Here is a 52821-nt window from a genome sequence, read left to right as displayed (position 1 = left end):
GATGGTGGACGCATCCAGCAATGGGCTATGGTCATGAATCAACTATTAGTTCATGACCACCTAAAGGAACGTGTGAAGAAATATCTAGAATAACTTACACACTTTTCTTGACAAGCCCTCTCTACATGATTTTATTTTATTATTTCCTTTATTTGCTTGCTTCGCAGCTTCTTGAGAGCATCTCTTCGCCATGCTTTCACTGCTGCTATCGATGTAGACTCTTCTTTTGCAATTTCATTCGCTGCTTTTCCATAAAGACAATAACCCTTTAGCCATTTTAGTTGATTATTTGTTAACAATGGTGAAAGATTTTCGATAATGGAACGAGAGTACAGAACAGAAAAATCTTCAAGATAAGCTTCTTCGTAATCCACTATTTCCTTTACTAGATCGTGATTGTTCTTCTGTAATCCTTGTTTTGTCAGCTCTGTTTTCATTCGTCCGGCAATATACGAATACGCAAAGGAGGAAAACTTCCCTTTATTTTTATCAAATCGAAGTGCTGCCTCCCATAATGCTATACATCCGATCTGATAAAACTCTTGTTTGTTTTGATAAATATTTAGTCTTTTCATAACATGAAAAATCATTGGTTTAAACTTTTTTTCCAATTGTTCAAAATCTTTATCGAGCATGAATGGATTCCTAACAAAGAATGCATTCTTTTTTATTCCGCGGTACTTTGAGCATACCAATCTATGTTTTTCCAAGAAATGCAAGGAAACGGAAGGATATTAGTATTATCGACCTACATATGCTTGATAATTTACGGTGTTCTGAGCGAGATTTTCTATGCTTTCAGTGTGAAATCTCCTATATTTAGTCATTTTTGTCCGTTAGCTTCCTCATAAAATCATGGTAATCTTGCCAATAATTGTGGGATGTTTTACATGAATGAACCTGTTAGGCTTGTACTTGTAGCAAAAATAACAGACACAGTTGCTTACTCATTTCAAAACATTACGAACCTTAGGAGGTTACGAATCTATGAAAAAAACAATTTTAAAACTTGTTGCTGTTTCAACATTAGCTTTATCGCTAGTTGCGATTACAGCTCCACAATCAAAAGCTAGTGCTGCAACAACACATCAAGTAACAGCGGGAGATACGCTATGGTTAATTGGGAAGAAGCATGGAGTGCCAGTTAAAACGTTGATGTCAGTAAATAAGAAATCCTCACATTTATTATTAGTTGGAGAAAAATTAACGATTCCAGAAAGCTTATCTTCAGCAGATCGAGATTTATTAGCACGCCTTGTTCATGCAGAAGCTAAAGGTGAGCCATATGCAGGAAAGGTTGCAGTAGCAACTGTTGTGTTAAATCGAGTAGATAGTTCATTATTCCCGAATAATGTGAAGAATGTAATTTATCAAAATGTCCAAGGGGCTTATGCATTTACCCCAGTACAAAATGGGACGATTAATCAACCTGCAGATGCTGAAGCTAAGGAAGCTGTAAAAGAAGCATTAGCATATCGTGGTATGGGTCATAAATCTTTATATTTCTACAACCCTAAAACAGCGAAAAGTGATTGGATAAAAACACGCAAAGTAACTCTAACAATCGGTAATCATCGCTTTGCGAAATAAACTATTTAAAAAAGAGTTTGGGCTAAAATGTCCAAACTTTTTTTACAAGGTAAGAAAGTATAACATTTTGAACTTAGTTTTAGTGTCTAGCTCCAGCGCCTAGCCCCTCGAGGTCATAAGTCAATTTGGAATTGAAGGCAAAGAACGCCTTCTACTCCAAATCGCCTTATGCTTGTCGGGGCTGATCAAGGCGCTTGCGCTTTTCTTATAAAGGATAAAGCTTTGATTTATCGAATTTAAAAGATATGAATTATATTTTAGGAGTTGATACTTTGAGTGAGCAACACGTACGAAATGAAAAAGGGAAATTTGGAAAAACGATTCAAGTTCGACTTGTTTCTGATTTAAAAATATCTAAAAATTATTATCGTGATGTATTAGGGTGTAGGGTTGATGATTGGGGACATGTGGAAAGGGATGGGATGATTCTTATTCTACAGGAAGCAAAAACTTCTCAAGATGTTAAACCGAATGCACCGTCAAAAAAGCGAAATGATTATCCAACTGAATGGGAAGGGCCAGACTTTGGTTGGGATACATTTATCCATGTTAGCTGGAATGACTTAGATTTATTAGTAGAAGAGGTTCACTCTAAGGGTGGAAAGGTTGCAGTAGATCCTTATGTAGGTTCACATGGTGGTAAGGAATTTAAAAATGCTGCTTTCGAAGATCCGGATGGCTACATGATTGTATTGGGTGCGATGCGAGATATTAGCTTTTACGAATAGTTATAAGCTGGATAGATATTTTGGATAGAATATTCCTCCTTCATACTAGAATTTTAATACTATTTAGATGTCTTGTCTCATAAAGATTAAATAAGGACTAGTTTATTATGAGGGGACATTTCATCATGAATTCATTTGTACGAGGGACATTGCTTCTTGTTATTGCTGCTTTTTTCGGTGAATGCCTAGAGTTTTTTGTTAATATGATTTTAGCAAGAGAACTAGGTGAGGTAGGTATGGGGTTATATATGTCGATCCTTCCGATCATATTTTTAATTGTTACGATTGCAAGCTTGGAACTACCGATTTCCATCTCGAAATTTATTGCTGAGAAAAAAAGAGAGACCCATTTTCATATGTTGAAGCATACGTTATTTATTACAATTTGCTTTACAGCTGTTTTTATTGCTGTCACAATGATATTCCTTCCATATATTCCAGTGTTTAATGGATATCATCCGTACGTAAAATGGTTAGTGATTATCCTTATCCCAATCGTTTCTTTCTCGTCAATTGCAAGAGGATATTTTATGGGAATTCAACATATGGGGAAAATTGCCTTAACAAACTTTGTCAAAAAGGTTGCCCAATTATTCCTGTTGTTATGGGTTTATCAATCATTTCAATTTGATTTGCAAATGGCACTTTTTATTGCATTAGCAACGCTTGTCGCTAGTGAACTCTTAGTTTGTACATATTTAGTAGCTGTTTATTTTATTCATTTTCATATGCTTGGTAAGGGACCGAAGCAGTTTCTTGATGGGAAAGTAGTGAGAAAGGCGTTACTTTCAGTGTCACTTCCAACTACAGGATTACGACTTTTTCACTCTTTAACACATGCTATCCAGCCTTTCCTAGTAAAGGCGGCATTAATAGGTGCAGGCTTTTCGAGTGTAATGGCAACAGAGCATTACGGAATGTTAGCAGGGGTAGCAATGTCAATAGGTTTTTTTCCAGCATTTATTGGACATTCATTGATGACCATGCTTATTCCAAACGTATCAGAAGCTTTTGCTGAGAGAGACCAATATCGCTTAGTACGACTTCTCAAACAAGCGTTAATGATCACGTTTTTATACGGGACAATTAGTATTGTTGCCATGTATCTATTTGCAGAGCCGTTAACACATTTATTCTTCCACTCAACATCAGCAGCCAACTACTTGAAGCTGTTATGGCCATACTTTTTATTCCATTTTTTCATAATTCCAATGCAAGCATATTTAATAGGGTTAGGCTTAGTAAAGGATGCCTTATTTCATAATATTTGGTCACATCTCATCTCGTTTGCAATGATGTACTTATTAGGTTCAATTGATTTTTTAAATATGGAGGGCATTATTATTGGGATGAATATGGGAGCTGTCCTTTTAATGCTTATGCATTATGTAACCATTTGTAAACGATTAGGAATCAGTGTTTATTTTATGGTAACAAGATTATCTTATTAATAGTATAATGAGGCAAGGGTTAGACCCCTCAAACAGAACTTATAGGATTTCCTATATTCTTGTTTGAAAGGGTCAGACCCTTTTTTTATTGTTTCTGAATGTTTCAATCTATTATACAAAAGATAAGGATATTAAAAAATGTGGAGGGGTACATAAACGTGAGGAAAGAGCATTGCAACAAATTATTAATCGTTGGTTTATTAATCATTACTTGTTGCCTAACAACTGAAGCTTATGCAAATAATTCGGTTGGAGAAAAAGCATCCGAATTTACAATAATGACGGTAGGAGGGGAACAGATTAAGCTATCCAATTATAAAGGAAAGGTAATGGTGCTTAACTTTTGGACAACATGGTGTACATATTGCCAAGAGGAGATGCAGGAGCTAATTGATTTTACTAACGAGGTGAAGTCGTTAGATATAAATGTGATCGCGATTAATGTCACAAATACTGAAAGAAGTAAAAAAGCTGTTGAACAGTTTGTCAATAGCATTGAAATACCATTTGAAATTGGATTAGATGAAGATGGTGAAATAACAAAGGATTATCGCGTCATAGGGATTCCGACAACGTTTATTATAGATAAGGGTGGGAGAGTGAAGAAGATATTATATGGACCGATAACAAAGGAATTATTAATGAAGGAAATCAAGTGAATTTTTCATATTTATTGATAGGTTATAAGGTAGTTTATTTTTTTGAACTCTGACATGTGCGTTGCGAAAGGGATTATCCTGAAGAACTTTCTAATTGAGAATAAAAATCTTTATTATTTATAATTATTATTATTTAGTAATTATAATAATTATCTCTTGAAAGTATTCTTATATTTGTTATAATGGGTAATATACTAAGGAAATAACGAATTTATAAGGATTTATTCAGAAGAGAAGCAATGATGATGATGAATCTTATTCTCAATTAGAAGGAGTGAGGAATTTGCAATTAAATAGTGCAGAGCAATTAGCGAATCCAATTCATGAACATAAAAGTCGATTAAATAATAAGTGGGTAGAACATATAGAGCTTATTAATGCGATAATCGCTGGAATTCTTATTGCCATTGGATGGGTTTTAGATGCAAATGGAAATAATGGTTTAGCAATTCCGTTTTTTATCCTTGCATTTATTATTGGAGGCTATGCAAAGGCAAAAGAGGGCATTGAAGAAACTATTGCCGAGAAGACTTTAAATGTCGAATTACTAATGGTTTTCGCTGCAATTGGATCAGCGATTATTGGCTATTGGACAGAAGGAGCCGTTCTCATTTTTATATTTGCTTTAAGTGGTGCACTTGAAACATATACGATGAATAAAAGCCAAAGGGAAATTTCATCGTTAATGAGTATGCAGCCTGAAGAAGCGTTACTAATAGAAAACGGTCATGAACGTCGGGTGCATGTTTCCGCATTACATGTAGGAGATATGATTTTAGTAAAGCCTGGAGAGCGGATTCCAACAGATGGTATTATTATGTCTGGAAAAACGAATATTGATCAATCAGCAATTACTGGTGAATCAATGCCGGTTGAAAAAGCAATTCATGATGAAGTCTATGCTGGGACAGTAAATGGCAATGGTTCAATAACAGTAACTGTATCGAAAAAAAGTACGGAAACAATGTTCCAAAAAATTATTGACCTTGTACAATCAGCACAATCTGAAAAATCACCATCACAGCAATTTATAGAAAAATTTGAAGGTACTTATGTAAAAGCAGTTTTAGCACTTGTCGCGATTATGATGGTACTGCCTCATTTTGTTCTTGGCTGGAGTTGGCATGAAACGATTTATCGGGCTCTTGTATTAATGGTTGTTGCTTCACCTTGTGCTCTTGTTGCATCAATTATGCCTGCTACATTATCTGCGATATCAAATGGAGCTAAAAATGGTTTATTATTCAAAGGTGGTGTACATTTAGAGCAATTAAGCAAAACAAAGGTTGTCGTATTTGATAAAACTGGTACGCTTACAAAGGGCGAGCCAACTGTGACAGATATTATTATTTCAAAAGCTGTAGATAAGCAGGAATTTAATGAGGCTGTTTTAACTATTGAGAATCAATCAAACCATCCGTTAGCAAAAGCAATTGTTGCAAAGCTGCAAGATAATACAAATGGGCAAAAAGTGAATCTTGCTTCTGTTGATGAAAAATCGGGATATGGTGTAAGTGCTGAATTAAACGGTAAGCAATGGAAAATCGGAAAGGCTGATTTTGTCGGTCGGGAAGATGCAATCCATTATCATGATGGAATAAGTGAAAAGCTATCAAGTGAAGGAAAAACAATTGTATATGTTGTGTGTGATGATGAGATTGTCGGTTTGTTAGCCTTAAAAGATGTTGTACGAGAGGAAGCAAAACGAGCGATCCAAACATTGAAAGAAAACGGAATAAAAACAGTCATGCTTACAGGTGATAGTCGGGATACTGCTGAGGCGATTGCGAAGGAACTACAGTTAGATGAGTTTAAAGGTGAATGTCTTCCTTCTGATAAGGTAACAGAATTGAGGATTTTACAGGAAAAGTATGGAACAGTCACAATGATTGGTGATGGAATTAATGATGCCCCAGCGCTAGCAACATCAGATGTTGGTATTGCAATGGGTGAGGGAACCGATGTTGCACTTGAAACTGCTGATATTGTCTTAATGAAAAATGAACTTTCAAAGTTAACTAAAGCAGTAAGCTTATCGAAAAAAATGAATCGAATTGTTAAACAAAATATTGTCTTTTCTATGGCAGTAATTGCTCTTTTAATTTGTTCTAACTTTATTCAAGTATTAGATCTCCCATTAGGAGTAATTGGCCATGAAGGTAGTACAATTCTTGTTATATTAAATGGATTACGGTTATTAAGAGGGGAATAAATGGGACCGGTTAGTTTTATAAATAGCGTTTTTGCAATAAAAAAGAGGATGACGTAGGTTTGTCGTCCTCTTTATTTTTACATTTAATGAGATTCAGTTGTTGAAGTAACAGCATCATCTTCGTCTGGTCTTTTGCTAACAATAATGTATGATGCGACTAAGCAACAAAAACCAATCGTCCAACCAAATACTGTACTATAATAATAGAAATCAATCAGTAGCATGCCGATTATTGGAGCGAGCAAAGCAATAATACATAAAATCGGAACGACATGACGTTTAATTCTTCGAAGCACGTAAAACACTCCTTCAATGAAGAAAGATAAAAACATAATCAGGAATGAATTATGTAAAGTTAGTTTGATAGTAAATAGTATACAAGAAAAAAGTTATTTCGAGTACCTTTGTAATGTTAAATAGTTGTTACAATTGACATGAATTTGTCGAATTTGTGAAAAAAACATAAAAGTGATAAATTCGACTTTTATTTATCAGAATGAGCTGTTTATTTCTGTAGCTAGAAATAGAATATGTTATCATTATAGTAAGATAATTTGGAGGTTGTTAATAATGAAAGAACGTCAACAGAAACTAATTAATTGGATGATTAATAATGATATTGACATTTGCTTTATTCAATCAAAGGATAATATTTTTTACTTATCTAACATGTATTCAGAACCACATGAAAGGCTAAACGGGTTATTCTTTTTTAAATCAAGTGAGCCATTTCTAATTTGTCCACAAATGGAAGTGGATCAAGTAAAAGAAGCTGGATGGGAAAGTGATATCGTTGGATATAGGGATCACGAAAATCCTTGGAATTTAATTAAGGCTGAATTTGAACGCAGAAATTTGACATCAATAAATAAGCTTGCAATAGAGAAAGAAGTTACGAACTACTATCGCGTGGAACAGTTACAAAATATTATAAAGGATCAAGTCGAAATTATTGCTGTTGATTCGACAATGAATGAGCATCGAGTTATAAAGGACGAAAGAGAAATTAACATTTTAAAACAAGCTGCAGAGTTGGCTGACTATGGTGTGGAAGTAGGTGTATCTGCTCTTAAAGAAGGAATAACTGAATTAGAGGTACTTGCAAAGATCGAATATGAATTGAAGAAGAAGGGGATTAGAGAAATGTCCTTTTCAACAATGGTTTTATTCGGGAAAAACTCAGGACTGGCACACGGAAATCCTGGGTTAAATAAGTTGCAAAAAGGCGATATTGTTCTATTTGATCTTGGTGTAGTTCTAGATGGTTATTGCTCAGATATTACTCGTACAGTTATGTATCAATCATATAATGAGCAACAAAAGGATATATATGATACGGTTTTAAAAGCTCAATTATCTGCTTTAAATGAAAGTAAGATTGGAACTCGAATTGGTGACTTAGACAAACTTGCAAGAGGTATCATTGCTGAGGCTGGATATGGAGACTATTTTCCTCATCGACTAGGACATGGTCTAGGGATAAGTGTTCATGAATATCCTTCAATGAATATGACGAATAACGGTCTAATTAAAGAAGGAATGGTATATACAATTGAACCAGGAATCTATATTCCTGAAATTGGAGGAGTCAGAATTGAGGATGATGTCTTAATTACAAAGGATGGACATCAGACATTAACAAACTATCCGAAAGAGTTCACAGTTATAAAATAATTGGGAAATAGATATGAAGGAAACGGTTTGGGAAAAGGTATGAAAAAAGCGTTAGTATGTGTTATCCTTTTGTTTTTCTTAGCAGGATGCACATTTGGTCAACCGACAAATGGATTTATTGACGCAGAGGTTATAAAGGTAATCGACGGCGATACGATTAAGGTTCGCGTGAATGGGAAAGAAGAAACGGTTCGTTTGCTATTGATTGATACTCCTGAAACTGTTCATCCGACAAAACCTGTTCAACCTTTTGGTGTGGAGGCAAGTAATTTTACGAAAGAAAAATTAACCGGCAAAGATGTACAATTAGAAATGGATGTTGGTGAACGAGATAAGTACGGTAGAGTGTTAGCGTATGTTTATATTGATAATACAATGGTAAACGAACAATTATTAGAAAAGGGATTAGCAAGAGTAGCATATGTATATGAGCCAAATACAAAATATGTAGATGAATTTTATGAGATCCAAAAAAATGCTATGGAACAGGAAATAGGAATTTGGAGCATTGAGAATTATGCAACAGAAGATGGTTTTGTGGAAGAAGCTGTTGGAGCAGAAAAAAAAGCAGAGGTTGAAAAAACCAATCAAGCATGCAAAATAAAAGGAAATATTAATTCCGCTGGAGAAAAAATATACCATACTGAAAGCTCTCCATCTTATAAAATTACTAAGCCAGAGGAAATGTTTTGTTCTGAGAAAGAGGCAATTGCAGCAGGTTACCGTCCTGTAAAAGATAAATGATAAAATAAGGTTAACCATGAAATATGAGTATGGTTAGCCTTTTTTATTTATATTTAGATTTTGACTTTACATGAATAAGAGAAATGTGGTTAAATTATATTCACATACAAATCGTAAAGGTTTCGATTTATGTTTTTGTGAAAATTGGATATAAATCTAAGATAATGATGTTAAGATATGCCAAAAGGTGAATTTATTAATTATGAATAGCTTTACGATAAGTTGAAAATCGTAATAATTTTGATTTAGGGGTGTTTTAGAATTGAGAGTGAAAATAACTTTGCAATGTACAGAAACCGGTGACAAAAATTATATAACAACGAAGAATAAACGGACACATCCAGAAAGATTAGAATTGAAAAAGTATTCTCCGAGGTTAAAAAGAATGACAATCCATCGCGAAACAAAATAAGTATATTTTAGGCTAAACCGATTAACGATTTGTATGTAGGAATATATCTAGTACATTTAATACATATGCTAAGTGGTTTTCCTAGCTTACTAAGGGATAATGACGATTGGTTATATCTTTGTAGCTTAAATAAAGATAAAGCTTTAATACAAAACGTTATATTAAGGTTTTAAGTAGGTGTTATATGGAATCATCGCAACGAGTAAATAGGCAATTAAATAAAGATGAACGAATTAGTAATAAGCACTATCTTATTCTCGCTATACCACTAATTATCGCTGGTATCTCAACTCCGATATTAGGTGCTGTTGATACGGCAGTTGTTGGGAGATTACCGAACCCTACAGCTATTGGTGGAGTAGCAATTGGAGTGTTAATTTTTAATACGATATATTGGCTTTTTGGATTTCTTCGCGTTAGTACAACAGGATTTACTTCACAAGCACTTGGTGCCCACGATGAAAACGAGACAATGCTGTCACTTTTTCGACCAATGATGATTGCTTTTATTCTTGGTATTATTTTTATCCTTGCACAAAATATTATCTTTGATTTAGCAATTTTATTACTTGAACCAACTAATAATGTGACTAGACTAGCAGAATCATATTTTTCTATTCGAATCTGGGGATCTCCCTTTACGTTGTTAAATTATGTAATTGTTGGTTGGCTTATGGGTTTGGGGAAAGTTCAATTATCATTAATTATCCAAGTTGTTATGAATGTTATGAATATCATTCTTGATCTGTTATTTGTTTCTTATTATGGATTAGGTGTTAGTGGTGTAGCATATGCAACATTGATTTCTGAAGTTTTTGCCTTTTTACTAGGTGGATGGTTTATTTTCCAAGGTAATAAAACAATCTTCAAAAAAATTAAACCTACATCCGTTATTAGTACATCACAATTTAAGGCAATGTTTATCGTCAATCGAGATCTGTTTTTGCGGACAGCTTGTTTACTTATGATGACCTGCACATTTACTGCTGTTGGATCTCGGCTAGGAGAGGTAGCTCTAGCATGTAATGCAATCCTATTGCAATTGCATTATATTTTGGCATATTTTTTTGGTGGTTTTTCTAATGCTTCAAGCATATTTATTGGTAAAGCAATCGGTGCTAATAATAAATCTCAATTTAAACAAGCGATAAGATTATCAGCAAAATGGGGATTTTTAACTGCAATTTGTCTATCCATGCTAGTCTATCTATTTGGTGACTTCATCGTTTCGATATTTACATCTATAAACGAAGTGAAAGAAATGGCTCTTCAATATTTAGGCTGGATTGTTATTTTTCCACTTGTAGGATTCTGGGGATTACATTTAGAAGGAATATTTTCGGGTGCAACAGAGGCGAAAGATATTCGGAACACAATTGGAATTGCATTGCTCATTTTTCTAATCATCATTTGGGTAGCACTGCCAGTTTATTATAATAACGGTTTATGGCTTGCATTCATCATGTTTTGTTTTGCAAGGTCTTTCTTTTTATCATTATGCTTACCATCTCTTGAGAGAAGAGTGTTTAACTAGTCAAATTCAAGGGATCATTGCGAAGAGGCTGCCTCAAAACCAATGGTTCAGACCCCTCAAACACAGAATATAGACTAATGATGAGGAAAGTTTACTATATATCAGTGTTTGTTGGAGGGGTCAGACTCTTTTGAGTCACTCTCACTTCCTAGTTGAACAATTACAAGAATGACATTTATTGTACATCCTAATAATTGTATATTTCAACTATGTAATCAATATCTTTGATAGCTATCATATATTTGACGCATATGATATAAGCCCTACCTCTCTTATATCGTTACGGCTCCGAGGCCGCTCCACAGACAATTTAGCGTCACGTTAGGATATTCATCTTTTCATAGCGCGCTACTTATGTATTACCCCGTTTGAAATTGGTAAAACATTAAAACAAAATTTGAAACTAAATATAAGATAATTAACTTTTTGCGAAGAAATAAACATATATTGTAGTATTTGAAATTTAGAGCCAACGGAATTTTTAGAAGAAATTATTTTATGATACCCTCTTATTTGTAGACCTCGAAGCAGACAAAATTTGCGACAAAGAAAAAACTCTTATTTGCTTGCGTGAAAAGCAATATGCAACTAGATGCTCATTGTCAATGCTTTTTACAAGAATTTTTCTTTGTGAAAACTGTCCTTGTCGTGATAAATATATAATTTCAATAGGCTTTTGCTCGATGTAACTATATTTTATACATTGCTCCATGATGAACACCTCGTTATTGTTCTGTTGGTAATATTATATACGAACATACATTCGTATTCAAGAAAAAAGAACGTACGATCGGTAAAAAGATTGCCATATTTTTCTTTTTTTATTCATAGAATGATGGGAGGGATTAATTTTTTTTAGGAAAGGGGAAAGACGATGACAGCTACTGATAGCATGAAACTGATTCAAGAAATCGTAGATGATATTATTCGCTTGTCGGTAATGGACAAAGGGGATAGACAAATGAATGAGCATGAAAAAGCAATTGAATTACTTGCAAGAGCTTTGTATGATTTTACCGTCTTTCATCAACCACCTTATCCACCTAACGAAGAAGCATTAAAGGGAACAATTGCTAAAGTGAAAATTGCTTATAATACAATTGAACGAACAAAGAAAACAAATATTAGGATGACAAGGTTAAATGTAAACACTTCAAAATAAAAAGACGGTAGAAAAACCGTCTTTTTTATTCATTTAACTTTAATTTTTTCTTAAGGACAGGTAACTTATACTCGATGTCAAAAAATAATGGGACATTTTCATCATTGTATAAAATAATACGGTCTTGCTTCATCGTAGGTCCACTTACAATTAAGACCTCACTAATAATATCGTTAAACCACTTGTTTTCAACTTTAACTGATTTTGTTAATGGAATTTTAATTAAGTATCCTTCTTGTGGGATAGGTGATGCTTGAACTGTCACTCTTTTAATCGACTTTATTGCTTTTATCACCTCATCGTCCATCTCCACTGATGTTTCAGCTTCTTTTATAACCGAATTAGATTTTATATCTAATACTTTAATCATTGAAGCTGCTTCTGTTCGTTCGTAAGGGATGAAAATAGAAAAGAAAATAATGTAAATAGCCAATAACTTTAAAGTAAGCTTCATCATATATCACCTCATTTTTAATATCTCATTAATTTAATTAATTACATATGAAATATTTAGAAACTAAAAATTTTTCTACATTAAACGACAAATTTATTGACGTTGATTGTTAACTCTTGTACGATATGAAGGATTGGATTGCAAAGGAGTTGTGGATTCATGACGGGGTCCTTTATCATAAAAAAATCATTAAATAACAATGTTTTAATTGTTGAACATCAGTCATATGGCGAAGTTGTTTTAATAGGAAAAGGAATTGGATTTGGCAAGAAACCAGGAGATGTAATTGAAGAAGATAATATTGAAAAAATGTTTGTATTAACAAACAAAAAAGAACAAGAGCAATATAAAATGCTATTGACTGATATTGATGATGAAATGCTCGAGATTATTCAAGATGAGATACGTTATATTGCGGAAAGAGTGAACCATCCACTTAATGAGCATATTCATATTGCATTAACTGACCATATCACCTTTGCGTTAAAGCGTTTGCAACAAGGGATGGATATAAAGAATCCTTTCTTGCTTGAAACGAAATCTCTCTATCCTTTTGAGTATGAACTTGCTACTGATGTTATAAAACGATTAAATAAGAGGTTGAATGTACAGTTACCAAATGGAGAAATTGGTTTTATTGCCTTGCATATCCATAGCTCTATCACAAATAAGCCGTTATCAGAGGTAAATCAATACTCACAGCTAATAAGCCATTTAACAGATGTTATTGAGGAGTCCCTTAAAATAACTGTTGATAGAGAAAGTGTGAATTATTTAAGACTAGTCCGACATTTACGCTATACAATTGAGCGGGTAAACTCCGGTGAATCTTTAGCTGAACCAGAAAAATTATCTTTTTTGTTGAAAAAGGAATATCCTTTATGCTACAATACTTCATGGAAAATGATTAAAGTCATGCAACAAGTATTAAAGAAACCTGTTTATGAAGCAGAAACCGTATATTTAACAATGCACTTATACCGTTTAACAAATAAATAAATGTAACCGATCTTATTCACGTGTTACTGATTCGATCAGGCATGAGTGAACAAGCGTGTTTTATTTGCTATTTTGGGGAAGTATACCTATTAGTAAATTAAGCACCTGTTCACCATGCCTTTTTTGTTTGTTTTGACTTGTTTGCAGGTTAACTGTAAACGGTTAATTCTGTTTGTTTCTTGTTTATCTTGTTGCTTAATTAAAAGGTAGGAGGTTTATTTTATTATGTTTAAAAATGCTTTTGGCGTCCTTCAAAAGATTGGACGTGCACTCATGTTACCAGTTGCGTTATTACCAGCTGCTGGTCTATTGCTAGCATTAGGAAATGCTTTGCAAAACGAAACACTAACTAATCTTGCTCCATTTCTAACAAGTGATTGGGTAGTTCTTATAGCAAGTGTAATGGAAAATGCGGGAAATATCGTTTTCTCTAATTTACCGGTATTATTTGCTGTAGGGGTTGCAATTGGCTTAGCAAATGGTGATGGTGTAGCAGGGATTGCTGCATTAATCGGATATTTAATTATGAATATTACGATGAGCAGTATTTTAAAAGGCTTAGGCGTTATGCCGACAGATTCTGCTGCTTTAGCTGAATTTTTAGCAAACCATAGTGCAGCTTATGGAAATGTATTAGGTATACCGACATTGCAAACTGGTGTATTTGGCGGGATTATTGTAGGGGTATTGGCATCTTATATGTATAATAAATTCTTTACAATTGAACTTCCGCAATACTTAGGTTTCTTTGCAGGTAAACGATTTGTACCTATTGCGACTGCAGCTTCAGCTGTTGTTCTTGGTATCATTATGTATTTTGTTTGGCCACCAATTCAGTCAGGCTTAAATGCATTCTCAACAAACTTATTAGATGCAAATAGAACGTTGGCTGCATTTATCTTTGGTGTCATTGAACGTTCATTAATTCCATTTGGTTTACACCATATTTTCTATTCTCCATTCTGGTTTGAGTTTGGTTCATATGTTAACGCTGCAGGTGATACTGTACGTGGTGACCAAACGATTTTCTTTAACCAGATTAAAGATGGTGTACAAGATTTAACAGCAGGTACATTCATGACTGGTAAATTCCCATTCATGATGTTTGGTCTTCCAGCAGCAGCTTTAGCGATTTATCATGAAGCAAAACCTGAGAATAAAAAGATTGTGGCCGGCCTAATGGGTTCTGCAGCGTTAACATCTTTCCTAACAGGTATTACTGAACCACTTGAATTCTCATTCTTGTTCGTAGCACCTGTACTATTTGGAATCCACGCTATTTTTGCCGGATTATCATTTATGACGATGCATATTTTAGACGTTAAAATCGGGATGACATTCTCCGGTGGATTAATTGACTTTATTCTCTTTGGTATGTTAAATCCACAAACACATTGGTGGTTAGTAATTCCAGTTGGTTTAGTTCTTGCAGTTATTTACTATTTCGGTTTCCGCTTTGCGATTCGCAAATGGAACTTAATGACTCCAGGTCGTGAAGATGCATCAGTTGAAACTTCTGATGATTCTTCTGCAGCAACAACTGATGCTGGCGAATTACCAGTGCAAATTTTAGCTTCTTTAGGTGGACAAGAAAATATCAAACATTTAGACGCATGTATTACTCGTTTACGTGTTACTGTTAATGATGCGAAAAATGTCGATAAAGATCGTTTGAAAAAATTAGGTGCTTCAGGTGTTCTTGAAGTTGGAAATAATATTCAAGCAATTTTCGGACCAAAATCTGATAATTTAAAAACACAAATTCAAGATGTAATGGCAGGAAAGAAACCTCGCGTGACAAAAACAGCTTCTCAACAGCAAGAAGTTCGTGAACAAGTAGAAGATGTAGTAGCAGATGGCCTGCAAAACGAAATTGTAAATGAAACAATTGTTGCACCTCTAACAGGTGAAATAAAAGAAATTTCAGAAGTACCTGACCAAGTCTTCTCTGGAAAAATGATGGGTGATGGATTTGCAATTTTACCAACAGAAGGTACAGTTGTCTCACCAGTAAATGGTAAAATTCTGAATGTATTCCCAACAAAGCACGCGATTGGAATCCAATCAGATGGTGGAAAGGAAATTTTAATCCACTTTGGTATTGATACAGTTAATCTTAAAGGTGAAGGCTTTACAACCTTTGTAAAAGAAGGGGATATTGTCGAACAAGGTCAAAAACTACTTGAAGTCGATATCGAAAAAGTGAAGGAACTTGCACCATCTATTATGACACCGATTGTGTTTACAAATCTTAAAGAAGGTCAATCAATTAAGCTTCAATCAACTGGTAAAGTAAATGCAAAAGATGAAAATATTATTTCTATAGAGGGTTAATCTAAGCTATTTTGTGCCTTACTAAACGAATAGTAAGGCGCAAAATATGATTAAATTTCTATTTCTAATACGACATACTTGTCTTTTGAGTTCATTCACTGTTAAAATAGAAACTTGTAGAATATTGAAAGATTTTAAAGGAGATTGATGAAAAATGGCAGAAAAAACATTTACAGTAACAGCAGAAACAGGAATTCACGCACGTCCTGCAACAGTATTAGTGCAAGCGGCTAGCAAATTTGATGCAGATGTAAACTTAGAATATAACGGTAAGACTGTTAACTTAAAATCAATTATGGGTGTTATGTCTTTAGGAATTCCTCAAGGTGCCCAAATTAAAATTATTTCAGCTGGTTCAGATGCAGATGAAGCAATTGCTGGAATTACAGAAACATTGAAAAACGAGGGGCTTGGCGAATAATGAGTAATAACCTAAAAGGGATCGGAGCTTCAGCAGGTATTGCGATTGCAAAAGCATACCGTTTAGAAGAGCCAGAGCTTACGATCGAAAAAAGGGAGATTGCTGATAAGGAAGCTGAAAAGCAACGTTTTGAACAAGCGATCAGCCAATCTAAAGAAGAACTTGAAAAGATTAAAGAACATGCAAACCGTGAACTAGGTGCTGATAAAGCAGAAATTTTTGCAGCACATTTATTAGTATTAAGTGATCCTGAATTACTTAATCCTGTATTAGATAAAATTAACACAGAATCTGTAAATGCAGAATTCGCAATGAGAGAAACAGCTGATATGTTTGTTTCAATGTTTGAATCTATGGATAATGAATACATGAAAGAACGTGCAGCAGATATTCGTGACGTAACAAAACGTGTAATTGCTCACTTACTTGGTGTTCAAATTCCAAATCCGAGCCTTATTTCTGAAGAGGTTGTTATTATTGCTGAGGATTTAACACCTTCTGATACTGCTCAATTAAATCGTCAATTTGTTAAAGGTTTTACAACTGATATTGGTGGTCGTACATCACATTCAGCGATTATGGCTCGTTCAATGGAAATACCAGCAGTTGTAGGGACTAAACAAGCGACTTCAAGTATTGAAAATGACGTAATGGTTATTGTTGATGGTTTAGATGGTGATGTTATCATTAACCCTTCAGCAGAAGTCATTGCTCAATATGAAGAAAAACGCGCTAAATATGAAGCACAGAAGGCTGAATGGGCTAAATTAGTCAATGAGCCAACTGTTTCAAAAGATGGTCAACATGTTGAACTTGCTGCAAACATCGGAACACCTGATGATGTAAAAGGTGTTATCGAAAATGGCGGTGAAGCAGTCGGATTATACCGTACAGAATTTTTATACATGGGAAGAGACCAGCTTCCAACTGAGGACGAGCAATTTGAAGCATATAAAGCTGTTCTTGAAAGAATGGAAGGAAAGCCAGTCGTTGTCCGTACTTTAGACATCGGTGGAGATAAAGAATTACCATACTTACACCTACCAAAAGAAATGAACCCTTTCTTAGGATTTAGAGCAATTCGCTTATGTTTGGAAGAGCAGGATATTTTCCGCACTCAATTACGTGCTTTACTTCGTGCTAGCACATACGGAAACCTACGTATCATGTTCCCAATGATTGCAACTGTTTCTGAATTTAGAGAAGCTAAGGCGATTCTTTTAGAAGAAAAAGAAAAGCTAGTAGCTAACGGTGTTCAAGTATCTGACAATATTGAAATTGGAATGATGGTTGAAATTCCATCAACAGCAGTTATGGCAGACCAATTTGCTAAAGAAGTTGACTTCTTCAGTATTGGTACAAATGACCTTATCCAATACACAATGGCAGCAGATCGTATGAACGAACGTGTATCATACTTATATCAACCATACAACCCTGCAATCTTACGTCTTGTTTCAATGGTTATTGATGCAGCACATAAAGAAGGCAAATGGGCTGGTATGTGTGGAGAAATGGCTGGCGACCCGATCGCTATTCCATTATTATTAGGACTTGGTCTTGATGAATTCTCTATGAGTGCAACATCAATTCTTCCAGCACGTACTCAAATTAAAGGACTTTCAAAAGCAGAAGCACAATCTGTAAAAGAAAAAGTTCTTGGCATGAGCACAACTGAAGAAGTCGTTGCATTTGTTAAAGAGACATTTAATGTATAATTTGAAAAAGACAGGCATATAGCCTGTCTTTTTCTCTATTACTGTGAATAATCTTCATTCGTAAAAATAAATACTTTCAAAAAAATTAAAATACTTCAATTACTTAAATATACTTCCAAATCAGTATTTCGAATAGATTCTTTAAGTTTGGAAATCTCTAGAATATATTTCCTATCTTTATATGTTCCTTTAGTTTCGACATTTAATGATTGTAATAATCTGCTTGTAGTGGATACTGAATTGATATGTAAAAACCACGACAATCTTTATTCGTTATAACAGGGTTTATTAGTAGGGCATAATCAATAAGGGAAAGTAGATGTGCATTTTTTGAAACAGAATTACACTTTTGTGCATTTCCAGTAGCTATGAACCATTTTCATAGGAAGTTTTTGACAGAATGGACAATATACACCTGTTAAAATATCTGATTTGCTAACATTATATGTGTTTAATACATTAGGAAGATGAACGGTAGAATGTTTACGGATTATTCGAAGTAATTTATTAAATTCAGTTTTTGTTAGAGTTTCTCTTTGATACTTTCTCTCTAAAGATTCAAGTTTTGATGATAATGCTCCTGAATGTATGACAACTTGGGATACATCTTTATGATCTGGAGCTGTTTTAATGATTGTTGAAGGATAACTTATAATCACTAATGGAATAACTGGAACATTAGGTAAAGTGTGTTTTCGGAGAAAATATTGTAGTTGTGATTTTTTGCGGTTTACTTGAAGGATAGGGTCAGGAAATCCTGTTTCCTTACTCGAGTCATCAATTCGGAGCAGTTGATTAAACTTTCTATTGAAATAAAGTGTCCCTTTTATATGTTTCACTTCCATAATTATGCAATACTTTTGACTAACGATGAGGTAATCGATTTGAAAATAACAATTATTGATTCCCTGTAGTCTGATATCGTGTAATATTTGATTTGTTTTGTTATCTATTAAAGTGAGATAATATTCAATCGATTGTTCTCCTCGAAAGCCTGCGTAGTTAATCGAGAGTTTTTCTACAATTTTGGTCCTTTCTATATGACTCTCATCGCCTTCTTTTCAATGCCTTCAAAAATAAGATTTATCAGGTAAATCTCTATCGCTTTTTATTGTTCATAACCACCCTCTGTTTATATCTTCCAATTAATTATCGAATTGTAATAGGAACGACAGTTAACAACTCTTAAACGGATTCCGCCACTCCATTAGCATGCCATAGTTACAAGATTCTTTATCTTCAAGGTAATTTTTAACTGGACAAACAGGTGTACGTCCGCAACGCAATAAGAAGGACATGACCGGGTCCTTTAATGTTCCGTTCAGAACATTGATTACATATTCATCAATTGATTTTTCGTGACTAACCTTAGAATAGCCAGGAAGTCTTCCTCCACCTAACAATCTGTCGAGGTCTAATGAAATGACCGTTTCATACATGGATTGCATTAGCCATTTCCCTACTCCTAATTTACGATAGGCGGAGCAACACATATATCAACAACATATAACGTATTTCCATTTGGGTTATGGTTATGAATGTATCCATTATTAGTTATCTCCTCCCATGTATGATGGGGATGAAGTGGATCAAATTGTACGATTAATCCAGTTATCGAGCCAATAATCGTTCCATCAATCTCAGCACAAAGAGCACCTTCTGGAAAAATTGTTACATGGTTATGCAACTGCGCTTTATTCCACCATAATTCAGGCGGAAATGGCGGTGGAAAGCTTTCCCTTTGTATAGCAATCAATTGCTCAAAATCATCTTCTGTATACTGACGAAAGAATGTTTTGACTGGTTTATTATCATAAAACAAATACATCTCTTTCCTAAACATCACCAATCACCTCTAGATAATGATTCTATAACACTACTTTTTTTCCTCTATAAATATAAAATTGAATCTGTTTTATATTAATATGATAAGTCATAATAATAAGGTAAAGAAGCAGATTAACTGTAATACTATTGATCTAAATTGATGAGGTGAAAATATGTACAGTAATTTTCAAGGGAAAACTGCACTTGTTATTGCATCAAGCCAAGGATTAGGAAAAGCAATTGCAGAGCAACTTGCATCACTAGGTGCAAATGTCATGATATCAAGTCGAGATGAGGAGAAATTAAGTAGGGTAAAAACAGATTTAACTGAGGTAAGCAAAGGAAAAGTTGAATATAAGGCATGTAATGTAACGAAGAAGGAGGAAATTCAGCAATTAGTAAAAGCAACGGTTGAAAAATTTGGAACAATTGATTTACTAGTAAATAATGCTGGTGGTCCGCCTGCTGGAACATTTGAAGAGATGTCAGATGATGATTGGCAATATGCGTTTGAGTTAAATCTTCTAAGCTACATACGTTTCATTCGGGAAACATTACCTTATATGAAAAAGAATGGTGGGAAAATTGTTAATATTGCTTCTTCCTCAGTAAAGGAGCCAATTCCTGGACTAATTTTATCAAATACGTTTAGAACTGGAATGATTGGGTTAACGAAGACACTTGCAAGCGAGCTAGCACAATATGAGATTTTGATTAACACAGTTGCACCAGGTAGAATTGCTACTGATAGAGTTGCATCACTTGATGAGATTGCTGCTAATAAGCAAGGGAAAACTAAAGAAGAAATAGAGGACATGATGAAAAAAACAATTCCATTAGGAAGATATGGGAAGCCTGAGGAATTTGCTACGTATGTTTGTTTCCTCTTATCTGATATGAATACCTATATGACCGGACAAACCTTTTTAGTTGATGGCGGAATGGTAAAGTCTATATAAAGGGGATGAAGACCTTCAAAAGATTTTATCTTATGGAGGTCTTTTCTTTGACATTTTCAATGATAAAGCCACTTTCAGGAAACGTTGGCATGCGATCCATTGGAATATGTAAGTTTTGTGTAGGTACTTGGTAGGTTATATGATGAACGAGAAATTGAACGCTGGCCTTTATGACCTCAATTGTGATCCCTTCACCAGGACAGCGATGCCCTGTTTCAGGAGCCCCACCACCTTGAGGAATAAAGTCAAATAAGTTGCCTTTCCATTGCTTAAATCGTTCTGGGTGAAAGTCATTTGGCTTATCCCATAAAGTAGGGTCATGATTGATTCCATAAACATCAAGGAGAACTAAAGTTCCTTCTTCAAAGTTGCAATTATTCCATATGAAATTGTCCTTAACTCTTGCTCCCAATATTGGGGCAAACGGATAAAAGCGTCGTACCTCTTGAACAAACATGTCTAAATATGCACCATCACTTTCAAAAAGCTTTTCTTTGCAAATTGGATAATTATGCAATGCTAATGCTGCAAATGTGATAAAGGTTGAAATTGCAACAATAGGTCTTAAAACATTAATCAGCTCGATTGCTGCTATTAATGAACTCAATGGTTGACCGATTTCATCCTTATAAAAAGCCATTTCATACATAGCAGTCCCTTTTTGTACCTCTATCTTATTTGCACGGACATCCTCGATCATCGATTGAATCCAATGTTCAGCACGTGTTCGGGCTCTTCTTCCTTTCCAATGACGTGGTCCAACAGCCCCAAACGCATCAATCATTGCATTGAAATCCTCAGCACGTTCTTTAACCTCAGTCTCTTTTAACGGGACACCTGCCCATTTACAAGCTGTTCGACATAAGACAAGCTTTGCTTCGTTAAAAAGAATGACTTGTTTAGATTCTTCCCAATTCTTTCGTGCCATTTCCCAGTGGGTCTTTGTTAGTGCTGCAAGCTCTGCTTGATGCTTAGGAGTCATAAGGGACATAAATAATTTTTTTCGGTGTGTATGTGCTAAACCATCCATTGATTGGATTGCATTTTCACCGAAAAGTGTTTTTTGGATCCGCTTTGGAGTTGCTCCTTTTCGCTTGAAGCGATTGGTATCATAAAAGATTTCAGCAGCTTCTTTTCCTGTCATACAAATAACTTTTTCCCCTAGTAGTCGTGCTGCAAAGATAGATGAATGGTATTTATTGACACGATTTTGCATAAAGTGATAGCCTTCACGCATGAGAGCAATGCTGTTATCTAAGCTTCTATCATGTGGTATTGCATGATTTTCTGTTCCCATTTTTTTCTCCTTTTTGCAAGCGTTGTAGAATCCATCCTATTTTAACCAAAAAGAGAAAATTTATATTGTTAAAATGATTGTGAAAAAAATGGTAAAATACTACTTTATTCTTTTATAATGTAACTATTACTTCTTATAAGGGGGAACAAAAATGAAGCAAACCGTTGGATTTATTGGACTAGGTGTTATGGGACAAAGCATGGCGAAAAATATTCTTCGCGCTGGTTATCCTTTACAAGTCTATACACGTACAAAGAAAAAGGCTGAACAGCTTATCGAGCAAGGTGCAGTATGGAAAAATACTGTTCAGGAATTAGCGGGCGATTGTGACGTCATTATTACGATCATTGGTTATCCACAAGACGTGGAGGAAGTTTATTTAGGCCAAGACGGCATTATTCAATCAGCTCGTCCAGGTACATATATTATTGATATGACAACTTCAAAGCCTGCTTTAGCAAAGAAAATATATCAAGAAGCAAAGGGGAAAAAAATATTTGCTCTTGATGCTCCTGTTTCAGGAGGTGATATCGGTGCAAGGGAAGCACGACTTGCTATAATGGTCGGCGGTGATAAGGATGCATATGAGTATTGTTTACCGATTTTTGAGACAATGGGGCAAAATATTGTTTATCAAGGGGAATCAGGCTCAGGTCAGCATACGAAGATGTGTAATCAAATCGCAATAGCAGCAGGGATGATTGGAGTTTGTGAGGCGATTGCTTATGCTGAAAGTTCAGGATTGGATCCAGCTAATGTCCTAAAGAGTATTTCGACAGGAGCGGCTGGAAGCTGGTCACTAAGTAATCTCGCCCCAAGGATGCTATCTGATGATTTTGAACCTGGATTCTTTGTAAAGCATTTTATTAAAGATATGGGAATTGCCCTTGAAGAATCGGGAAATATGGATTTGCAAACTCCTGGATTAAAGCTTGCACATGAACTATATGAAAAGCTAGCACAATCTGGAGAAGAAAACAGTGGGACACAGGCGTTGATAAAGTTATGGAAATCGTAATTCGGAAGCTCCTTGAAACAGAGGAAGCACCATATCATCTCCTTCTTGAAGCAGACCCTTCAAAAATGAAAATAGCTGAATATCTTAAGACTGGTATCGTTTTTGTGGCGGAATATCAGCATGAATTGGTTGGAGTTATTGTCGTTGTTCCAAGAGGAGAAGAAGATGAAATTGTTAATATAGCTGTGGAAGCTAAGTATAGGGGAAGAGGAATAGCAAAAAAGCTCCTGCATTTTGTCACAAAGCAAAGTGAGGCAAGCGGTAAGCATCATGTAGTGATTGGAACAGGCAATTCAAGTATAAATCAGCTAGCTCTTTATCAAAAATGCGGTTTTCGGATCGAGACTATTATAAAAAATTATTTCATAGATAACTATGAAGAAGCGATTTTTGAAAATGGTATTCAATGTATGGATATGATCGTCCTAAAAAAACATATAAAATTTTGAAAAAAAGTAAAAGTTATGAAACAATTTCCAAATTAAACCGTTTATAATAGAGAGGGAAGAAGACAATGTGATAAGTCATATTGTCTTTTCTCTATGAAATAGGGAAATAATTCCTTATATTATCTATTATTAATTGGGGGAACTAGAGTGAAAGAGCAAGCTACACCTTCGACGAATTCTCGTAAGATTAAAAGGTCAAGGTATATTCGTATTAATTTTTTCTTTTTTCTTGTATTTCTTTTATTTGTCGCATTAATTGTTCGATTAGGAATCGTCCAAATTGTGCAAGGAGAAGAATTTGCAAAAGAGGTGGCAAAAACAGATTCAGATATTGCTAGCTTACCTGCACCACGGGGAAAGATGTATGACAGATACAACCGTGTTGTAGTAGATAATGTTAGCGTCCCAGCGATTACATATACTGTTAATAAAGCGACGAAAACTAGTGATAAGATTAAAACGGCAAAGAAGCTAGCTCAATATATCCAGTATGATGAAGCGTTTTTAAAAAAGGAAGTACAGGATCGAGATATTAAGGACTATTGGTTAGCTGCCCATCCTAAAGAAGCGGAAAAATTACTGACAAAGAAAGAGCTTAAGCTAGAGGGAAAGGAAACGTATAAATTACAAGTTGAGCGAGTCCCTAGTACTAAAGTTGAAGCGATTAAAAATAATTTAGAGCAATTAGAACTAGCTTATTTGTACAAACGATTTTCTTCGGGATATCAGTATGAGCCACAAGTAGTAAAATCAAAAAATATTAACGGTGATGAGATTGCTTCAAATTTAACAGATGAAGAGATTTCTGCTGTATCTGAACGGTTAGAGGAGTTACCAGGAGTTGACGTCATTACCGATTGGGGGCGTTCATATCCATATGAATCCTTAAAATCAATATTTGGCGGATTAACCTCTCCTGAACAAGGGATATTAGAATCACGTGAAGAGTATTATTTAGCAAGAGGATATTCAAGAAACGATCGCGTTGGGAAAAGTTATCTTGAATATCAGTATGAAGAATATTTGAACCCGCAAAAGGCAAAGGTTGAATATGTGGCAGATAAGAGTGGAAATATTGTGTCAGAGCAAATTATAGATGAGGGTCAGCGAGGATATGACTTAAAGCTTTCCTTTGACATGGAGCTGCAGATGAAGGTAGAGGAAATAGTAGAAAAAGAACTGAGAGCGGCAAGTAGAAAATCTTTTAACCATTTAATGGACCGTGCCTTCGTCGTCATGATGGACCCACATAATGGTGATGTTCTTGCAATGGTTGGAAAACAATTAAACCCTGACGATAGAAATGGAGAAATGCTTGATTTTGCCTATGGAAATTTTGCTACCCAATATGAAGCAGGATCAACTGTAAAAGGTGCTACTGTTTTAGCAGGTTATCAGCATGGATTGCCTCACAACCGGGGTTACGAAGACCGACCGCTCTTAATTAAAGGAACTCCAGTTAAAGGATCCTATGGTAGTCTTGGCTATATGACGGACTTAACAGCGTTACAAAAGTCATCAAACGTATATATGTTCCGTGTCGCTATGTTCATTGCGGGTATCAACTATGTTCCCAATGCTCCATTAAATGTAACGTCAGAGGATTTTCAAACACTTAGAAATTATTTTGCTCAGTTTGGTTTAGGAGTACCGACAGGAATTGATTTACCACAGGAATCAGCGGGCTTACAAGTAGAACCTGATCAAGCTGGTAAATTATTAGATATCTCAATTGGACAGTTTGATACGTATACACCACTACAATTAGCTCAATATGTTTCTGTTATTGCGAATGGTGGATATCGTGTTCAGCCACGGATTGTGACGAGTATCCATGAACCTTTAGAAGATAATGAGCTAGGGCCAATTGCAATAAAAAATGAGCCGAAAGTGTTAAATAAAGTAGAAAATACAAAAGCTGATATCGAACGGGTTCAGAAAGGATTTAGGCTAGTGGTAACGTCAGGAACTGCTTCAAAGGATATTCATTATGATGTTGCTGGAAAAACGGGAACATCACAAACAGCCTATTATGGACCGAAGAGGGAATCTTGGGGGCGTGAGCTGAACAATTTAAACTTCGTAGGATACTATCCTTCTAAAGACCCTCAAGTTGCGTTTAGCGTAGTTGTTCCATGGGCAGGTAATGATGATGACCCAGTAAATAAACGAATCGCTAATCAAATTGTTAAGGCTTATATGGATCTTCAGAAAAAATATGTTACAACAACCGAAATAAATGAAAAAGATAATCAAAACGAGAAAGAGGAGGGATAACCTTCCTCTTTTTCATTTATGGATAAAATAAACGAAAAGCTGTATAAGCAATACATATAAGAGATCCTGTATATTTCACATATTTTTCATAAACTAAACACTATTCGTTCATAAATCTTAATGGTAAAATAAATGTTGTTCTAAAATAATAAAAACGTGAAGGTTTAATACTTAATATAGACCAAGTAAAGGAGGAACCAAATTGACAGAGAAAGGTGCAAGTGCATCGGAGCATCGTAAATTAAAAAAATCAAGGTATATCCGCATCAATGTTTTCTTCTTTCTTGTCTTTGTATTGTTCGTTGCCCTTATCGTCCGATTAGGTGTCGTCCAAATTGTACAAGGTGAAGAATTTTCAAAAGAGGTTTCACGGACAGAATCTGATTACGCGAGCTTACCAGCTCCACGTGGGAAAATGTATGATCGTTATGGTAGGGTTGTTGTTGATAATGTTAGTGTCCCTGCAATTACGTATACAGTTGAAAAATCAACAAAGACGGAAGATAAAATTGAGGTAGCAAAAAAGCTTGCGAAATATTTAACATATGATGTGGAATTTTTAAAGCATGAATTAAAGGATCGAGATTTTCGTGACTATTGGTTAGCAGCAAATCCTAAGAAAGCTAAAAAATTACTAAAAGAGGATGAGCTTGAGTTAAAGCCATCTGAAACGTATAAATTACAAGTGGAACGTGTTCCGGATGCTGAAGTTAAAGCATTAGAATCAGATGCTGAGCAAATGGAGCTTGCTTATTTGTACAAACGGTTTTCCTCAGGTTATCAATATGAACCACAAGTTGTAAAATCAATGAATGTCAATAATGAAGAATTATCTTCAAACCTGACTCAGGAAGAGGTTGCGATAGTATCCGAACATTTAGAGGAGCTTCCAGGCGTAGATGTTATAACTGATTGGGGAAGATCATACCCTTATGACCCACTGCAAACGATTTTTGGAGGACTAACTTCACCTGAGCAAGGAATTTTAGAATCACGTGAGCAATATTATACTGCTAGAGGCTATTCTCGTAACGAGAGGGTCGGAAAAAGTTATTTAGAATATGAGTATGAGGACTATTTAAACCCTCGGAAAGCAAAGATTGAATATACATCAGACAATAGTGGCAATATCGTATCAAAAGAAGTGATAGATGAAGGGCAACGAGGCTACGATCTAAAGCTTTCCTTTGATATGGAACTTCAAATGAAGGTTGAACAGATTATTGAAGAAGAGCTAGGTGCTGCAAGCAAAAAGTCTGGTAACTTTTTAATGGATCGTGCTTTTGCTGTTGTCATGGATCCTTACCAAGGTGACGTACTTGCAATGGCAGGGAAGCAAATTGATTTGAATAACCGCAGTGGGAAAATGCTCGACTTTGCCTATGGAACATTTGCAACTCAATATGAGGCAGGTTCCACTGTAAAAGGTGCAACAGTTCTTTCCGGATATCAAGATGGGATGCCACATGGGCAATATTATAACGATACTTCATTATATTTCAAGGGTCCTACTGTAAAGAGTTCATATACTAATTTAGGACGAGTAGATGATTTAAAAGCATTGGAAAAATCTTCGAACGTTTATATGTTCCATGTTGCGATGCGTATAGCCGATATTAACTACGTGCCATATGGTCCATTTTATGCATCTGATGAGGATTTCCAAAAGCTAAGAAATTATTTTGCCCAATTTGGTTTAGGTGTTCCGACGGGTATTGATTTGCCACAGGAATCAGCCGGTTTAATAAGTGATCCGGATCAGCCTGGTAAAATATTAGATATTGCAATCGGGCAGTTTGATACGTATACACCATTACAGCTAGCACAATATGTTTCAGTCATTGCCAACGGTGGATCTCGTGTGCAACCGCGGATTGTAACGAGCATCCATACACCTATTGAAGAAGCAACATTAGGTCCAGTAGCGATTGAAAAAGCACCTAAGGTACTTAATAGAGTTAATAACACAAAAGAGGATATCGAACGTGTTCAAGATGGCTTTAAGAGAGTTGTAAGAACAGGTACTGCTAGAGGACATTTTGATTATGATGTAGCTGGAAAAACAGGTACATCCCAAACCCATTACTATGGTCCTAACCGCAACTATTGGGGACATGAAACAAATAACCTAAACTTTGTTGGGTATTATCCAGCTGATGATCCAGAAATTGCCTTTAGTGTTGTAGTCCCATGGGTTGGTTCAGATGCTGATCCAATAAACAAAAGAATCGCAAATCGAATTGTCGGTGCATATGTTGATTTACAAAAGAAATATGTAACAACAACCGAAATAAATGCGGATGTTAATACTACAGAAAAAGAAGAGGAGTAATTCTCTTCTTTTTCTTTTGCTCATTTTAAAAATAAACCATTCCTACTATTTTTTAACATAGTCATAAAGGATGAAAAGCAGTAGTCATTTCCTTTCATATTTTTTGAATTGCTTACACAAAATAGATGTGAGAAAGGAAGTGATGTCAAATGGCAAAGCGAACCAAGAAAAATGACCCACAGCAGAAAAACAAAAAGGGTTTTGATTCAAGCGTTATTGATTCAGAATTTAGTCATGAAGTAGGAAGTGCTGATACAAATAAAATCCACAAAGATAAAGCAAAAAAAGAAAGAGCAAATAATAATCGGAACAATTAAGGGGCGAAATGCCTCTTTTCTTATGTAATTTAAAGTGATAATTTCAAATGGAAAGTTATCCCAAAATAAAATGGATGTGAAAATCGTAAAAGTATACTTTAAAATATATGTTTTAACTACCCAGTTAGTCATTGACAAAAATTTGTAACCTCGTACACTTAATAATACATACTTGATTAATACATATAAAATAGAGTGTTATAGATTCATAGTTATTCAAATTTGGCATATCTTATAATTTATCATTCAAAATGAAAAATTTTACTAATTATATTTAAATTGAATTGTAAACCAATAAAGGATTTTTTCCATTAAAAGAGAATTATAGATAGTGGAAACCTCTAACCGATAAGTTTTTTTCTGAATGATTAATTTTTTACATAAAGAGTAATTTCATTAGTGAAGGATTTTATAGATGCTTGCCTTATTATTTTCTAATAAATGTCATGGACAGTAATAATAAAAGGAGGGGAACTATGAATCGTCATGCCATTAACATTGACACAGTGATACAGGATATCGAAGTATATGCTGTAGTTTCATCTAACGGACGTTTCCAATATATTTCCTCTAATTCAGTTGAACTTGTTGGTTATTCGAATAATCACATTATTGGTAAATATATTAAAGATTTTATTCATAGTGAAGATGTCTTTTTACTTGAAAGTTACTTTTTTAATGAACATCATTTATATCCTTGTACTTTCCGTTTTTTAACAGACGATGGTCATTACATTTGGCTTGAGGCTTCATTAGATTTTATTCGCAGTACAGTTACTAAACATAATCAAGAAATTGTTCTAAGGATGAAGGCACTTGATACGAAATATCCTGTTAATCAGCTAGGGTTAGAAAATAAGCTAAGTGCTATAGATGGAAATAGTGAAAAAAATGCCCATGATCATTTATTAGAAGATTTACCGAGTCCTTTGTTTATCGCATCATACGGAAAAATCCTCTATGTGAATAAAGCATTTGAGGAATTACTTGGTACAAGCTCAAAAGAACAATTAATTGGTAAATATACGATTGATTTTATAGATAAGAGTTTTCATGATATTGTTTGGTATCGAATTCAAAAATTACATAATGGAGAAAAGATTGGAATCATTGAACAAACATGGAGAAAGCTTGATGGAAATGAAATAAATGTTGAGGTTTCTGCTAATTTAACAACTTATAATGGTGAAAAGGTTGAATTAATTGTCCTAACTGATATTTCCTCAAGAAGAAAATTTCAAAAAATTCTCCAAAAGAGTAGGGAACGTTATCAAAGGTTAATTGATAATTCAATTGATACAATTGCAGTAATCCATAAAGATAAGTGGGTGTTTGTAAACGATTCTGGTGTAAAGCTTTTTGAAGCTGAAGATTATTCAGAAATGCTAGGGAGAAATATTTTTGAACATTTACATCCAAATGATCACAAGCATATGAAAGATTCACTTAATAGTATATTAAAGGGTGAAGCAGAGGTACAAATCACCAATCAATCTTGGATCATTTCGGACGAAAAAACGATTTATACGGAAATGGTGGGCATTCCTACTACCTATTTAGGTGATGGTGCTGTACAAGTGATATTACGAGATATTTCAGATCGTAAAAAGACAGAAGAATTAATGCTACGCTCTGAAAAGCTTTCCATCGCTGGTCAACTTGCAGCTGGAATCGCTCATGAAATTAGAAATCCTTTAACAGCAATTAAAGGTTTTTTACAAATAATGCAGCCTGAATACAAAAAACATCAGCAATATTTTAATATTGTATTTTCTGAACTAGATCGGATTGAAGTTATTCTAAGTGAGCTTCTTATTTTAGCTAAGCCACAAGAGAAAAAGTTTAAGAAAGCCAACATGGTAACATTGCTACAGGATGTAGCGATGCTATTAGAAACTCAGGCAAACTTAAATAGCGTTTCGATTGAGCAAATTCATGAGGAAAAAGATTTATCTCTATTTTGTGACCAAAATCAGTTAAAGCAAGTTTTTATCAATCTCTTTAAAAATGCAATTGATGCAATGCCTAAAGGTGGAAATGTTAAAGTTCATACAAAAAAACAGAACGGGAAAATTCATATTATGGTAAAGGATGAGGGAGAAGGAATTCCTTCAGAATTAATGGAAAGAATTGGTGAACCTTTTCTAACTACAAAGGAAAAAGGCAATGGTTTAGGGTTAATGATTACGTATAAAATCATTGAAGACCATAATGGTACGATTGTGGTTGATAGTAAACTAAATGAAGGTACTACATTTATTGTTGAGTTACCATTAGAATGAAAACAGCGGCTAAATAGCCGCTGTTTGTTATTTATGAAATTTGCTGTATATATTTTTCGATTCGATCCATAGCTTCGACTAATTGTTCCATTGATACAGCATAGGAAAGTCGGACGTAACCCTCGCCATATTCTGAAAAGGCACTTCCTGGTACAAGGGCTACTCCTGCGTTTTTGACAAGTGAAAGTGCAAAGTCAAATGAGGTTTGCTTAAATTTTTTAATTGAAGGAAACAAATAAAAAGCTCCATAAGGTTTAACCACATCAAATCCCATATTAATAAGTCGTTGATAAACATAATTCAACCGTTCTTCATAAGACTTCTTCATTACGTCTGCGTCGTCTTTTCCAACAGTCAATGCTTCAATCGCTGCCTTTTGCGCTACAGAGGTTGCACATGATACATTGTATTGATGGACTTTTAAAAGGTGCTTTGATACAACCTCTGGTGCGAATAATAAACCAACACGCCATCCAGTCATACTATGAGATTTTGAAAGTCCATTAATAACGATTGTTTGTTCACGAAGAAAGTTCGCGATGGAAGTGTGTTTTTTTCCGTAAACAAGTTCACTATAGATTTCATCTGATAAGATAAAAAGATTACGTCCTCTTACTAAATCAGCTATCTCTTTTAGCTCATGAGCATCAAGTGTGACACCAGTTGGATTTGATGGGTAAGGGAGAACGATACATCTAGTCTTATCTGTAAGATAAGGTTTTAGTAGTTCTGCTGTTAATTTAAATTGATTTTTTGTTGTATCTACATAAATTGGAATACCACCAGCTAATTTAATAAGTGGTTCATAACCTGGATAAACAGGACTAGGTAAGATAACCTCTGAACCTTCCTCTAGCAGTGTCCGGAACGTACAATCGATCGCTTGGCTAGCACCAACTGTTACAATCACCTCATGATCTGGACTATATGTAAGGCCGTATTTATCATTCATAAATTGGCAGGCTGCTTCACGTAACTCATAGATACCTGCATTATGTGTGTATGTTGTGTAATTTTCCTCAATCGCTCTTATCCCAGCTTCCTTTACATGCTGTGGTGTTGCGAAATCAGGTTGTCCGATCGTTAGTGAAATAACATCCTTATAATCGGCAACCATATTAAAAAATTTTCTAATTCCTGAAATTTCTATTTGCTTTACCTTTGAATTGACTAAATGTTCCATTACTGTCCTCCTTATATTTTTTCAAGTGATTCGAATGGATGACAAAAGAGTATAAAAGTAATTTTAAGGCTCTTCCAACCTATTGTCATCCTTTTCTTTTAAAACGCCATTGAAAATTAGTTTAGTACGACTGATTAAAGGGTATAGTGAAAATGGAAAGTTTGATACGAGAGAAGTGGAGACAGTGATAAGAACGCTAGCAATTACAATAAAAAACGAAGTTGAATATGACCTACCTTTAAAGGAATTAAAAAAGAAAGAAATTAAATGGTTTTGGGTTGACTTTGAAGAGCCTACAGAAGATGAAGTCATGCAGCTTTCTCGATTTTTTCGCTTTCATCCTCTTGCGATTGAGGATTGTATCGAATATGTTCAAAGGCCTAAAATGGACTTTTATGATCAATATATTTTTATTGTACTCCATACGATTAATCATACAACATTAGAAGCTGATGAAGTGGATATGTTTGTTTCTGAAGAGTATATTGTTACATTTCATAAAAAAATCGTTAGAGATATTAAAAATTTGTGGTATCGCGTAAATAAGGAACCTATTTTGAAGGAAAACCCATTTCAAATTATGTATAACATTGTCGACCATCTAGTCGATGACTATTTTCCACCTGTCTACAAATTAGAGGATCAAATCAATCAAGTTGAGGATAATACAAGTGATAAATCGATAAGCGAATTAATGGAGCATGTTTTTGATATTCGTTCAGAATTAAACAAGCTTAGAAGAACAATTATTCCGATGAGAGATTTATTATATCGAATTATCTCTTCTGCAAGGTTTAATTCATTAAAAGAAAGACATATTTATTTTCATGATATTTATGACCATTTATTAAAGCTTGTCGAAATGATAGATGCAAATCGTGAATTATCCTCTGATATTAGAGACAGTTATTTATCGATTAATTCTGATCGAATGAATCGAGTTATGATGACATTAACTGTCATGTCTTCAATTTTTTTACCGTTAACATTTATTGCAGGTGTTTATGGGATGAATTTTAAATATATGCCAGAGCTGTCTGGTAGATATAGTTATTTTATTGTAATTGGAATAATGCTTGCGATAGGTATAGGTATGGTCTGTTTTTTTTATAAAATGGGTTGGTTTCGCTTTCATAAAGGAACAAAGTTATAACGACCGACAAAAAATAAATTTAATGATCGAATTTATATATTAAAATGAATTTTGCCATACTAAAAAGAGGTGAGAATGGTGAAAGAAAAAGAGCTTCTTACTGAGGAAGAGCTGAAAATTGTTGATAAACTTGAATCTGAAATGTTTTATGCACCAACGCGAATGCATATGAATTTTTATAAAAATGAAATTCAAAAAATTATTTCACAGGCAAAACGAAGAAAGCAAATTCTTGCAAAATGTTCAAATGAAGCGTTGGTATAAATTTTATAAATAACAAACTGTTGTTTACAAATTCCCCTTTAAATCCTAAAATATGGTTATAACGGTTTTTCGAAAGGGAGAATGGCAAATGTCTTTGATCCAACAAATTGCATATCATAAATGGGCAACATTAAAAGTAGTACAGCATTTAGAGCAATTGCCGTCATCATTGTATCACCAAGCAATTATAAGTGTATTTCCTTCAATTAATCATACGTGTGAACACATGATTAAGGCGGATGAAGTTTGGCTATCAAGATTGCAAGATAAGGAAGCAAGGACTTTTTCAAATTCTACACCAAAAATACTGAGAGAAAATTATGAAGTTGTTTTAAATGATTTAGTAACTTTTATAGAGAATGAAAAAACGGAAAATCGAGTGATCACATATAAAAGTTTCGATGGAAAAACCTTCTCGAATACAGTTGAGGAAATTATTCAGCATATTGTGAATCATGGAACATACCATCGGGGGAATATTTCTGCTATGTTAAGACAATTAAACAATCGTTCGGTACCGACTGATTATTTGTATTTTTTACGAAGATGAATAGAGGAGAAAGGTTAAATCGATCTCCTCTTACATTACCAAATGTCTTTTACTAACCTTCCACTGACTTAACTACATCGAAATGAACGGATTCGATTTAAATCAATACCAAAATATTCCCAACGGAATTGATTTCTTCTCCAGCGATACCCTGCAACTGAATTTCTTCCTACAAACGTTGGGAAAAACCAAAATCCTCGACCATTAATTAGACGAATGAAAGTAAAGCGATATAGACACCTGCGAATACCACCTGGGTCTACAGCAAAGGCTCCAAAATCTGTTTCTTGAGGGATGAAGCTAGGTGGCGGGCCTGACGGTGGTCCAACTTGACCAGCACCGCCGCCAATTCCACCTTGCCCAAATCCCGGAGGTGCAAATGGTGGAAAGCTTACTTGTTCGCCAAATTGTGGGAAGCCTGGAATTTGAATCTGAATTGGAAACTGACGATAATACGGATACATAGGTTTTATTACTCCTCTCCTGTTGCTTCACATTACGATATGCATGTGACTAGCTATAGGTGAATACCCTAAAGAGAGAAGTGTTAGTGTTAATACTTTAGTTTTTTTATTTTTCTTGTTTCAATGTTAACCATATACCATGCTTCAGTTTGTTCCTGTGCTTTATCAATCGAATATACATGAATAATATAATGTTCATTTTCTAGGTGATCATATTGAACGATTGTATTTTCGTCATCTTGTAGGCCGAGCTTTTTTCTAACTAATTGCTCAGCTTCTGTTGGATGCAATGGATCTTCTTCCTCTTCAAGATTCACTTCATTTCTAGACTCAATCAATACATCGTCATTTAACCTCCGATTATCATTCCCTGTTTGGAGTAATCCATTTTCGGTGTCGTTTCCATTTTTACCAGCTTCATTTTGATTAAACTGTTGGCAGGCTGAGAGAAGAAAAAGCAACAATAACACATTTATATATTTCATCATACACCCCACAATTATTTGTTGAACTCTTTCATTAGTTTGGAAGCAGTGTTCGGTTTTTATTCTTCATTTCTTTTAACGTAAGGCTTATGCTCAGAGAGTTTGAAAAAGGAAATTAAGTAAAAATAAAAAAGATATTAGATAAAGTGGAGGTTTTACCTCATTATGTCTTTTTAATATCAATTTTATTAGCGGATATACAATAAAACCAAAGGCCATCCCATCGATGATGCTATACGTAAAAGGTATGAATGAAATAATTAAGAAGGATGGAAAGCTTTCACTAAAATCATCTAAATCAATATGTTTAATGTTTTGCAGCATTAGACCACCAATGATAATTAAAATAGGTGCTATGGCACTATTAGGAATAAGCCTCATAAAGGGCAGGAATAACAAAGAACTGATAAATAAACAACCTGTTGTAACAGCAGTTAATCCTGTTCGTCCACCAGCAGCAATCCCTGCAGCTGTTTCAACTGTGCTTACAGTTGGACTTGATCCAAATACAGCAGAAGTTATTGTAGATAAAGCATTTGCCTGAAATGACCGGTTAAACGCATTAGGGCGATTAATCATATGAACTTGTCCAAAAACGAGTCCAATGTTTTCAAACACAATAACCATTGTTAAAGAAAAAGTAGCAATCCAAAAGGATAAATCTAAAAACTTGTGAAATGACATTGCATTAAACACCGGTTGATAGCTTTGAAGCACGTTTTGTTGTAAGAGATTGGAATCAACTGAAGTTTGCTTGAAAAGAAAAGAAAGTAATGTTCCGAAAATGATACTTATTAAAAAATGTCCTCGTATTTGTTTTGCGAAAAAAATAATTGTTAAGATCAATGTAATCAAGGTCAAATAAACTTGCGGATCGGTTATTCTTCCTAATGCTACAAATGTATCTTCATTTAAAACGACCAACCCACCTTTCTGCAGACCGATGAATGTTAAAAATAAACCAATTCCTACAGTTATCGCTTCTTTTAAAGAAAGCGGAATAGAGGAAGAAAGAATTGAAGCAAGCTTGCTAAAAGAAACAATCACAAATAAAACGCCAGAAACAAAGACAACGGCTAAGCCTTCCTGCCATGTTAATCCCAAATTCATGACAATGGTATATGTAAATAAGGCATTTACTCCCATTCCTGGAACAACAATAATCGGTGTATTACTGTAGAATCCCATAATGAAACAGCCTGCTACCGAAGTAAATACTGTGGCAACAATCCCGGCTGTATAAGGAATACCAGCATCAGATAGTATCGTAGCATTGACAATGACGATATAGACAATTGTGAAAAATGATATTGTACCTGCTAGAAGTTCTTTCTTAATTGTGGAATGATTTTCCTTTAGTCGAAATAATTTTTCCAACGGTTTACCTTCCTTATGTAGTTTCATAATCAAAGTTTTTCTTGAAACCTATTTGTTATATCTATTGCTTATCATGACTCAAAGAACTATTACCATACATATGAATTTTACTAAGGAAGAGTTTAGTGATGCATAAAATTGAAAACATAATCGTGTGATATATGGTTGAGACAACCTATTCGTACATATATATGAGAAGAGCAATGGATAGAAAGGGTGTGATAACTCTGGCACGAAAAATATGGGGTGTTGACTCAGCGAATCCAGTTAATGAAGAATTATATGATTGTGTTAGGAATAAATTCGGACTCCCTAAATATTGGGGGAGACATTTGACAAAACATCATGATGGATCAAGCGGTTTAACGAAAGAGGAGCTTAGCTTTATACGTGGAAAAGGAATAAAGGTATTACCCATTTTTACGGTCATTTCAGACACATTAGGCTATGAAGCGGGACGTGTTTCAGCACGAAATGCAGTATTTCATGCGAGGAGATTAGGAATTCCCAAAAATACTGCTATTTTTGCTAATATCGAGCCTTTATTTCAAGTTGATGCTCAATGGATTATTGGGTGGGTAGAAACATTACTTCCTTCAGGATATCGATCGGGTTTTTATCAATATCCAATAAAAGGAGAATTTTCTCAGGCATATTGTCAAGCAGTAAAGGAAAATAATGATGTCGCTGCAAATGCAATATTATGGAGTGCAGAGCCTGATTCAGGAACTACTTCGGAAAGAAAGGCTCCAAGATATAATCCAATAACTCCAAACTGCAAAGCAAATGTTTGGGTTTGGCAATATGGTAGAAACGCCAAAAACTGCGGAATTAATACAAACTTAGCTGATGATAGAGTACTTTCTCCTTTAAATTAACTTTAGATTAGTGGAATTATATTTTTGCTGCAAAAGTATAAACAAATGAGAGCAGGGCCATTTCGTTTATTGATCATGTAAGTGATTCAATATAATGCAATGCTCTTGCTCCAAATTATTTAGTATAGCTTGATTCCAATTATAAATTAAGCTTATATAATGATAGTATAAATGAGCGATTAAACTTGGGCTCGTATTGGACAAGCAAATATTGATTTGTAATTTACTTAAGGAATAATAATTTATGCCGATATTAATAGTATTAAAGCTCATCATGGAAGGAAGAAAACAATGGAACAACATAAAGGAATTCTACTTGAAAGCGGGACAAATGAGTTAGAAATTGTTGAGTTTACTGTAGGACAAAATAAGTTTGGAATAAATGTAATTAAAGTAAAGGAAATTATTCAACCGATAAATGTTACTAAAATTCCTCATTCTCATCCTAATGTAGAAGGGATTATTGAAATCCGTGGCGAAATTTTACCAGTCGTAGATGTCGCAAAGGCACTTGGATTTGAGCCAAGTAATGACCCTTTAAGTGAAAAATTCATTGTAACTGAATTTAATCAAACAAAGGTCGTTTTTCATGTTCATGCTGTTTCACAAATTCATCGAATTTCGTGGGATAAGATTGAAAAACCATCAGGTATGTATCAAGGGCTTGAAGGTCAAATAACTGGTGTCGTAAAAATAAATGATGAAATGGTCTTATTATTGGACTTTGAAAAAATTGTAGTTGATATAAATCCTGATTCTGGGATAAATATTGATCAAGTGAAAAAATTAGGAACACGTGAACGCTCAACGAAAAAGCTTGTCGTTGCCGAAGATTCACCATTATTACGAAAATTGCTACAAGAAACATTAAATGAAGCAGGTTTTCAACGGATTGAATTTTTTGAAAATGGAAAAGATGCATTAACCTATTTGCAGTCAATTGTTGAACAAGGTAAGGCAATTGAAGATGATATCCAACTAGTTATAACAGACGTAGAAATGCCACAAATGGATGGACATCATTTAACAAAACGAATTAAAGATGATCATTCACTGAACATTTTACCTGTTATCATCTTTTCTTCATTAATTACAAATGACTTACGTCATAAAGGACAAATGGTCGGGGCTAGTGCACAAATTAGCAAGCCAGAAATTAGTGAGCTTGTTCAAAAGATAGATGAGTTTATTTTATAAACAATAAACAATAGTCGAATTGTACGGAAGGACTAATTTTTACCTAACATAGTAATCTTAATGTAAGAGGATGTTAGTAAGATTGGTCCTTTTTGTTTCATTCGTTTATTTAAGGTGAGGTGAAATGATGTTATTGCTCGAAGCAAAACGATTTGCAAAAAATGCTCACAAAGGGCAATTGCGTAAGCTGAGCGGTCAAGACTATTTTTCTCATTTGGATAATGTAGCGCTCATTTTGGAACATGCGAATTTCTCAGATGAAGTTATTGCTGCAGGCTATTTACATGATGTAATAGAAGATACAAAGGTTTCAGAGGAACAATTATTTGCTATGTTTGGTGAGGAGGTGACTAGACTCGTTTTAACAAATACTGAGAATAAAATATTGGATTGGGAAAGTCGAAAAGGTGAAACAATAGAAAAGGCAAAATATGCCTCATTGGAAAGTAAAGCGATTATAGCTGCCGATAAGCTTGATAACAGTTCTGACTTACTAAGAGCATTTAAACATCATGGTGATGTAATATGGAGCTATTTTAATCGGGGATACGATAAGCAAGCATGGTACTATCATAATCTCGTTCAATCTCTATTTTTTGGGCTACACAAAAATGAAATCCCTAATTTTTTCTATGATTTGAAAAATAATATTGGATTATTATTTGAGGGTTACCCAAAAAATGATAATGATTAATATTATGATTTCTGGAATATATAAAAACCCCTATCGATATGATAAGGGCTTTTATTGTTTAGTTGAAAAAATGTAATCCTTCCTTTGTGAAAATAAATGGGGAATGTTAAAAGTAATAAAAGCTCATTATGAAAAACAAATACGCTCAAGAAGCTATTCTAACGAAGTCTTGTTTTATCGGTAGCTTTCACCTAATCGTTTGAATACAGGCTTTTCATATGTACGTGTTTTTTTCTGAAAGGATTTCGGAGGTTGTTTATCTTCCATTATTCCTACATAATTTTGCAAAAGTGTTTTTGCCTTTGATAATGACATATGTGCTTTGGGATTACGATAGGTTTGATTTAGGAAACCTAAATGTGGAAGTTGATCGAAGTCATCTTTTGTTGGAGGCATATGAAAGTAGTACTCTCCAGCTGAAACAAGTACATCTGACTGTTGTTTACTAAATTTTGGATTGTTGGAGAAATGAAGTCCTTCCTTTTTTGCTTTTCCTTCATTAACAAGCTTTATTAACGCCTTCTTTTTTAATCCGTAAAGAAATTTTGGATTTGGTGCGGTTTTTGCATGACGGTTTACGACATAAATGGCGCGAGCGAGGTTTTCTGTTGTATGTTGGTTTGTGCGATCGTATCGATTCTGATCGTCCATTGTTTCTCTCCTTTACATTAACACATTTATATTGGAATTCTTTATATAAATTATACTTGCTAGCTAGTAAAAAGCAACAAATAATTTAGAAAACAAATAGTTCAATAAAGCTACATGCTCTTACAATAAATGAATGATGAATAAAAGGAAAAAAGAAGACGTTACGTCTTCTTCTTTAAATTATATGAATATTAGGGTTTGTTTGTTGCTTTCGTTTAATTTTCTTTTCTTTTAAATCAAATGCTCTACTTAATTTTGGCAGTGTTAAAGCATAGAATAAAGCAACGATAAGAATAATCACTGCCATACCATAATATAAGTAATCAATTGATGCAATGACTTTTGGAAACAGAATAGCAATTAATCCTAAAGTTAACGATTGTGCGAACATCATTAAAGGATCTATCCATCCACTTACTCTCCCCATTAGCTTTGGATGGACAATTTTTGGCATCCATCCACCAATTGCGATATTAATTGGTCCTAGACAGGTACCGATAATGAAAACAATTGCTAAAAATAAAGTTACGCTATTTGTAAAGCCAAGGAAGAAGATCAGTAGGCTTGCAATAAAGATAGGAAAAACCATTAATTGATATGGCTTGAATTTTGCTGCAATAACTGTACCTATTCCACTCCCTGTTAATAAGCCTAAGCCTAATGAGAGGGCAAAAAGCGAGGCATACCATTCATAGTTGTCTAAAGTTAGCTCATATTTCATTGTAAACATTGGCAATACAGCAAATGCTCCATTGACAATTCCGAAAATGAAAAAACCAAATACTAAAGATGCTAACAGACGGTTTTTAATAATATAAACAATACCATCTTTAAAATCAGTTACTGACGATTTAAAACTGATATCCTTCCACTTGACCTGTCCATTCGGAAGTCGTGCAGAAATTGGGATTTTACATGATTTAATTAACAACGCCGAAATAATAAAGCTTATAAAATCAACAATCACTGCGCCATGAATTCCTACAGTTTTATAGATAAAAGCCCCGATCCCAACACCAAACACCATAAATATGCTAAACAGCATTTGATTTAAGCCAGCTGCCTGTGCGTACTGTTCTTTATTCAATATCCCTTGGACAAGGCTATTTTCAGCGGGAAAGAAAAATTTTGTTACCGCACTGCGTAAAAAGAGAATAAGAAAAATGATTGGAATAGAATTTAAGAATAAAGCTCCAAATAAAACAATTGTTAACCCTGCTCGAATCCAATCGCAATTTTCTGCAACCTTTTTTCTGTCAAATTTATCTGCAACAACACCTACAAGAAAAAAGACCAAAATTGTAGGTAAAGAATACATAAGCTCAGCAATCGTAGCGTATGATGGTTGATTACTAAAATGGTCTAATAGATAGAAGGCAAATGTCATATTGCCAATTGTTGTTCCCATTTGTGAAAATAAAGCTGCGTAAAACAACTTTACAAAATTTTTATTATGAAAAATTTTCATTTGTTCGCTCCTTAAGTGTCGATATCCACTATTACATTTGTCATTATAAGGGATTTATTGTTTGTTGAATACGCAACTTACAAAATCTTAATAAAATCTTAAGGTCTTATTAAAACTTTTGTCCCGTTTGGAACTAGTGATGAAAGCTCTAATACATCTTTATTGAACATTCGTATACATCCATGAGAGACGGCTTTACCAATAGAGGAAGGGTCATTTGTTCCATGGATACCGTAGTGTAGTTTTGATAAACTTAACCACATTGCACCAAATGGGCCACCAGGATTAGGCTGTCGATTAACAATGACAAAATCTCCTATCGGTGTAGCAGTAACCATTCTTCCAACTGCAATAGGGTATTCTTTAACAACTTGTCCGTTTAAGTATAAAGTTAAACGTTTATTTGAAACGGAAATATGAATACTATATGGAATTGTTTCAGGATCAGGTAAGTTGGGAATGACGATTTTTTGTCCGATGTAAACGAGGTTTGGATTGGAAATTTGATTCGCAATTAATAATTGATTTAGCGGTATCCGATAATTAGCAGCAATGATAGATAACGTTTCACCTTGGCGAACAGTATGAATCATAGCAATCCTCCTTAAAAGGTTTTTATAAACAATGTCTTTAAATGAACAATATAGATTTTCTCTTGAAGTTATGAATGAAGGTTTGTTGTGGAAATGACACTCATTTTCAGACGAATATTCGGGAGTTTTATTGAAATATTAGGCTCTTTATAACGAAGATGCTCACTGCACACTCCATAGAAAGCTTAGCATCTGTATGAAAATTAACCACACTCTACGAGGTAGTTAGCAATAAAGTTTTACGAATATAGCCAAATATAAAAATCCCAGTATACGATATGTTGGATTGTGGTATAATGTACCTTATTTTAGAGGATTAGTTCGGTACTGCTCGTTTTATTTTGATTAAGTTACTTGGCATTTACAGTGAACTATTTTTAATTAGAAAAAAAGAGCAGCTCATCAAAAAAGAATAGGGTGTGAGAACAATCGTGGTTCAAGGAAAATACGCAATTGTTGATATTGGCTCAAACACAATGCGACTTGTCATTTACATGAGAGAAAAAAGTGGTCGATTAAAGGAAATTGAAAATGTGAAAGCAGTCGTGAGACTTCGCAACTATTTGACAGAAGAGCAGGTTTTAGAAGATGATGGCGTAAATTTGCTTATTAATACACTCCATACATTTCAGGAGGTAACAAGACATTATAAGTTAGATGATGTGAAATGTGTTGCAACCGCAACAATTCGTCAAGCAATTAATAAAGAAGAGATATTAGAGAGAGTTAGTAAGGAAACAGATTTTGCAATGCGTATCTTATCAGAATATGAAGAGGCGTACTATGGCTATTTAGCAGTTGTCAATTCCACCTCAATTGAAAACGGCATCACCATTGATATTGGTGGAGGAAGCACAGAATTGACGTATTTTGCAAATCGAAAGCTAATCAACTTTCATAGTTTTCCCTTTGGAGCACTTTCATTAAAAAAGCAATTTGTAAAAGGAGAAACACCAACTCTAGAAGAGTTAATGAACTTACGCAATTTTTTATCAACTCAATTTTCCACATTAGACTGGCTAAAAAATAAGAAATTGCCGATTATTGGAATTGGCGGTAGTGCACGTAATATGGTACAAATCCATCATGAATATGTTAATTATCCACTTGCGGGTTTGCATCAATATATGATGAATGTTGATGAAGTGCATTTAATTAATACATATTTACAATCTTTATCTTTTGAAGACTTGCAGCGTGTTGAAGGGTTATCAAAGGATCGTGCAGACCTTATTATTCCTGCAGTTGAAGTATTTGAATCATTAATGGAATTTGTAGGTGCAGACAAATTTGTTTTAAGTCGAAAGGGATTAAGAGATGGAGTGTTTTATGAAAAGCTAACGAAGGAATTTGGAGTTACCTTGTTTCCAAATGTTATTGAGGAAAGCTTTTATGAGTTAGCGACTGACTTTCAAATTAATGTTAACCATGTTTTCAATGTTACAAAGACAGCACTTACAATCGTTGAATTACTAAATAAATCTGGATTAGTCTCAATAGATAAAAACGATGTGAATTTATTAAAACGTGGTGCACATGTATATAATATCGGAAAATACATTGATGCAGAGTCTAGCAGTCAACATACGTTTTACTTATTGGCAAATCGGACAATTGACGGTTTAATGCATCGGGAACGTTTAATTATTGCTTTAATTGCATCCTATACAAACAAATCTTCTTTTAAACAAAATATTCGCCTATTTAATCAATGGTTTACAAAGGAGGAGCTAACAAAATATCGTCTATTAGGTGCCATAATAAAGTTTGCTTATAGTTTAAATGCAACGAATCGTAATATTATTAAAAATATGGAGTTGCAAGTAAATGACGATACCCTTAGTTTTTTCATTGTTTGCAGAACAGATTTTAAGCCTGAACAATATCAAGTAGAAAAACAGAAAAAACATTTGGAAAAAATAGTGAAGAAATCAATTCAAGTCCATTTTTCTTATCAACAATTTTCTTAAGCTAAATTCATAATGGTAGTACTTTTAGGTGATTTTTATGCCCCGGCATTTACAAAATAATAACAAAACATTTACAATTAATTTACAATCTAAATATTTGTAAATGCTATTATTAAACTAAGAATGCAGGAAATTGTCGATTAAAGGGTGGCTAGAAGGATGAATATAGCAAATATAAATAAAAACAGCGTAGAACTAAATAGTCCAATGTATTACAACAATAGAGAGCTTAGTTGGCTCGCTTTTAACGAGCGAGTTCTTGAGGAAGCGCTAGATGAGCGTAATCCGTTGCTAGAAAGGTTCAAATTTCTATCCATTTTTAGTTCGAATTTGGACGAGTTTTTTATGGTTCGTGTTGCGGGGTTAAAAGATCAGGTAAAGGCAGGCTTTAATAAACCTGAAAATAAGGCCGGGATGACGCCTAAAAGACAATTAAATGAAATTGCCATTAAAACTCATAGATTAGTAGATTTGCAATATAAAACTTATAATGATGTACTATTGCCTAAACTAAGAGAAGAAAATATTGAATTTAAAAAAATGAACGAATTGTCAATCGAAGAGATTGAAAAACTGGAAACGTATTTTGATGAGCATATTTTTCCCGTTTTAACACCGATGGCGGTTGATGCTTATCGTCCTTTCCCAATGCTACTAAATAAAAGCTTAAATTTAGCAATCGTGATTGAAGATAATGAGTATGAGGAAAATCAATTAAAAACTGCAATTGTTCAAGTTCCAGCAGTTTTAGAACGTTTCGTAAAGATCGAAGCGTCTGATAATTCAATGAATTATGTTTTTTTAGAAGACATTATTAGTTATTTTATTAATAAATTATTTAAAGGCTATAAAGTTGTATCTGTTTCTATATTCAGAATTACTAGAAATGCAGATATGACCATTCATGAAGAAGGGGCTCGTGACCTTCTAAAGGAAATCGAAAAAGAATTAAAAAAGCGCAAATGGGGAGCAGCTGTAAGATTAGAAATCCAAAGTAAGGATTTTGATCAAAGAATTTTAAACTATTTAACAACTGAATTAGAAATACATGAGAAAGATGTATATGAAATAGATGGTCCATTAGATTTGACGGTTTTCTTCGTATTTTATAAAGAGATAGCAAAGTTAAAGGAACATTTAATCTACGAAACACTTATTCCACAACCTCCTCGTGATATTGCATCACACGAAAATATATTTGATAAAGTTTCTGAACAGGATGTTTTTTTGCATCACCCATACGAATCCTTTGAGCCTGTAGTGGAATTTGTTGCAGAAGCAGCAGATGATCCAGACGTATTAGCGATTAAGCAAACATTGTATCGGGTAAGTGGTGATTCACCTGTTATTGATGCATTAAAAAGAGCAGCAGAAAACGGTAAACAAGTAACAGTGCTAGTAGAATTAAAAGCAAGATTTGATGAAGAGAACAATGTACAATGGGCAAAAGAACTAGAAAAAGCAGGCTGTCATGTTATTTACGGTATGACCTATTTAAAAACTCATAGTAAAATTACACTTGTTGTAAGAAGAAGAAATAATCGAATAGAACGGTTTGTTCATTTAGGTACAGGTAACTACAATGATCAAACAGCTAAAATATATACTGATATGGGTTTACTTACGTCAAAACGTAAATTTGGTATTGACGCAACTAATTTCTTTAACTATTTAAGTGGCTACACGGAAAAGCCATATTTTCATCACCTATCTGTAGCACCTTTTGATATTAGAAAGGATTTTATTCGCTTAATTGACGCAGAGATAGAATTTCATAAGCGATATTCAAATGGTCGAATAATCGCAAAAATGAATTCGTTAACTGACAAGGCCTTAATTATGAAGCTTTATGAAGCGTCAAATGCAGGTGTTAAAATAGATTTAATCATCCGTGGTACTTGTTGTTTGCGTCCGGGTATTAAAGGTGTTAGTGAGAATATTAAAGTGAGAAGCATTGTCGGTAGATTTTTGGAGCATAGTCGCATTTACTTTTTCCATCATAATGGGGAGGAAAAAACCTTCCTTTCCTCAGCAGATATGATGACGAGAAATATGGAAAAGCGAGTTGAAATTTTATTTCCAATTTTCGATGGTGCGATTAAAAAAAGAATTAATGGTATTTTAGCTGCTGCACTAGCTGACAATGTAAAAGCACGTGAGCAAGATGAAACTGGTGAATACCATTATGTTAAACGTGAACAAGGGGAGCCTATCATTGATAGTCAATTACTATTATTTGATAAAGCCTATCATGTATTAGAGGATGAGGAATAAAAGGATCGAAGAAACGATTTTACTTAAAATGAGTAAATCGTTTCTTCTTTTTTATTTATCCTAACTTGTATTTCACAATAATCATATGTGTCCTTTTATTTCATGAGAAAGATTGTTACTGTAATAATAGAATTTACATAGAGGTGTATGGAGTATATAGTTTGAAATTTTAACTACTGTATAATAGCTTAGAAAGCAGGTTTGAAAAGTGAAAAGGAAATTATATAACAGTCTTTTAGTTGCAGCTGGGGGTGGCATAGGTTCATCTTTACGCTATATCGTTACACTAATACCTGGAATCGGCTTCTTTTCAACGTTATGTGTAAATATTATAGGTAGCTTAATCTTAGGATTTATTACGTCTTATTTATTTAATAAAAAGGAACAACAATCGATTAAATTGTTACTTGGAACAGGATTTTGTGGAGGATTCACAACAATGTCGACCTTAAGTTTAGAATTAACAGAACTTCCAATTGAATTTGCTTTAGGATACATATGTTTATCTCTTGCTTTAGGAATCGGATTTGCTTTTATAGGAATGAAGCTTGCAATTTTCGTTAGAAAGGAAGAGAATTCATGATTTATGTTGCACTTGGTGGAGCAATTGGTGCGGCTATGCGTTATTTCATTTCAGATTATTTAGGGGAACATACAAAGGAAATGAAGCTACCAATACCGACTCTAATCATTAATTGGATAGGCTCATTATTATTAGGGGTATTTGTCGTATTCATTGAAAAAGACAATACTTTACTTTTTTTAGGAACAGGATTATGTGGAGGCTTTACAACCTTTTCAACATTTTCTGTCGAAGTGGTACAACTGCTTCAAAAGAAGAATTATATAGTTTCGATTCTCTATATTTGTATAACGATTTGTGGATGTGTAATAGGGATTTATCTTGGGGGATTAATGAAATCATTTTAACGAAAAAAAAGATTAATTTAAAAATGCACTGAATGTCATCTGAAATTCCAGATGACATTCAGTGAAAAAAGGTATTATAGGCTACATATTTATAAAAGTAAGTTTTTTTAACGGGAAGTAAGCGTAAAGACAGTAATTTCCGGAGTAGATAAAAAGCGGAACGGCAATCTTGTTGTACCAAGTCCACGATTAACATAAAGCTTCATCTCATCAATTGAGTACATTCCTTCCGAATAAACAGTTGCATATGGCGGGGTAATTAATGGGCCGTAAAAAGGAAGTTGAATTTGACCACCGTGACTATGACCTGATAATTGCAAATCAACAGGAAATGTTTTCGATTTAACTGCTGCATCAGGTTCATGTGCCAATAATATATTAAATCTCTCTTTATTTAAATTGCCTAAAGTTGCTTCATAGCTTGGTTTTCCTAACATCAAATCATCAAGACCAGCAATTCCGATCGTATGATTATTTTTTTTGATATTCGAAACCTCATTTTGGAGAACTTTAAACCCCGACATCGTCATAACATTTTTATAAATGTCTGTACCATATCCACCATGATCATGATTCCCGTACACCGCATATTTTCCATACGGAGCTTTTAGCTTTTCTAAAATAGGTACAATTTGATTTATTTTAGGATATTGATTAGGCTCATCCATTAAATCTCCAGTAAAAATAAGTAAATCAGGTGAGAGGCCATTGATTTTAGCCACAATCGTATCTAATCTTTTTAACGTGAAAAAATCAGATAAATGTGTATCACTAAACTGAACGATTTTAAATCCTTTGAAAGCTTCGGGTATTTTAGAATTCACAATTGTTTTGTTTACGATCTCCAATCTTGAAGGCTCAATATATCTTGCGTACAAATAACCACCAGCTGCTGTCAACAACCCTGCAAATGAAATGGTGAAAATTCCTTTAATAAAGGACCTTCTAGAATATAATTTTGTCATGTTAACCAACCAATCTTAAGAAGTATGTTTTAGAGACTAACTTCAACTAGAGAAGAAAGTATAAATGTCTACATCATTTCTTTATTAATGGCTCTTTTCTAAAATATTGTTGCTTTAAAAGCATTGTAAAGGTTGATTGGAGCGTATCAGGTGTTTATTCAAAGAAGGCTCACGACCAGTGAGCACTGCACGAGGAAATCAACCAAAATTGAAATCAACCAAAATATCTACTAATAAAATGTAACAATGTTCACGAAAAAAGCCTTATCAATTATCACTTTAGAACTCTAACTGTCATTAGAAAAGTGCTTGGGGGAGCAGAGTAATCTCTTAAAAGTTTGTTTTGAGCAATAAGTCAATCTAGGAGCTAAGTAATCTGCCAGAAAAAGTATTTAGTAAAAAGAGGTTGTATAAGTGATACTTGCCCAGATAGTTTACATATAATCTTATTAATAAAATATTTATGTTCATAATTTTGAAATTTTCCTAGTTTAGTATAACATGTTTCAATTTCTTACTTCTATGAAAAACAAATATGTAAATAGATCTTCATATATTTGTTAGATTTTAGTCAAATATTTATGTTAAAATAAAATGAATGGCCATTCATTATTTTTCCTTAGTTTGGTAATTTAAGACAAAATAGGGGGTGCATTGCTTGTTAAATAAAGTGATTGTTGTCACAGGTGGTTCAAATGGGATGGGGAAAGCAATGGCTAGCCACTTTGCAAATGCTGGAGCCAAAGTTGTAATTATCGGCCGCACGCTTGAAAAACTAGAAGCAACAAAGCTAGAAATTGAAACATATGAAGGGCAAGTATTGCCTGTACAGCTTGATGTAAGGGACCCACAAAAGATTGAGGAAATGATTGAACAGGTTGAGCGAAATTTTGGTCAAATTGATGTATTGGTCAATAATGCAGCAGGGAATTTTATTTGTCCAGCCGAGAAGCTTTCAATAAACGGCTGGAATTCTGTGATTAATATCGTTTTAAATGGAACCTTTTATTGTTCTTCAGCTATAGGTAAGTACTGGATTTCTCGGCAAATTAAAGGGACGATATTGAATATGGTCGCAACATATGCATGGGATGCTGGTGCAGGAGTCATTCATTCAGCTGCAGCAAAAGCTGGCGTTTTATCGCTAACTAGAACATTAGCAGTTGAATGGGGGAGTAGATATGGAATAAGAGTAAATGCGATTGCACCCGGACCGATAGAGAGAACAGGTGGGGCTGAGAAACTTTGGGAGTCAAAAGAAGCAGCAGATAGAACTCTGCGCAGTGTACCATTAGGAAGATTAGGCACCCCTGAGGAAATTGCTCATCTTGCTGCATTTTTAATATCTGATGAGGCATCTTATATTAACGGTGAATGCATAACAATTGATGGAGGACAGTCATTAAGGCAACACCCTTTTTAAGCAATGGACATTATTAGTTTATTTATTTTTCGCGAAATAGACAAAATAGAATTTAACTCTATATGGTTTTAACTAACAATTATCCGTTAAGGAAATGTTTGAACAGCCTTTACGTAACAAATTAGTTGTTTCAAAACACAGCTTAGAAATACGAAATCGAATAGGATTTATGATATAATCATTCATACTTAGATACATATAGGGTGAGGGGATTGTCATGGATCCATTAGATATTATGTCGAATATGGAAAAGGTTATACCATATTATCAAGCCATCTTTAGTGCTGATGAACAAAGGGTCATTGGCTATGAAATATTAGGTAGAATCGAGCTTAATCAAAATGAAATGAAAAGTCTAGGTTCATTTTTTCAAGATGATAATATACCAGATGATTTTCGAGTAGAGGTAGATGATTGGATCGTTAATAAAGCGCTAGATGAATTTTTGCAGCTAAATGATTCAGAACTTTTAATCTTTATAAACCGTGATGCTAATCTTCTCATGCTTGATCACGGTGAAAGCTTTCTTGAAATTCTCCTTGAAAAGCAGAATCACGGCTTGAAGTTAAATCAAGTAGTAATCGAGATAAATGAACATAATTTCCGTGGAGATGTTGATCAGCTTTATCATTTATTAATGTATTACAAAACATATGGAATTAAAATCGCGATCGATAATATTGGGAAAGCAAGCAGCAATTTAGATCGAATTGGCCTGCTCTCACCAGATATCTTAAAAATTGATTTACAGCCGTTGCGTATGACTTCACCATTGCAATCTTACTATGATGTCCTTTATTCCATTTCATTATTAGCAAGAAAAATCGGTGCGACCTTGCTATATGAGGATATTGAAGTGAATTTTCAACTTCAATATGCATGGAAAAATGGTGGGAGATATTATCAAGGTTATTTTTTAGAGAAGCCGAAAAGACAATTTATTGATCGCGATGATTGCAAAGAAAGGTTGAGAAATGAATTTCAGCATTATATTTCATCAGAAAAAAAGAAGCTTGAAAAACTTCACCATTTTACTGAGAACTTTCATCAGCGAATCCACCAATTAATAGCGAAATTAGGAAAACAATATGAAAATTATGATGAATTATTAGCTGAATTAGCAGTCCATTTAGATGATTGTAGTTTTAGAATTTACATATGTGACGAGGACGGCTTTCAACAATCAGTGAATATATATAAGAAAGATGAATGGGAAGTTCAACCGGAATATTATTTGAAAAATTGGAGTTGGCGTCCTTATTTTTTAGCTAATATTATGAAAATGCGCTTTGATAAAAAAGGGTTTTTAAGTGATGTTTATAGTGATATTGAGAAGGGGGATTTAATTCGCACCTTTTCTTATCCATTGAATCAGGAGCATTACTTATTTATTGATTTGTCATATGAATTTTTATATGAACAGGAAAGTTTATTGTAAGGGCTATTTATTAGAAGGAAATGAAATCCAAAGCATATTCCTAATCATTCTGAGGTATCTTACGTATTAAGGGGTGAAATGGAATGAGCAATTTTACAACGATTCTTTTTACACTAGCTCTAATTATTTCCATTGTTAGTTTAATCTACACGTTTAAAGTTGGACGGACGGTAAGTGAGAGAAGAGCGAAACAGGATGGTCAAATAAGCGAAAAAGTTCAAGCACATCCGTATATACGAAATCCGGTTTTTTTAGCTTTTTTAATAGCAGGTATTCTATCTCTAGCATATATCTTTTATCTTGCTTATACAATCAGTTGGTAACAGCGGAAGAGTTCCGCTGTTTTTTTATGAAGGTGCTGTGGAAATTATCGTTTATTTTTACCACTATGTTGGACTTTATTTATCACTTCTATTAAAGATACAAAAATTTGGGCTCTTTTTTGAAAGATTGTTGTTTTAGCACTATTTATATAAAGGTTAATGAGAGGAGCTACTTGCGAGGCTCCTGGGGGATAAGTGGGATAGGTGAGATCCCATAAGTGTTACACTAATTAGGCTCACTACCCACCCTGCGAAAAACAAGTTCTGTAGCAGATATTAATCAAAAGCGACAACTAAAGTAAAAATAGAAGTTTACGAAAAAAAACAAAAGTTATAAGAAAAAAGTTAGCTAAAAAAGGTTGACATTGAAAGTGATAATCATTATCATTGTAAATAAGAACAATAACTCTTCAAGTTCTTGGTCTTATTTATGTTAGAGGATTTAACCCGAGTCTTCGATTAACCAGGAATTTGATTAGTCATGCAACTCTCGATTTTCCCCCAAACCCCTTTTAATAGAAAGAGAAAAAGCTTGGCTGGTCACCAAGCTTTTTCTATGTACTTTATTTATTTTAACTCCAATAGCTCCTCAAGCTTTTGCAAATCAAAGCCGATGACAATTTGATCGTCAACTGTCACAGTTGGTGTTGAAGTAGAAGATAGTTCATTTACTAAAATATCGCGAGCTTTCGAATCTATGCTTACGTCTTTTTCGCTGTATTCTATTTGATAATGATTTAAAAATTGTTTGACAATTTGACATGGTGGACAGCTTGGTTGTGTATAAACGACTACTTGTTTTTTCATTACAGTTCTCCTTTTGTTTAATTCCAATAAAAACGAATTAAAAAAGTTTAATATTGCTAAAAATGATGCCAAGATAATGAATAAAAATCGACAATTTTTTTATTTTGTAGAGAATAATAAAAGTTTTATTTGGTAATCCCTTAATACATAGTGTAAAATTGTAAAGGCACAAAGTAAAGATACTTACTTATTGAAATATTATTTCGTGGATAAAATGTATGGTAGAGTATAACAATACGAATAGGAAACAGTTTTCCGTTAACTCTTCCGGAAGGGGGATATTTAGTGTCACAATTATTAGGAATTATTACAAGACTACAAAGTTTACAAGAAAATGCAGGTTCTGGTGAGCCTCTACAACGTTTTTTTGAGGTTGAAGGTGAAAAGCGTTGCAGTGTGAAGTATTTCGATAAAACTAATACGTTTGAATTAGAGGTTTATCAAAAAGGCGAAAAACCACAATCATACCAATTTGATAATATTGATATGATTGCGATGGAGATTTTTGATTTACTTCAATAAGTATTAAGTATAATGTTGTTCGATTTAAGATGGTTCAAAAAACTCGAGAGAAGGAGTCTATCATGAGAAAAGATCCTAAAGTTATTTGCCCATTCTGTCAACAACAACAATCACTGTCAAAGTCGTTAACAGCTCAATCAAATCAAAATGTCATCTTTACGTGCTCTCATTGTCATGAGTCAATTAAAAACATTGAGACAAGTAAAGGATAGTCATTCCAATTATGGGATGACTATTTTTTTATAAAGATAAGAAAGTATAAAAATTTGGGTCTACCACAGTCATTTAAGCTGTGGTATTTTCATTTTATGGAGACCAATATATTGAGAAGAATATTTTTTGATAAACACCAACATTGGGAA

The 52821-nt window shown here is 34.1% G+C and carries 50 protein-coding genes and 1 pseudogene; 36 read left to right on the top strand and 15 right to left on the bottom strand.

From position 1 onward, the window contains the following. Positions 1-131: 131 nt before the first annotated feature. Positions 132-635 carry a sigma-70 family RNA polymerase sigma factor gene (locus tag ACTJJ9_RS19225; RefSeq protein ID WP_145580880.1) on the bottom strand — a complete coding sequence of 168 codons (504 nt, stop codon included), beginning with the start codon at positions 633-635 and terminating at the stop codon, positions 132-134. Positions 636-987: 352 nt separating this feature from the next. Here ACTJJ9_RS19225 and ACTJJ9_RS19220 point away from each other — a divergent pair, with 352 nt between their 5' ends. The 5 genes from ACTJJ9_RS19220 to ACTJJ9_RS19200 all read left to right on the top strand — a co-directional run bounded on the left by ACTJJ9_RS19220 (position 988) and on the right by ACTJJ9_RS19200 (position 6640). After that, positions 988-1590, top strand: a complete 603-nt coding sequence (locus ACTJJ9_RS19220) for a cell wall hydrolase (RefSeq protein WP_186324125.1) — start codon at positions 988-990, stop codon at positions 1588-1590. Between the two features lie 272 nt (positions 1591-1862). Further along, positions 1863-2318: a VOC family protein gene (locus tag ACTJJ9_RS19215; protein ID WP_186324124.1), complete on the top strand. Its 456-nt coding sequence runs from the start codon at positions 1863-1865 to the stop codon at positions 2316-2318. Positions 2319-2443: 125 nt separating this feature from the next. After that, positions 2444-3769, top strand: coding sequence for a polysaccharide biosynthesis protein (locus tag ACTJJ9_RS19210; RefSeq protein WP_145580878.1), 1326 nt, complete (start codon positions 2444-2446; stop codon positions 3767-3769). A gap of 158 nt (positions 3770-3927) precedes the next feature. Beyond that, on the top strand, positions 3928-4428 hold the full coding sequence (locus ACTJJ9_RS19205; RefSeq protein ID WP_170944498.1) for a peroxiredoxin family protein: 501 nt from the start codon (positions 3928-3930) through the stop codon (positions 4426-4428). A gap of 319 nt (positions 4429-4747) precedes the next feature. Further along, positions 4748-6640, top strand: coding sequence for a heavy metal translocating P-type ATPase (locus ACTJJ9_RS19200; RefSeq protein WP_145580896.1), 1893 nt, complete (start codon positions 4748-4750; stop codon positions 6638-6640). An 83-nt stretch (positions 6641-6723) separates the two neighbouring features. Here the strand turns inward: ACTJJ9_RS19200 and ACTJJ9_RS19195 are convergent, their stop codons facing one another. After that, on the bottom strand, positions 6724-6936 hold the full coding sequence (locus ACTJJ9_RS19195) for a hypothetical protein (RefSeq protein ID WP_145580876.1): 213 nt from the start codon (positions 6934-6936) through the stop codon (positions 6724-6726). A gap of 274 nt (positions 6937-7210) precedes the next feature. Between ACTJJ9_RS19195 and ACTJJ9_RS19190 the strand changes: the two genes are divergently transcribed. The 5 genes from ACTJJ9_RS19190 (at position 7211) to ACTJJ9_RS19170 (ending at position 12166) form a co-directional block, all read left to right on the top strand. Next, a complete protein-coding gene (locus ACTJJ9_RS19190) occupies positions 7211-8314 on the top strand; it encodes a M24 family metallopeptidase (RefSeq protein WP_145580875.1) in 1104 nt (367 codons plus the stop codon). 39 nt (positions 8315-8353) lie between these two features. Next, positions 8354-9058, top strand: a complete 705-nt coding sequence (locus ACTJJ9_RS19185; RefSeq protein WP_145580895.1) for a thermonuclease family protein — start codon at positions 8354-8356, stop codon at positions 9056-9058. Positions 9059-9320: 262 nt separating this feature from the next. After that, the gene (rpmG, locus tag ACTJJ9_RS19180; RefSeq protein WP_095303546.1) at positions 9321-9470 is read left to right on the top strand and encodes a 50S ribosomal protein L33; all 150 of its coding nucleotides are present in this window, start codon (positions 9321-9323) and stop codon (positions 9468-9470) included. Between the two features lie 184 nt (positions 9471-9654). Further along, positions 9655-11004 carry an MATE family efflux transporter gene (locus tag ACTJJ9_RS19175; RefSeq protein ID WP_255451802.1) on the top strand — a complete coding sequence of 450 codons (1350 nt, stop codon included), beginning with the start codon at positions 9655-9657 and terminating at the stop codon, positions 11002-11004. Between the two features lie 874 nt (positions 11005-11878). Further along, entirely contained in the window at positions 11879-12166 is a 288-nt protein-coding gene (locus ACTJJ9_RS19170; RefSeq protein WP_095303548.1) for a hypothetical protein, read from the top strand. A 25-nt stretch (positions 12167-12191) separates the two neighbouring features. Here ACTJJ9_RS19170 and ACTJJ9_RS19165 read toward each other — a convergent pair whose 3' ends face one another. Beyond that, the gene (locus ACTJJ9_RS19165) at positions 12192-12623 is read right to left on the bottom strand and encodes a hypothetical protein (protein WP_145580874.1); all 432 of its coding nucleotides are present in this window, start codon (positions 12621-12623) and stop codon (positions 12192-12194) included. A gap of 156 nt (positions 12624-12779) precedes the next feature. Between ACTJJ9_RS19165 and glcT the strand changes: the two genes are divergently transcribed. The 4 genes from glcT (at position 12780) to ptsP (ending at position 18092) form a co-directional block, all read left to right on the top strand. Then, a complete protein-coding gene (glcT, locus tag ACTJJ9_RS19160) occupies positions 12780-13619 on the top strand; it encodes a glucose PTS transporter transcription antiterminator GlcT (RefSeq protein ID WP_095299178.1) in 840 nt (279 codons plus the stop codon). 225 nt (positions 13620-13844) lie between these two features. Continuing rightward, the gene (gene ptsG, locus ACTJJ9_RS19155) at positions 13845-15953 is read left to right on the top strand and encodes a glucose-specific PTS transporter subunit IIBC (protein WP_145580873.1); all 2109 of its coding nucleotides are present in this window, start codon (positions 13845-13847) and stop codon (positions 15951-15953) included. Between the two features lie 154 nt (positions 15954-16107). After that, complete coding sequence (locus ACTJJ9_RS19150; RefSeq protein ID WP_095299148.1) at positions 16108-16374, top strand: phosphocarrier protein HPr; 267 nt, start codon at positions 16108-16110, stop codon at positions 16372-16374. Beyond that, positions 16374-18092, top strand: a complete 1719-nt coding sequence (gene ptsP / locus ACTJJ9_RS19145; RefSeq protein WP_095299147.1) for a phosphoenolpyruvate--protein phosphotransferase — start codon at positions 16374-16376, stop codon at positions 18090-18092. Before ACTJJ9_RS19150 ends, ptsP begins: the two co-directional genes overlap by 1 nt. 341 nt (positions 18093-18433) lie before the next feature. Here the strand turns inward: ptsP and ACTJJ9_RS19140 are convergent, their stop codons facing one another. Both ACTJJ9_RS19140 and ACTJJ9_RS19135 read right to left on the bottom strand, forming a co-directional pair. After that, on the bottom strand, positions 18434-19099 hold the full coding sequence (locus tag ACTJJ9_RS19140; RefSeq protein ID WP_255451804.1) for a nuclease-related domain-containing protein: 666 nt from the start codon (positions 19097-19099) through the stop codon (positions 18434-18436). Positions 19100-19267: 168 nt separating this feature from the next. Further along, a pseudogene (locus tag ACTJJ9_RS19135) lies at positions 19268-19935 on the bottom strand (GNAT family N-acetyltransferase). Positions 19936-20092: 157 nt separating this feature from the next. Between ACTJJ9_RS19135 and ACTJJ9_RS19130 the strand changes: the two are divergent. Then, positions 20093-20878 (top strand): SDR family oxidoreductase, encoded by a 786-nt coding sequence (locus ACTJJ9_RS19130; protein WP_145580871.1) that lies wholly within the window; start codon positions 20093-20095, stop codon positions 20876-20878. Positions 20879-20903: 25 nt separating this feature from the next. Here ACTJJ9_RS19130 and ACTJJ9_RS19125 read toward each other — a convergent pair whose 3' ends face one another. Further along, on the bottom strand, positions 20904-22175 hold the full coding sequence (locus ACTJJ9_RS19125) for a cytochrome P450 (RefSeq protein ID WP_145580870.1): 1272 nt from the start codon (positions 22173-22175) through the stop codon (positions 20904-20906). A gap of 151 nt (positions 22176-22326) precedes the next feature. On the opposite strand from ACTJJ9_RS19125, the gene ACTJJ9_RS19120 reads away from it, so the two are divergent. The 6 genes from ACTJJ9_RS19120 (at position 22327) to ACTJJ9_RS19095 (ending at position 30850) form a co-directional block, all read left to right on the top strand. Beyond that, positions 22327-23193 carry an NAD(P)-dependent oxidoreductase gene (locus tag ACTJJ9_RS19120; protein ID WP_145580869.1) on the top strand — a complete coding sequence of 289 codons (867 nt, stop codon included), beginning with the start codon at positions 22327-22329 and terminating at the stop codon, positions 23191-23193. Then, positions 23181-23642 (top strand): GNAT family N-acetyltransferase, encoded by a 462-nt coding sequence (locus ACTJJ9_RS19115; RefSeq protein ID WP_222124769.1) that lies wholly within the window; start codon positions 23181-23183, stop codon positions 23640-23642. The genes ACTJJ9_RS19120 and ACTJJ9_RS19115 overlap by 13 nt, the downstream gene beginning before the upstream one ends. 147 nt (positions 23643-23789) lie before the next feature. Then, positions 23790-25919, top strand: coding sequence for a peptidoglycan D,D-transpeptidase FtsI family protein (locus tag ACTJJ9_RS19110; RefSeq protein WP_255451800.1), 2130 nt, complete (start codon positions 23790-23792; stop codon positions 25917-25919). Positions 25920-26121: 202 nt separating this feature from the next. Continuing rightward, complete coding sequence (locus ACTJJ9_RS19105; protein ID WP_255451799.1) at positions 26122-28251, top strand: peptidoglycan D,D-transpeptidase FtsI family protein; 2130 nt, start codon at positions 26122-26124, stop codon at positions 28249-28251. Between the two features lie 149 nt (positions 28252-28400). Continuing rightward, on the top strand, positions 28401-28568 hold the full coding sequence (locus ACTJJ9_RS19100) for a hypothetical protein (protein ID WP_170944265.1): 168 nt from the start codon (positions 28401-28403) through the stop codon (positions 28566-28568). Positions 28569-29044: 476 nt separating this feature from the next. Continuing rightward, positions 29045-30850, top strand: coding sequence for a PAS domain S-box protein (locus ACTJJ9_RS19095; protein ID WP_145580868.1), 1806 nt, complete (start codon positions 29045-29047; stop codon positions 30848-30850). 31 nt (positions 30851-30881) lie between these two features. Here the strand turns inward: ACTJJ9_RS19095 and ACTJJ9_RS19090 are convergent, their stop codons facing one another. After that, positions 30882-32033, bottom strand: a complete 1152-nt coding sequence (locus ACTJJ9_RS19090) for an aminotransferase A (RefSeq protein ID WP_145580867.1) — start codon at positions 32031-32033, stop codon at positions 30882-30884. A 184-nt stretch (positions 32034-32217) separates the two neighbouring features. On the opposite strand from ACTJJ9_RS19090, the gene corA reads away from it, so the two are divergent. The 3 genes from corA to ACTJJ9_RS19075 all read left to right on the top strand — a co-directional run bounded on the left by corA (position 32218) and on the right by ACTJJ9_RS19075 (position 34000). After that, on the top strand, positions 32218-33186 hold the full coding sequence (corA, locus tag ACTJJ9_RS19085; protein ID WP_255451798.1) for a magnesium/cobalt transporter CorA: 969 nt from the start codon (positions 32218-32220) through the stop codon (positions 33184-33186). Positions 33187-33261: 75 nt separating this feature from the next. Continuing rightward, positions 33262-33450 (top strand): hypothetical protein, encoded by a 189-nt coding sequence (locus tag ACTJJ9_RS19080; RefSeq protein ID WP_145580866.1) that lies wholly within the window; start codon positions 33262-33264, stop codon positions 33448-33450. A gap of 88 nt (positions 33451-33538) precedes the next feature. Further along, positions 33539-34000 (top strand): DinB family protein, encoded by a 462-nt coding sequence (locus ACTJJ9_RS19075; RefSeq protein WP_186324122.1) that lies wholly within the window; start codon positions 33539-33541, stop codon positions 33998-34000. Between the two features lie 68 nt (positions 34001-34068). Here ACTJJ9_RS19075 and ACTJJ9_RS19070 read toward each other — a convergent pair whose 3' ends face one another. The 3 genes from ACTJJ9_RS19070 to ACTJJ9_RS19060 form a co-directional block, all read right to left on the bottom strand. Next, positions 34069-34464 carry a transporter gene (locus ACTJJ9_RS19070; protein ID WP_233452409.1) on the bottom strand — a complete coding sequence of 132 codons (396 nt, stop codon included), beginning with the start codon at positions 34462-34464 and terminating at the stop codon, positions 34069-34071. Between the two features lie 89 nt (positions 34465-34553). After that, complete coding sequence (locus tag ACTJJ9_RS19065) at positions 34554-34949, bottom strand: hypothetical protein (protein WP_145580864.1); 396 nt, start codon at positions 34947-34949, stop codon at positions 34554-34556. A gap of 93 nt (positions 34950-35042) precedes the next feature. Next, positions 35043-36353 carry an NCS2 family permease gene (locus ACTJJ9_RS19060; RefSeq protein ID WP_145580863.1) on the bottom strand — a complete coding sequence of 437 codons (1311 nt, stop codon included), beginning with the start codon at positions 36351-36353 and terminating at the stop codon, positions 35043-35045. Between the two features lie 200 nt (positions 36354-36553). Here ACTJJ9_RS19060 and ACTJJ9_RS19055 point away from each other — a divergent pair, with 200 nt between their 5' ends. The 3 genes from ACTJJ9_RS19055 (at position 36554) to ACTJJ9_RS19045 (ending at position 39095) form a co-directional block, all read left to right on the top strand. Beyond that, positions 36554-37204, top strand: coding sequence for a glycoside hydrolase domain-containing protein (locus ACTJJ9_RS19055; protein ID WP_145580889.1), 651 nt, complete (start codon positions 36554-36556; stop codon positions 37202-37204). A 291-nt stretch (positions 37205-37495) separates the two neighbouring features. Then, positions 37496-38401, top strand: a complete 906-nt coding sequence (locus tag ACTJJ9_RS19050; protein WP_095299136.1) for a chemotaxis protein — start codon at positions 37496-37498, stop codon at positions 38399-38401. A gap of 124 nt (positions 38402-38525) precedes the next feature. Then, a complete protein-coding gene (locus tag ACTJJ9_RS19045) occupies positions 38526-39095 on the top strand; it encodes an HD domain-containing protein (RefSeq protein WP_440768808.1) in 570 nt (189 codons plus the stop codon). A gap of 174 nt (positions 39096-39269) precedes the next feature. Here the strand turns inward: ACTJJ9_RS19045 and ACTJJ9_RS19040 are convergent, their stop codons facing one another. The 3 genes from ACTJJ9_RS19040 to ACTJJ9_RS19030 form a co-directional block, all read right to left on the bottom strand. After that, complete coding sequence (locus ACTJJ9_RS19040; protein ID WP_095299132.1) at positions 39270-39746, bottom strand: YkyB family protein; 477 nt, start codon at positions 39744-39746, stop codon at positions 39270-39272. A 175-nt stretch (positions 39747-39921) separates the two neighbouring features. Beyond that, positions 39922-41214, bottom strand: coding sequence for an MFS transporter (locus tag ACTJJ9_RS19035; protein WP_095299130.1), 1293 nt, complete (start codon positions 41212-41214; stop codon positions 39922-39924). Positions 41215-41312: 98 nt separating this feature from the next. Next, entirely contained in the window at positions 41313-41807 is a 495-nt protein-coding gene (locus ACTJJ9_RS19030) for a L,D-transpeptidase family protein (protein ID WP_412964652.1), read from the bottom strand. A gap of 476 nt (positions 41808-42283) precedes the next feature. Between ACTJJ9_RS19030 and ACTJJ9_RS19025 the strand changes: the two genes are divergently transcribed. The 4 genes from ACTJJ9_RS19025 to crcB all read left to right on the top strand — a co-directional run bounded on the left by ACTJJ9_RS19025 (position 42284) and on the right by crcB (position 46981). After that, positions 42284-43777, top strand: coding sequence for a Ppx/GppA family phosphatase (locus ACTJJ9_RS19025; protein ID WP_095299166.1), 1494 nt, complete (start codon positions 42284-42286; stop codon positions 43775-43777). A gap of 159 nt (positions 43778-43936) precedes the next feature. After that, positions 43937-46051 (top strand): RNA degradosome polyphosphate kinase, encoded by a 2115-nt coding sequence (locus ACTJJ9_RS19020; protein ID WP_095299126.1) that lies wholly within the window; start codon positions 43937-43939, stop codon positions 46049-46051. Positions 46052-46259: 208 nt separating this feature from the next. After that, positions 46260-46634, top strand: a complete 375-nt coding sequence (locus ACTJJ9_RS19015) for a fluoride efflux transporter FluC (RefSeq protein ID WP_440768807.1) — start codon at positions 46260-46262, stop codon at positions 46632-46634. Beyond that, on the top strand, positions 46631-46981 hold the full coding sequence (crcB, locus tag ACTJJ9_RS19010; protein WP_440768806.1) for a fluoride efflux transporter CrcB: 351 nt from the start codon (positions 46631-46633) through the stop codon (positions 46979-46981). The genes ACTJJ9_RS19015 and crcB overlap by 4 nt, the downstream gene beginning before the upstream one ends. Positions 46982-47088: 107 nt before the next feature. Here the strand turns inward: crcB and ACTJJ9_RS19005 are convergent, their stop codons facing one another. Beyond that, entirely contained in the window at positions 47089-47946 is an 858-nt protein-coding gene (locus ACTJJ9_RS19005) for a metallophosphoesterase (RefSeq protein ID WP_095299120.1), read from the bottom strand. Between the two features lie 658 nt (positions 47947-48604). On the opposite strand from ACTJJ9_RS19005, the gene fadH reads away from it, so the two are divergent. The 3 genes from fadH (at position 48605) to ACTJJ9_RS18990 (ending at position 51130) form a co-directional block, all read left to right on the top strand. Continuing rightward, positions 48605-49369 carry a 2,4-dienoyl-CoA reductase gene (gene fadH, locus ACTJJ9_RS19000; RefSeq protein WP_095299118.1) on the top strand — a complete coding sequence of 255 codons (765 nt, stop codon included), beginning with the start codon at positions 48605-48607 and terminating at the stop codon, positions 49367-49369. A gap of 217 nt (positions 49370-49586) precedes the next feature. Then, the gene (locus ACTJJ9_RS18995; RefSeq protein ID WP_412964650.1) at positions 49587-50807 is read left to right on the top strand and encodes an EAL domain-containing protein; all 1221 of its coding nucleotides are present in this window, start codon (positions 49587-49589) and stop codon (positions 50805-50807) included. A gap of 83 nt (positions 50808-50890) precedes the next feature. Continuing rightward, positions 50891-51130 carry a hypothetical protein gene (locus ACTJJ9_RS18990; protein WP_095299115.1) on the top strand — a complete coding sequence of 80 codons (240 nt, stop codon included), beginning with the start codon at positions 50891-50893 and terminating at the stop codon, positions 51128-51130. Between the two features lie 567 nt (positions 51131-51697). Here the strand turns inward: ACTJJ9_RS18990 and ACTJJ9_RS18985 are convergent. After that, on the bottom strand, positions 51698-51937 hold the full coding sequence (locus tag ACTJJ9_RS18985; RefSeq protein ID WP_174880485.1) for a glutaredoxin family protein: 240 nt from the start codon (positions 51935-51937) through the stop codon (positions 51698-51700). A gap of 285 nt (positions 51938-52222) precedes the next feature. Here ACTJJ9_RS18985 and ACTJJ9_RS18980 point away from each other — a divergent pair, with 285 nt between their 5' ends. Both ACTJJ9_RS18980 and ACTJJ9_RS18975 read left to right on the top strand, forming a co-directional pair. Then, the gene (locus ACTJJ9_RS18980; RefSeq protein ID WP_095299111.1) at positions 52223-52459 is read left to right on the top strand and encodes a YkuJ family protein; all 237 of its coding nucleotides are present in this window, start codon (positions 52223-52225) and stop codon (positions 52457-52459) included. Positions 52460-52521: 62 nt separating this feature from the next. Then, positions 52522-52671, top strand: a complete 150-nt coding sequence (locus ACTJJ9_RS18975) for a hypothetical protein (RefSeq protein WP_095299110.1) — start codon at positions 52522-52524, stop codon at positions 52669-52671. The last annotated feature ends 150 nt before the right edge of the window (positions 52672-52821 follow it).

Source organism: Metabacillus sp. 22489 (genome assembly GCF_052044855.1).
GTDB lineage: Bacteria > Bacillota > Bacilli > Bacillales > Bacillaceae > Metabacillus > Metabacillus niabensis.
Note: the sequence above shows the minus strand (reverse complement) of the source record. Positions and strands in the feature narration are given on the sequence as shown.

Excerpts from the sequence above, each read along its gene's own strand:
- ACTJJ9_RS19225 (WP_145580880.1), bottom strand. The coding sequence starts at position 635 with ATGCTCGATAAAGATTTTGAACAATTGGAAAAAAAGTTTAAACCAATG.
- ACTJJ9_RS19220 (WP_186324125.1), top strand. The coding sequence starts at position 988 with ATGAAAAAAACAATTTTAAAACTTGTTGCTGTTTCAACATTAGCTTTA.
- ACTJJ9_RS19210 (WP_145580878.1), top strand. The coding sequence starts at position 2,444 with ATGAATTCATTTGTACGAGGGACATTGCTTCTTGTTATTGCTGCTTTT.
- ACTJJ9_RS19190 (WP_145580875.1), top strand. The coding sequence starts at position 7,211 with ATGAAAGAACGTCAACAGAAACTAATTAATTGGATGATTAATAATGAT.
- ACTJJ9_RS19185 (WP_145580895.1), top strand. The coding sequence starts at position 8,354 with ATGAAAAAAGCGTTAGTATGTGTTATCCTTTTGTTTTTCTTAGCAGGA.
- ACTJJ9_RS19175 (WP_255451802.1), top strand. The coding sequence starts at position 9,655 with ATGGAATCATCGCAACGAGTAAATAGGCAATTAAATAAAGATGAACGA.
- ACTJJ9_RS19170 (WP_095303548.1), top strand. The coding sequence starts at position 11,879 with ATGACAGCTACTGATAGCATGAAACTGATTCAAGAAATCGTAGATGAT.
- ACTJJ9_RS19165 (WP_145580874.1), bottom strand. The coding sequence starts at position 12,623 with ATGATGAAGCTTACTTTAAAGTTATTGGCTATTTACATTATTTTCTTT.
- glcT (WP_095299178.1), top strand. The coding sequence starts at position 12,780 with ATGACGGGGTCCTTTATCATAAAAAAATCATTAAATAACAATGTTTTA.
- ptsG (WP_145580873.1), top strand. The coding sequence starts at position 13,845 with ATGTTTAAAAATGCTTTTGGCGTCCTTCAAAAGATTGGACGTGCACTC.
- ACTJJ9_RS19150 (WP_095299148.1), top strand. The coding sequence starts at position 16,108 with ATGGCAGAAAAAACATTTACAGTAACAGCAGAAACAGGAATTCACGCA.
- ptsP (WP_095299147.1), top strand. The coding sequence starts at position 16,374 with ATGAGTAATAACCTAAAAGGGATCGGAGCTTCAGCAGGTATTGCGATT.
- ACTJJ9_RS19130 (WP_145580871.1), top strand. The coding sequence starts at position 20,093 with ATGTACAGTAATTTTCAAGGGAAAACTGCACTTGTTATTGCATCAAGC.
- ACTJJ9_RS19125 (WP_145580870.1), bottom strand. The coding sequence starts at position 22,175 with ATGGGAACAGAAAATCATGCAATACCACATGATAGAAGCTTAGATAAC.
- ACTJJ9_RS19120 (WP_145580869.1), top strand. The coding sequence starts at position 22,327 with ATGAAGCAAACCGTTGGATTTATTGGACTAGGTGTTATGGGACAAAGC.
- ACTJJ9_RS19115 (WP_222124769.1), top strand. The coding sequence starts at position 23,181 with ATGGAAATCGTAATTCGGAAGCTCCTTGAAACAGAGGAAGCACCATAT.
- ACTJJ9_RS19100 (WP_170944265.1), top strand. The coding sequence starts at position 28,401 with ATGGCAAAGCGAACCAAGAAAAATGACCCACAGCAGAAAAACAAAAAG.
- ACTJJ9_RS19095 (WP_145580868.1), top strand. The coding sequence starts at position 29,045 with ATGAATCGTCATGCCATTAACATTGACACAGTGATACAGGATATCGAA.
- ACTJJ9_RS19090 (WP_145580867.1), bottom strand. The coding sequence starts at position 32,033 with ATGGAACATTTAGTCAATTCAAAGGTAAAGCAAATAGAAATTTCAGGA.
- ACTJJ9_RS19080 (WP_145580866.1), top strand. The coding sequence starts at position 33,262 with ATGGTGAAAGAAAAAGAGCTTCTTACTGAGGAAGAGCTGAAAATTGTT.
- ACTJJ9_RS19075 (WP_186324122.1), top strand. The coding sequence starts at position 33,539 with ATGTCTTTGATCCAACAAATTGCATATCATAAATGGGCAACATTAAAA.
- ACTJJ9_RS19070 (WP_233452409.1), bottom strand. The coding sequence starts at position 34,464 with ATGTATCCGTATTATCGTCAGTTTCCAATTCAGATTCAAATTCCAGGC.
- ACTJJ9_RS19065 (WP_145580864.1), bottom strand. The coding sequence starts at position 34,949 with ATGAAATATATAAATGTGTTATTGTTGCTTTTTCTTCTCTCAGCCTGC.
- ACTJJ9_RS19060 (WP_145580863.1), bottom strand. The coding sequence starts at position 36,353 with ATGAAACTACATAAGGAAGGTAAACCGTTGGAAAAATTATTTCGACTA.
- ACTJJ9_RS19050 (WP_095299136.1), top strand. The coding sequence starts at position 37,496 with ATGGAACAACATAAAGGAATTCTACTTGAAAGCGGGACAAATGAGTTA.
- ACTJJ9_RS19045 (WP_440768808.1), top strand. The coding sequence starts at position 38,526 with ATGATGTTATTGCTCGAAGCAAAACGATTTGCAAAAAATGCTCACAAA.
- ACTJJ9_RS19040 (WP_095299132.1), bottom strand. The coding sequence starts at position 39,746 with ATGGACGATCAGAATCGATACGATCGCACAAACCAACATACAACAGAA.
- ACTJJ9_RS19035 (WP_095299130.1), bottom strand. The coding sequence starts at position 41,214 with ATGAAAATTTTTCATAATAAAAATTTTGTAAAGTTGTTTTACGCAGCT.
- ACTJJ9_RS19030 (WP_412964652.1), bottom strand. The coding sequence starts at position 41,807 with ATGATTCATACTGTTCGCCAAGGTGAAACGTTATCTATCATTGCTGCT.
- ACTJJ9_RS19025 (WP_095299166.1), top strand. The coding sequence starts at position 42,284 with ATGCGACTTGTCATTTACATGAGAGAAAAAAGTGGTCGATTAAAGGAA.
- ACTJJ9_RS19020 (WP_095299126.1), top strand. The coding sequence starts at position 43,937 with ATGAATATAGCAAATATAAATAAAAACAGCGTAGAACTAAATAGTCCA.
- crcB (WP_440768806.1), top strand. The coding sequence starts at position 46,631 with ATGATTTATGTTGCACTTGGTGGAGCAATTGGTGCGGCTATGCGTTAT.
- ACTJJ9_RS19005 (WP_095299120.1), bottom strand. The coding sequence starts at position 47,946 with ATGACAAAATTATATTCTAGAAGGTCCTTTATTAAAGGAATTTTCACC.
- ACTJJ9_RS18995 (WP_412964650.1), top strand. The coding sequence starts at position 49,587 with ATGGATCCATTAGATATTATGTCGAATATGGAAAAGGTTATACCATAT.
- ACTJJ9_RS18990 (WP_095299115.1), top strand. The coding sequence starts at position 50,891 with ATGAGCAATTTTACAACGATTCTTTTTACACTAGCTCTAATTATTTCC.
- ACTJJ9_RS18985 (WP_174880485.1), bottom strand. The coding sequence starts at position 51,937 with ATGAAAAAACAAGTAGTCGTTTATACACAACCAAGCTGTCCACCATGT.
- ACTJJ9_RS18975 (WP_095299110.1), top strand. The coding sequence starts at position 52,522 with ATGAGAAAAGATCCTAAAGTTATTTGCCCATTCTGTCAACAACAACAA.